We start from the raw sequence: 56,376 nt of genomic DNA on the forward strand, positions 1-56,376 counted from the left end.
CGCTGCTCGTGATGACCGCCGGCGACCCCGACGACGTCGCGAAGGTCAAGCCGATCTTCGAGCAGTACAGCAACCTCATCCCGTACCTGGGTCCGGTGGGGGCGGCGCAGAGCGCCAAGATCATCAACAACGTCCTGCTGACCGCGAACATGGGTGTCGCCGAGAGCGCCTTCGCGATCGCCAAGCAGGTCGGCGTCGACCCCGAGAGCCTGAAGCTGGTCCTCAGCAACGGCTCGGGTCGCAGCTTCGGCGTCACCATGGTCGGCGGTGACGACTGGGACCTGAAGCCGGCTGCCACCGTCGCGGGGCCGCTGCTGCAGAAGGACACCCGCCTCCTGGTCGCCCTCGCTGAAGCGGAGGGCATCGACACCGGCGCCGCCCTCAGCGCCGCGCAGTCCGCGCTGGCGCGCATGGGCCTCGACCTCTGAGCCTCCCGGCGACGTACGTCGCCCTCTCCCGCACCTCCACGAACACGCCATCCACCACACGACATCCGAAAGAATTGAGGAGCCATCATGGGCCTACCTGATGACGCACAGATCATCTCCGTCGATGACCACGTGATCGAGCACTCGCGTGTCTGGCTCGACCGCCTGCCGGCCAAGTACCAGGACGTCGCGCCGCGCATCGAGAAGCTTCCCGACGGCAACGACGCCTGGATCTTCGAGGGCGTGCCGCGCGGCAACTTCGCGCTGAACGCCGTCGCCGGCAAGCACCCGCGTGAGTTCGGAATGGACCCGCGCTCCTACGACGACATGCGCCAGGGCTGCCACGACATCAAGGACCGCCTCGCCGACATGGACATCGAGGGCATGCACGCCCAGATGTGCTTCCCGAACATGGGCGGGTTCGCCGGCTCCACGTTCTGGCAGTCGAAGGACAAGGAGCTGGCCGAGGAGTGCGTGAAGGCGTACAACGACTTCATCCTCGACGAGTGGTGTGCCTACGACCCCGGTCGCCAGATCCCGCTGGTGATGGTCCCCTTCTGGGACGTCGCCGCATCGGTGAAGGAGATCGAGCGCACCGCCGCGAAGGGCGCGAAGTCCGTGACCTTCCTCGAGGCCCCGCACAAGCTGGGGCTCCCGTCGTTCCACACCGACCACTGGGACCCGATCTTCAAGGCGGCCGAGGAGGCGCAGCTCCCGCTGGCGGCGCACTTCGGCTCGGGCGGCGTGCCGCTCGGCACCGCCCCCGACGGCGACATGTTCATCCAGATCGCCCTGTTCGGGATGAACTCGATCATGGCGACGGTCGACCTGCTGATGTCGCCGGTCTTCTACAAGTTCCCGAACCTGAAGTTCGTCATGGCCGAGGGCGGCACCGGCTGGATCCCGTACATCCTCGAGCGCACCGACTATTCGTGGGAGCGTCACCGCTACTGGTGCAACGTCAACGCCGAGCAGCGGCCCTCGGAGCTCTTCAAGGACCACATCTACGGGTGCTTCGTCTCCGACCAGGTCGGCATCGACCAGCGCCACAACATCGGCATCGAGCAGATCCTGTTCGAGAGCGACTACCCGCACTCCGACTGCAACTGGCCGCACACCCGCAAGATCCTGGCCGAGCAGCTGGTCGACGTGCCGGACGACGAGGCGCGGCTCATCGTCGAGGGCAACGCACGCAAGATCTTCAACTTCCCGCGCGTCTGAGCAACACCCGCAGAGGTCCCGCCCCGGCACCGCCCGGGGCGGGGCCTTTGTCGACCCGACCACGTCAAAGGAGACCCACGGATGGCACACATTGGCTTCCTCGGGGCCGGCCGCATGGGCCGCCCGATGATGCAACGACTGATCGCGGCCGGGCACACGGTGCGCGTGCACTACCGCTTCGACTGGGAGAAGGAGGACTTCACCGAGCAGGGCGCGGAGGTCACCACCGACATCGCTGACCTGCCCCGGGGGGCCGACGCCGTGGTGGTGAACCTGTTCAGCGACGACCAGGTGCGAGAGCTCGTGCTGGCGCCCGGCGGTCTGGTCGACTCCGTGGCTCCCGGCACGATCGTGATCCTGCACACCACGAGCAGCCCGCGGACCTCCGAGCTGATCGAAGCCAGGCTGGCGGAGGTCGGGGCCCTCTACGTCGACGCGGCGGTCAGTGGCGGCCCCCACGACATCGCGGCGGGTGAGATCACCCTGTTCGTCGGAGGTGGCGACGAGGCATGGGCGAAGGCCGAGCGCCTCCTCCAGGCCTACGGCAACCCGATCTTCCATCTCGGCCCGGTCGGCACCGGGATGAAGGTGAAGCTGCTCAACAACGCCGCCTTCGGCGCCCACGTCGGCGTCGTGTCGGTGCTCTCCGACCTCGCGCGGAAGCTCGACCTCGATGAGAAGACCCTCTACGAGGCGATGTCGCACGGCAGTGGCAACAGCGCGGTCATCGGCATGGTGAAGCGGGGCGGATCGGCCCAGGCGTTCTCGGAGTCCACGGCCGAGTTCGTCGACAAGGACGTGCACACGGCGCAGAGGCTGCTCGGTGACCTCGACGCCAGCCTAGAGCCGTTCGCCACCCTCTACCAGGCAGGGCGGGACATCCGCCGCCCCGACCCGGAAGCGACCACGGGTCAGCGCTGAGCAGCAGCCCCGGCCACGCGGGCCGCCGGCGAACACCCCATCAAAGGAGAGCAGCATGCGAGACGTCGTCGAGCGGCAGGCCGGCAAGGTCGCGTTCATCACCGGTGCTGCCCGCGGTATGGGTCGTGCCCACGCGGAACGGTTGGCCGCCGAGGGTGCCAACCTCATCCTCATCGACAGCTGCCAGTCCGCGCGGAGCACCGGCTACCCGGGAGGCACCGAGGAGGAGCTCGAGGAGACAGCGGAGCTGGCCCGCAAGTACGGCGCGGAGGTGCTCTCGCGGAAGGTCGACATCCGGGACTGGGACGGCATCGAGCAGGTCGTGGCGGATGGTGTCGCGGAGCTCGGCCGTCTCGACGTGGTCGTCGCCAACGCCGGCATCTGCTTCGGCGACTGGTCGTGGAAGATCGGCCGCGAGGACTGGCAGGAGATGATCGACACCAACCTCACCGGCACCTTCGCGACGGTGAAGCCGTGCGTGCCGATCATGATCGACCAGGGCACCGGCGGCTCGATCATCATCACCAGCTCGGTCGCCGGGCTTCGCGGCCAGCCGTTCCTCGGTGCCTACGTGGCGAGCAAGCACGGCGTCACCGGCCTGGCGAAGACGATGGCGGTCGAGCTCGCCCAGTACAACATCCGGGTCAACACCGTGCATCCTCACGGGGTGGAGACCGGCATGGCCCCGCCGGTCCTGCACGATCTCATCGTCGAGAACGCCGCCACCCTGGGGCCGATATTCATGGGCTCGCTGCCGGATCCGGTCAGCCAGCCGGAGGACATCGCCGGCGCGGTGGCCTTCCTCGCCTCGGACGAGGCGCGGCACATCACCGGCACCCAGCTCCAGGTCGACCTGGGCACGCTCATCCGGTGAGAATGACCGGGTGACATCGGTTCGCATCAACGACCTGAGCCGTCTCGCCACCGCGGCGGGGCGGCTCGGTCTCGTCGAGGAGTCCGGCGTCCTCGGCGGCCCGGGTCTGCTCGTCGTCGAGCCGCTGTCGTGGGACATCGACCTCGAGGCGGCGGCGGCGTACGTCCGCGACATCCCGGCGGTGACGCTGCTGGCTGCCGCGGCGTGGCCGGACAAGGCGCAGGCGCTGGTCGACGCCTTCGACCTCGTGACGCTCGACCGGGCCGAGATCGGCGCGGTCGAGCGCGCGGTCGGCCTGGCGCCGCTGGGTGCCTATGCCCTCGTGACGCTGACCCGCCGGTCAGCGGGGATGTCCGCGGCGGACGGCATCTGGGCGGAGTCGGCGGTGTTCTCCGCACTGATGGGCAGCCGGCGCTACCAGGAGTGGCTGGCGACGAAGCCCGCGTCCAAGGAGAGGACCGAGCCCGCGGAGGCGGTGCTGGTGGAGGAGGCCGAGGGCGTCCTGCGTCTGACGTTGAACCGCCCGGCGGCGCGCAACGCGGTGGACCTCCGGCTGCGCGACTGCCTGGTCGCGGCGCTCGAGACGGCGGAGCTGCGGCCCGAGGTGGGCATCGAGCTCAGGGGCGCCGGGGTGTGCTTCAGCGCAGGCGGTGACCTGACCGAGTTCGGGGACGCCGACGACCCGGCCACCGCGCACGCCGTACGCGGGACGCGCCATCCGGCGCTCGCCCTGGCCCGGGTCGCGGATCGTGTGACCGCCTATGCGCACGGACCGAGCGTGGGGGCCGGCGTCGAGCTGCTCGCGTTCGCCCGGCACGTCGTCGCGGCGCCCGGCGCGACCTTCCGTCTGCCCGAGGTCGCGATGGGGCTGGTGCCCGGGGCCGGCGGCACCTGGTCGGTCGTGCAGCGCATGGGCCGGCAGCGCGCGAACTGGTTCATGCTCACCGGCGCCACGATCGACGCCGACACCGCCCATGCCTGGGGCCTGGTGGACGCCCTGGCATGAGGCGGTCCGGCTAGTCGACCTGCATGCCGAGGAACTTGGTGAACTGCGCCGGGCCGTCGGGGAGCACGTCGACGTAGCCGCCTGCCCCGATGTCGTTCCAGCGTGCGCGGACGTCCTCCGGCTGCGCATCCACGCCGAGGAAGACGCCGCGGCTCTCCGGGATCTCGCTGACCGAGAAGCAGCCGCCGCCGGCGTTCAGGATGGTGCCGTTCGGCGCGTCCTCGCCGACGAGGAAGAGGACTCCGGAGGCGACTGCCTCGGGAGGGAGGCGGTCCGCGTCGGACTCCTCGCCGATGATCGTCCCGAGAGTCATCCGCGACCGTGCGACCGGGACGATGGTGTTCGTCCGGATGTTCTTCGACTCGCCCTCGATGGCGAGCACCTTCATCAGGCCGAGCACCCCGGCCTTCGCCGTGGCGTAGCCGGCCTGGCCGAAGTTGCCGTAGGTGCCGTTCTGCGAGGAGGTGAACAGGATCCGGCCGTACCCCTGCTCCCGCATGTGCGGCCAGACCGCGTGGGTGCACCGGATCGATCCGGTGAGGTGCACGTCGAGGACCGTCAGCAGGTCGTCCAGCGCCACCTTGTGGAAGGAGCGGTCCCGCAGGATCCCGGCGTTGTTGATGAGGATGTCGATGCGCCCGAAGTGCTCGATGGTCTCCTCGACCATCGCCTGCACGCCAACTGGATCGGTGACGCTGGCGTAGTTGGCGATCGCCTCCCCGCCCGCAGCAAGGATCTCCGCCACGACCTTGCCGGCGGCGTCCTCCTGGTCCTCCGTGCCGTCGACCGTCGACCCGAGGTCGTTGACGACGACGCGGACGCCGCGCTCGGCGAGGGCCAGTGCGTAGCTGCGCCCCAGTCCGCGGCCTGCGCCGGTGATGATCGCGACGCGCTCGGCGCCGGCGTTCTCGCCTGGCCTCATGGTGGTTCCTCTCCGCAAGCCCGCGTGGTCCGCGGTGGCTGTCTGATGGCGCCTGAGGCTGTCGGCCGACGCGCTCACATCGACGCCCCGTGCGGCGCGCGATGGCGCAAGAATAGTGTGATGAGTAAGACGATTGCAAACTTGTCATGCGCAAGGCGGGAGATCTCGGCGTCGCTTCCATGATCGTCGATCGATGCCGAGCGGAGAGTCGGTCGGCGACGTGCCCTCGCCGCGGTTCCGGCCCCGTGGTCCGTGTCAGGGGACGAGCAGCGTCGGTTGGCCGAGCCCGCCGAGGGCTGATCGGAAAGCGTGTCCGCGCTGCATGCCGGCGACGATCCGGTGCGCCGGCGAACCCATGAGGTGTCGGACCAGCTCGCGTCGCGATGTCACGACGAGCGTCGGGCCGAAGCCGTGGGCCCGCAGGGCGGCGTCGTACTCGTCGCGCAGGTCCCGCTTCGCCGCGGCCAGCCCGCCCGCTGTCTCCAGGTAGAAGGGGCAGATCGTGGCGAAGACGACCCAGGGGGGCAGGTCGAGCAGGATGGCCCGCAGGTCACGTCCCTCGCGCCCCGCCTCGGCCACCGCGCTCAGCAGCGCGCGCCAGCTCTCGGGCGCCTCGTCGAGGAGGACGGTGACGGTGCGACTCCCGAAGTCCTCGGGGGTGAGGCCGGACGTGGGGCTGGACATCGAACCTCGTCGTGTTCGCATCGGCTCGGGCTCCTCGCTCGATCGTCTGGCGTGATGCCGGTTACAGTAGCGCCGTTCCGGCGCGCTGCGAGGTGGGTCGGCACGTCCGTCGGGGACGGGTCTCAGCGGAGGATCTCGTCGGTGACCGCCTGCTCGAAGGCCGAGCGCAGGCGTGGCACGTTGCGCGTGAAGATCGCGGCCAGGTCCTCGTTCTCGTCGGAGTCCAGCCAGCGGTTGATCACCTCCTGGGAGATGGCGAGGAGGCCTGCGGCCACCACCTCCGGCAGAAGGTCGGACTCCGGGAGGTCGAGATGCCGGCGCAGGTGCTCGGCGATCGTCGCCTGCCAGCGTCGCTGGAACCGGAGCGCGCCGCCCATCAGCTCGGGGTTGCGATCGATGGTGGCCATGCGGGAGCGGGCCGATGCGCGATCGTTCGACGTCCAGGTCGGCCGGGAGGTCGCGACGTCGATGACCTCCTGCAGCGGGTCGCTCGTGCGCGGGTGCTCGGCCAGCTGCTGGGTGACCGCCCGCAGCTCGACGTCCTCGACGTACCAGAAGGCGTCGGCCTTGCTGGCGAAATAGGCGAAGAACGTCCGCCGCGCGATGCCCGCGCGGTCGGCGATGTCGCCCACCGCCGTGCGGGAGTAGCCACGCTCCTCGAAGAGCGCCTCGGCGTGGGCGGCGATCCGGGCGTGCGTCGTGGCCGACGGCCTACCTGCGCGGGCGGATGTCATGCGGCTGAGCGTCTCATGGAAGTAGGCGCCGGTGCCCGGTCAATGCGTCGACCGGAGCCGGGTGCCGGGGATCAGCAGCGCGAGCACGACGGCGAGCGCCGCGATCGGCGTCATGAAGAGGAAGAGATCGCCGATGGTGTCGCCGACGACCTGCTGGTAGGTCGCGCGCAGGGCGTCCGGGAGCGTCGCCGGGTCGGGGAGCGAGTGGCCGATCTCGGGTGTCTCGCTGGCGACCCGGCTGCCCAAGTAGGTGCCGAGGATCGCGATCGAGACGGTGCCGCCCAGCGATTGGGCGAAGGTCACCAGTGAGCTCGCGGAGCCCACCTCGTCGGGATCGACGATCGTCTGGACGGCCACCATGAGATTCGCCGTGCTCGCGCCGAGACCGATGCCGAGGACGGCGCTCGACAGCGCGACGAAGGGGACAGGAGTGGCGTGGTCGACCGAACCGATCATCGCCACCCCGAGCGCCACGACGGCGCAGCCGAAGAGGCACATCGGCTTCCACCGCGCGGTCGCGGAGACGATCCGACCGTTGATGACGCCGGTCGCCGCGAGGGCAGCGACCATCGGAGCGGTGAGCAGCCCGGCGTCCATCGGGTCGAGCCCGCGGCTGTACTGGTAGTACTCGCCGAGGTAGACGGTCGCGGCCAGCATGGCCATGCCCACCAGTGCGGCGGTCGCCGTCGCGAGGGCGACGGTGCGTCCCCGGAACAGCCCGAAACGGATGATCGGCTCGGTCGCGACCTTCAACTCGACGAACACCACGGCCGCGATCACGGCGGCGGCGGCCAGTGCCAGGGCCACGGTCGTCGATGATGCCCACGGGAAACGAGAACCACCCAGGGAGAGCAGGGCCAGCAGCAGGCTGATGCCCGCGACGACGAGCAGGCCACCGAGCAGGTCGACCTTGACCGGTCGGCTCTGGTGGGGGATCCGTAGGGTGCGCGACATCAGCGCCATCGAGGCGGCGGCGAAGGGCAGCCCGATGAGGAAACAACCGCGCCAGCCGAGCGGGGAGTCCGCGATGATGCCGCCGACGACGGGCCCCGCGATCGTGCCGGTCGCCCAGCACATGTTCTGGTAGCCGGTGAACCGGCCGCGCTCGCGCGGTGGGACGAGACGCGCGATCACGGCGGCTGACAGCGCCACCAGTCCGCCGATGCCGACGCCCTGGATGGCTCGGGCGGTGATCATCGTGGGGATGTCCTGGGCCAGCATGCCGATGAGGTTGCCGACGACGTAGACGAGCAGCGCCGCGCGGATGAGGTGTTCGATGTTGAGCTGGTCGGCGAGCTTGCCCCACAGCGGCGTCGTCGCGGTGATGGTCAGCATGTTGGCCACTACCACCCAGGTGTACGCCGTCTGGCTCCCGCCCAGGTCGGGGACGATGCGGGGCAGGGCATTGATGACCACGGTGCCCGAGATCAGGGCCACGAACATCGCGAGCATCACCCCGGAGACGGCGACGAGCAGCTCGCGGTGGGTGGGGGAGGGCGTCGGGGCCGTCTGCCCGCCCGGGTCGAGCCGCTCGTCGGGCGCCGTGACCGCCTCCGGGACCTGCTCGTGCTGCATGGGCTCACCTGCGGTGTCGGGTCCGCATCGTCAATCGCAGACTAATTATATGACTGATCCAGTTATATACCCTTGATGCCGGTACAGTCCTCGCTCATGACGTACGTGATCGCCCAACCTTGTGTCGACCTCCGCGACCGCGCATGCGTGGACGAGTGTCCGGTCGACTGCATCTACGAGGGGCCGCGGATGGCCTACATCCAGCCCGAGGAGTGCGTCGACTGCGGCGCCTGCGAGCCGGTTTGTCCGGTGGAGGCCATCTTCTTCCAGGACGACCTTCCGGAGAGGTGGGCCGACTACACCGCGATCAACGCCTCCTTCTTCGCCGAGCTCGGGGCGCCCGGTGGGGCGAGCTCCCTCGGTCCTCAGTCGCACGACGCCCCTGCCCTCGCAGACGTTCCGCTGTCGGTGCAGTAGCGCGCGGCCGGTCCGGGGCGGCGCCGCGAGGGGTCAGCGATTCCTGCACCGTGTGATGCATGCAAGAAGCTCGACGCGTTCCGGGCCGGAAGCGTTGACGGGTTGATGAATGAGTGACTAGCGTCACAGCGACCGCCGCTGCACCAGGGCCACGCGCCGTGCGCGGAACGCGCGCATCGAGCGGTCCGCTCCTGCCCGAGCAGGCCGTCGGCCTCTTCGACTGACATGGCGACGAACGAACGGAGCTAACAGATGGCGATCAACGAGACCGAGCCCAGTGCCTGTCCGGTGAGCGGGGCGGGTGGTGCGGAGGAGCAGAAGGAACGCCTCCGCATCACCATGAACCGGCACGCCTCGACGTACCGGACTGACTTCGAGAAGAACACCGACGAGCTGCACGCCAGGTGCCCGATCGCGTGGAACGACACCCACGACGGCTACTGGTACGTCAGTGGGAACCAGGAGCTGATGGACACGGCGCGTCGCGCCGACGTGCTGTCCAACGACGCCGACATCCATCAGCAGCGCCGGGGCTACAAGGGCATCAACATCCCGGGTCCGCCGCCGGAGGGGCGCACCACGATCGGCGGCTTCTTGGAGATGGATCCCCCGGAGCAGCGGCACTACCGCCAGGCGCTGAACCCGTACCTGTCTCCCGCAGCCGTCCAGCGCTGGCAGCCGGTCCTCGATGAGCTGACCCGTGCCTGCGTCGACGAGAAGATCGAGTCCGGGCAGATCGATTTCGTCGACGACCTGGCCAACATCGTGCCGGCCGTGTTCACGATGGCGATCCTGGGCTTCCCGCTCAAGGACTGGGTGGTCTACTGCGAGCCTGCCCATGCCAGCGTCTACACCTCGCCCGATGACCCGGACCACGCCCGCGTCATGGACATGGCGATGAAGATGGGGGTCCGTGCGTTCGAGAGCATCGCGGAGATCAAGCAGACCCGGAAGCCGGGGCTCGCCGACGCGCTCATCCGTGCCGACATCAACGGCCACCAGCCCGACGACATGGACCTCATCGGTGCGGTCATGCTGCTCATCGGTGGCGGCTTCGACACCACCACTGCCCTCACGGCCCACTCGCTGGAGTGGCTGTCGCAGCATCCCGAGGAGCGCGACCGCCTCAGTCGCGAGCGCGAGACCCTGCTCGACAGCGCCACCGAGGAGTTCCTGCGGTTCTACACGCCAGCGCAGGGCGACGGACGCACGATCTCCCAGGACGTCGAGATCCACGGCGTGCAGCTGCGCGAGGGTGAGCGGCTCTGGCTCTCCTGGGCGATGGCCAACCGCGACGAGAAGGTGTTCGACGAGCCGCACCGCGTCCGCCTGGACCGCTCGGGCAACCGCCACGCGAGCTTCGGCCTCGGCATCCACCGGTGCATCGGCTCCAACGTCGCGCGCGCGGCGTTCAAGACGATGGTGCGCCATGTGCTCGACCGGATGCCGGACTTCGTGTGCGACCCGGCTGGGGCTGTCCACTACGACACCACCGGCGTCATCAACGGCATGAAGCATCTGCCTGCGACCTTCACCCCGGGCAAGCGCCTCGGCCCCGGTCTCGAGGAGACCATCGCCGCGGTGCAGGTGGCCTGCGACGAGCAAGGGCTCGCGGAGCCAGTCACCCGGCGCAAGGATGGCGCAGAGCTCGACCTCTGACCGGGCCCGTCAACGTCCGTCCCCATCACCCCGTCACCCCGTCACCCCGTCACCCCGTCACCCCGTCACCCCCGTCACAAGGAGGCACGCCTCGTGGAGGCAGTCGATCTCACTCTGCTCGTCGTCCGGATCGCCCTCGGGGCGATCATGATCGCCCACGGCCTGAACCACTGGCTCGGCGGCGGCAAGATCGCCGGCACGGCGGGGTGGTTCGAGAGCCTCGGCCTGCGCCACGGCGTGCTCCAGGCCTGGGCGAGCGTCGTGACCGAGATAGGTGCCGGCGTGCTGCTGATCCTCGGCGCGCTCACCTCGCTGGCGGCGGCCGCGGTCGTCAGCGTGATGCTGGTCGCCGGCCTGCTCCACCACTGGCGCAACGGCTTCTTCATCTTCAAGGAGGGCTACGAGTACGTCCTGCTGGTCGGCGTGGTCGCCGTGCTGCTGGGCGCGGTCGGGCCGGGGGAGATCTCGGTCGACCATGCCGCCGGGATCGAGGTCGTCGAGTGGCAGGGGATCGCGGTCTCCCTCGGCGTCGGCGTGGTCGCGACCTTGCTGCTGCTGGCCGCGACCTGGCGCCCGGTGCGGGCCACCGAACCGGTCCCCGACAGCGTGGCCAGCTGACACGTCAGGCCGGCCGTCGTCTGGGCGACGGCCGGCCCTCGTGACGGTGTGCTCCAGGCTCAGTAGCCGTCGGTGGCTTCGACCATCGTCTTGCCGGCGTGGTGCTCGCCGACGGAGTCGACGACCTGGAGCATCTGCTTGGTCCAGAACTCCGAGGCCGCGGCGCCGTCGCCCTTCTCGGCCAGGGAGAGCGCCTTGCCGAGGACCTTGCGCGCGGTGGACGCGGCGCTGTCGGTGCTGTCAGTGATGGCGTCGGCGAGCTCACGGCCGACCACCTCGGTGAGGGCGCCGTACAGCAGCTCGAGCGGGCGGTTGCCGGCGCGGGCGAAGAGCGCGGTGAAGAAGCTGACGTAGGCCTCCGCCAGGTGCTCGGCATCGAAGCGCTCCTCGAGGATGGTGCGCAGCTCAGCAGCGGCCTCAGCGCGGTTCGGCGCCTGGGCGAGCAGGCGGAAGCCGAGCGGCTCGAAGTAGGCGCGGGCGACGAAGACCTCCTTCAGCTCGACCTGGTCGAACTGCATGATCACCCCGAGGTAGCGGGCGGCGACCCCGATGTCGGGCCGGATCGCCCGGGCGCCGCCGCGGGAGCCGCGGCGGACCTCGATCAGCCGCTCGGACTCGAGGATGCGGAAGGCCTCGCGCAGCGAGGGCCGCGAGATGCCGAAGCGCTCCATGAGGGCGCTCTCGCTGGGCAGGGGCTCGCCTTCGGCGATCTCGCCCCGGACGATCTGCGTGCGCAAGGTGTGGGCGACGACCTCTGCGGTCTTGGGTACTCGCACCCGGTCCGTGCTGACCGACACCATGGGCTTCCTCTCATTGAGCGACGCCTGGGCGCCCCCGCGTTCCATTGTTGCGAACAATCTATACTGATTGGCTGATTGTCCTCTATTTGCCCCAGACCTCCGCGCTGAATTCCTGCACTGGGTAATGAAAGGACACTACGTCCCGATCGCGGCGATCCGCCCCCCCGTCGCGACGAGTCGCACCAGGTCGGCAGCGGGTCGTTCGCTGGCGAATTGCAGCGGAATCCGGAGCAGGCAGACATCGCCCGCTACGCCGAGGCTCAGCCGGCGCGGCCTGTGCCCGGGGTCCGCAGGAGGGGAGAGGTACCCCGCGAGGGCGGTGAGTGTCGGCACGGCCTCCTCCGGTGAGACGGGCCTGCCTGTCGTGGTCCGGCGAGCGGCGGCGGCGCGGATCACCCGCCACGGGTCAGGGTCGCCGAAGGGCGCGTCGCTGGCCGGGCACACCGGGATCCCGGCCTCGAGCAGCGAGGCGTACGGGTAGAGGAACGGCTGCTCGCCGGGCTCGACATCGACGAGGTACTGGTCCCCGCGCGCTTCCACGAAGCCGGGGTTGGTCACCACCCGCAGGCCGAGGCGGGCGAGGTCGGGACGCAACCCGGGTACGACGACGCCGCCGTGCTCGAGGCGGTCGCCCGCCATGGTGCCGACCTGCTCGAGCGCCGCGAGGACCAGGGCGAGAGCATCCGTCGAGACCGAGTGCACGGCGACCGGACGCCGGTTGCGGTGGCGGGCCTCGATCCAGGCGGCGACCGTCTCCACGAGCGGCAGGTCGTGGTCGCGCAGCAGCAGCTTCGCCGGCCCGGACGCCACACCTGTGGTCCCGTCCGGCGCCGACCACCTGTCCGGTGCGCCGAGCAGGGTGAGGCGCTGCGGCAGCGCGCCGCTCCGCCGGGCGCCGGTCAGCAGTTCGAGCGCGGAGCGGTCGAGCTCGGGGGTCGCATCGGTGACGCCGGTGATGCCGAGCCGGAGCAGCCGGTCGCCGACCGCGGCGAGGTCGGGCTCGGTCGCGGGGAGCGCGGCGCGCAGGCGGACGTCGTAGCGCCAGAGACGACCCGTGGGCCGGCCGGCGTCGTCGCGCTCGACGTCGGCGGAGTCGTCGAGCGCCTCGGCGACCTGCGCGAGGGCTGCGGAGTTGAGGACCCAGAGCGCGCCGCTGCGGTGCTGGACACGGACCGGGCGGTCGGGGAGGAGGCGGTCGAGGACATCTCGGTCGAGGTGGCCGGCGATGGACTCGTGATAGCCGCGGGCCCGGACCCACCCATCCTCGGCGGTGCGCAGCAGGGCGCCGAGCTCCTCGGCGTCGGCGGCGACGCCGCAGTCGACCGACGGTGCCGCCATCGCCAGCAGGTGGAGGTGGTGGTCGTGCAGCCCGGGGAGCAGTGCGCCACCCGCGCCGTCGACCACCAGCTCGTCCGTCGTGGAGGACGACGCGACGTACTCGCCGTCGAGCAGCACGACCTCGGGATCCACGATCGCCACGTCGCAGCGCCGGCCACCGACCTCGACGTCGCGCAGGTGCAGCCTCAACGCCACCACCGTGGGTTGTCGGCCCCCGGTTGCGCGGCTGTGCCGGACGGGCGACGGGCCCGCGGCGGTTCGACCGGGTGCAGGCCGCTCGCCGTCTCGACCCACCACTCCCCGTCGCGCCGGATGACCGTCGCCTCGTGCGCGGGACGGGCGGCAGCCTCCTCGGCGACGTGCAGCATCGAGACGTCGACCAGTCGCGCCGTGCGTGGGAGCAGGGCCTCGGCGGCCGCGGCCGCGGCCGCGAGACCGGCGAGCGGATCGGCCAGCGCGTCTCCGACCGGCAGCAGCCCGGTCCCGTCCGGCACCGCGAGACCTGCCGCAAGCGCGACGTCGTCGCCGAAGCCGATCGTGTCCGAGGCGCGGCCGCGAGCGGTGATCGAGACCCAGGTGGTGCCGGCGGCGACGTGGTCCTCGGCGAGGATTCCGAGACTCTGCAGCGCGCGGGGCCGCGAGGCCTCGAGCACGAGGTCGGCCCGACCGATCAGCTCACGCAGGCGGTGTACGTCGCTGGGGTCGGCGAAGTCGAGGGTCACCGACTCGTGCGCGGCATGGAGGAGGTCGTAGAAGCCGGCCGGTCCGAAGCGCGCCCCGTCGAGGCGCCCGGTGCTCTCCACCTTGACCACACGACACCCGGCGAGCCCGAGCAGGTGTGCGCACAGCGGGCCGGCCCACAGCGAGGTGAGGTCGACGACGAGCGGACGCTCCCGGGGCTGCCGGGTGGCACCCTCGGTGAGCACCACGCCCGGGCGGCGGGAGGGTGCCGGCGGCCATGCCGCAGCGGCAAGCCCGAGCAGGTGGGCGCGGGCCACGGCGTCGCCGGTCGGGTGGTCCGCGGCCCAGTCCGCCACCGCCTGCCACGGGTCGGCGTCGACGACCGCCTCGATCAGGGCGGGGACCATCTCGATGTCGTCGGGGCGGGGGAGCGACAGCCCCAGCCAACCGTCGGTGGTCGGCATCGTGCGGAAGGCGCCCCCGCACGACCGCGGCCCCTGGCGGGTGAGTCCCGCGATCGCGGCACGCTCACCGAGGACGCCGGTGTCGAGACCGTGCGCCGCGAGGTCGAAGGCCCCGCGCCGTGCGGCTGCCGCGGCTGCGAAGGCGGCCAGCCGGCGCGCGGCGTAAGAGGCCGGAGCGCCGGGCGCCACCAGTGGTGGCCCGTCCGGCCGGCCGCTGAGGGCCATCGCTCCGGAGCGGGCCCAGCAAGCGACCGGGTCGTCGTACACGCGGGGGATCCTATGCTGCCGCGAGCGGGGGCCGCCGGCACTCGGTGGGCTCGGAACGACTCGAGTTCATCCGCTCGGGGGACCCGGGGGGGCGTCCCGCCAGGTCAGGAGAACAGGCCGCGCACGTCGTCGGCGTCGATGCCGAGGCCCTGGGCCCCTTCGCCGCTGAACACCGAGGCGAAGAGGTCGGCCTTGCGCTGCTTCAGCGCGACCACCTTCTCCTCGATCGTGCGCGCGGAGACCAGCCGGTAGACCATCACCGGCCGGTCCTGGCCGATCCGGTGCGCCCGGTCGACGGCCTGGTTCTCCGCCGCCGGGTTCCACCACGGATCGAGGACGAAGACGTAGTCGGCCTCGGTGAGGGTCAGGCCCACCCCGCCGGCCTTGAGGCTGATCAGGAACGCGTCCCCGTCACCGGACTTGAACGCCTCGATCTCGGCAGCGCGCTGGCGGGTGGCGCCGTCGAGGTAGCGCACGGTCAACCCCTCCGCCTCCAGCCGCGTGCGGGCCCGCTTGAGGAAGCTGGTGAACTGGCTGAAGACCAGGGCGCGGTGTCCCTCCGCAGCCAGCTCGACCAGGTGCTCGGCCAGGACGTCCAGCTTCGCCGAGCCCAACGTCTCGTGGGCCTCGTCCACGAGGGCAGGATCGAGGCTCAGCTGGCGCAGCCGGGTCAGGGCACTGAAGATCGCCACCCGGTTGGAGTCGAAGTCGTCGACCAGACCGAGGATCGACTGCCGCTCGCGCTGGAGCCAGGTGTCGTACAGCCGCTGGTGCGCCGCCCCCAGGCTCACCTCCACCACCTGCTCCTGCTTGGCCGGCAGGTCCGAGGCGACCAGGTCCTTGGTCCGGCGCAGGACGAAGGGCCGGATCCGCGCCCGGAACCGCGCCAGAGCCGCGGGGTCGCCGTGCTTCTCGACGGGCCTGGCGACCTGCTCGAGGAACTTCGTCGGCCAGGGGTAGAGGCCTGGCGCCGCCACCGACAGCAGCGACCACAGCTCCATCAGCCGGTTCTCGAACGGAGTACCGGTCACCACCAGCCGGAAGGGCGTCTCGAGGCGGCGGACCGCTTGGTAGGTCTTGCTCCGGTGGTTCTTGATCGCCTGGGCCTCGTCGAGCACCAGCCCGCCCCACTCCAGGGCGGAGTACGCGTCGGCCTCGAGGCGGAACAGCGTGTAGGAGGTGACGACCACGTCGGCGCCGGCCGCGACCTCCTCGAGGGACTCCGTACGCCGCGCGGCCGAGGCGTCCACGACCCGCACGGTCAGACCCGGGGTGTGCCGCGCCGCCTCCGAGGCCCACGCCGTCATCACGCTGGTCGGGGCGATGACCAGGAACGGCGCGGCGCCGTGGGCGCGGGCGTGGCTGATCATCGCCAAGGTCTGCAGGGTCTTGCCCAGCCCCATGTCGTCGGCGAGGATCCCGCCGAGCCCCAGCTGCCACAGCTGGACCAGCCAGCGGATCCCGTCGTGCTGGTAGGGCCGCGGCGTGCTCACCAGCCCCGCCACCTCGACCTCGGGCAGCGTCTCGTGGCCGATCAGCGCCTGCGCCGCCTCCACCCAGCGGGCCGCCTGGGCGTCCACGACGCCCAGCTCGGCCAGCTCGGCCCAGAAGCCCAGGTCGCCCTGGTCGACCCGCAACCGGTCCGGCCGCGCGGCGCGGATCTCGGCCGCTGCCGCGACCAGCTCGGCGAGGCGCCGGAACTCCGGGCGGTCGGTGGCCAGGTGGAGCCCACTCGGCAGCACCATCCGGGACTGCCCGGTGGTCAACGCACCCAACAGGTCGGTGAGTGGCACCTGTTCGCCCTCGACGTCGATCACCACCCGCAGGTCCAACCAGTCGGTGGGGCCGTCGGCGTCGTCCTCATCGGTGACGAACTCGATCGTCGGCGCGGCCACCGCGGCGCGGAAGTGGGGGCGCTGCCCGGTCTCCACCACCTCGATGCCGTCGTGGGCCAGGAGGCGCGGCAGGTCATCGGCGACGAAGTCGACCGCCGCCGGACCGGTCACCGTGACGCGCGGTTGCAGGTGGGGCCACTCGCCGGCCGCCTCGAGCAGGGCGCGCTCCGCGGCCGGACGTCGTACGGCGGGGTCCCGCTGCGTGCTGTCGAGCGGGAAGTGGGCGTCGGCGTAGCGCCAGCGCCACGACACCTGGGCGAGGAGTCCCTCCCACTCCACGACCACCTGGAGCCGGGGCGGCACCTCCTCGGCGAGCGGGATCGACCCGTCGGAGGAGACGACCGACAGGTGCTGGCGCAGGCGGGGCAGGTAGTCGCTCTCGAAGGCCGCGCGATCGGCGGCCGGCACCTCGAGGCTGCCGCCGCTGCGGTGCACCTGCAGCAACGCCTCGGGCAGCCGCTGCTGCAACGGGGCGAGGACGAGGTGCAGCCGCGGGTGGAGGGCGGTGGAGCCCTTCCGGGTGGGCGCGACCAGCGCGACCGAGTGCGGCTGCCTCCCCAGGAGCAGCAGGCCCTCGCCGGAGACGAACACCTCGCCGCGCCAGACCCCCAGCCGCAGGCGCGCCCCGTCCTGGTGCTCCACGACGTCGAGGACCGCATCGACCGGGTCGGCGACCTCGACGGTGGCGACCCGTTCGCCGCCGATCAGCGCGATCCCGGCCTCCTGCGCCTGCTGCAGCAGCGTCGGCAGCTGTGGGCCGATCTCGGTGAGGTCGAGGACATCGCGCGGCGCCGCTCCGGGGACCGCCTGGACGAACCGGCTCAGCACCGCGAGCTGGTCGAGGTCGTGGGCGTCGTCGTACTGAGGAGTCGCGGCGTGCGCCCAGGAGATCCCGGTCTTGATCCAGTTGTCCCGCGCCCCCTGGCGCATCGGCCGCAGCCACAGACGTTGAGCGGCCTCGGCGTGGCCGCGGTAGCGCCGCCGGGTCGGCACCGGGATCTCGAACTGCAGCGCCAGCTTCTTGCGCGCGGGCGGGGCCGCCGCGCCCTGCTCCAGCGGCTCGAGCACCTGGTCCAGGCTGCGCTGCCACGCCGGCGGCGCGGCCACCGGGCGCATCGACTCCGCGGCCCGGATCGCCAGCAGGACCGCGACGGCGTGCTTGCACTGGTGACCGACCGGGCACTCGCACCGGGCGTCGATGGCGCCCTCGTCGATCCGGATCCGGACCCGGTAGGGAGCGTTCCTGGTGCCGGCGACGGACCCGCGGATCTCCACCGCCTCGCGGCCGCTCGGGCCCGCCTCGGCGGAGAGCACTCGCCGCGTCGCGGCGTACTGACGACCGCGGGCGATGCTGCCGGGGTCGAAGGCGGCGAAGAGCGCCGTGTCGCTGATCGTCACCCGCCGCACGCTGACCAGGGTGCCACGCCGAGGCGGTGAGCGGGCGCGCGGGTTCGCGTCGGCACCGTGCCGCTGCGCGCCCCCTGGTACTACTGGGTCGACGCCACCACCGACACCACCTCGAGGAGCCCATGACCACCCGCTGGGAGCGCATCGCGCGCGCCAACAACGGCGAGGAGTACGCCGCGGCGTACGCCGAGCGGTTCCGCACTCTCGCGGCGCAGGGCGAGGACATCCACGGGGAGGCGGCGTTCGTGCAGCGGCTGCTCGACCCGCCGGCGCGGGTGCTGGACGCCGGCTGCGGGACCGGCCGGATCACCGAGCGGCTCGCCGAGCTGGATTATGCGGTGGTGGGCGCCGACGTCGACCCCGCGATGCTCGAGCAGGCCCGCGCGGCGGCGCCGACGCTGGACTGGCGCCAGGCCGACCTGGCCACGATGGACCTCGGGGAGCGCTTCGACCTGGTGCTGCTGGCCGGCAACATCATCCCGCTGCTCGAGCCGGGCACGCTGGGTGCGGTGGCGGAGCGGCTCGCTGCACACACGGTCCCCGGGGGTCTGGTCGTGTGCGGCTTCGGCCTCGATTCCGCCCACTTGCCGGCCGGGTGCGCGCCGACCCCGCTCGCCGACCACGACGCCGCGCTCGCGGCGGCCGGCCTGGAGCCGGTCGCGCGCTACGCGACGTGGGACGGTGAGGCCTACGACGACGGTGGGTACGTCATCACCGTGCATCGCAGGCCTGAGGAGGACGTGTCGTGAGGGTGGTCGTGCTGACCGGAGCCGGGATCTCCGCGGAGAGCGGGGTCCCGACGTTCCGCGACTCCGACGGGCTGTGGGAGGGCCACCGGGCCGAGGACGTCGCCACCCCGGAGGCCTTCGAGTACCAGCCCGCGGTGGTGCAGCGCTTCTACGACGCGCGCCGCGCGGCCCTCGCCGGCGTCGAGCCGAACCCCGCGCACCTCGCGCTGGTCCGCCTGGAGGAGGCGCTCGGGGACGACCTGCTGGTGGTCACCCAGAACGTCGACGACCTGCACGAGCGCGCCGGATCCCAGCGGGTCGTGCACATGCACGGCGAGCTGCTCTCCGCGCTGTGCGTCGGTTGCCGCGGCCGCTCGCGGTGGGACGGGGACCTCAGCGACCACCCGCCGTGCCCGCGCTGCGGGAGCGCCGAGCTGCGCCCCGACATCGTCTGGTTCGGTGAGATCCCCTATGCGATGGACAGCATCGTCGAGGCGCTCCAGCGCTGCGACCTGTTCGTCTCGATCGGCACCTCCGGCGCGGTCTACCCCGCGGCCGGTTTCGTGCAGAACGCAGCCACCTACGGCGCTCGCACCCTCGAGCTCAACCTGCTGCCCAGCGAGGGGAGCCACCTGTTCGACGAGTCCCGCCTCGGCCCCGCCGGCGTACTCGTCCCGGCCTGGGTCTCCGAGCTGCTCACCGACTCCTGGGCCTGAACCCCTCGCCGAGTCGGCGCCAATGGCGCGCCCAGTCGGCGCCAATGGCGGCGTACGTCTCGATTCAAGTGGTCGGAAGTCTCGACTCGACCGTCAAAAGTCTCGATTCAACCTCTCAGCCGAGGAGCGCCCCGGCGTGCGGCGGGAGGGTGAGGGTGTCGGCGTGGAGGGTGGCGCCGGCGGGGGTGCTGAAGAGGGCCGCGCGGTCGGGGCCGACGGGGAGGACCGCCTCGGCGTCGCCGAAGTTGACCGCGACCAGGAGCGAGCCGCGGCGCATCGTGAAGACCCGGGCCTCCTCGTTGACCGTGCAGGACACCGAGGTGAACGACGGGTCGGTGAGGTCGGGGAGCGTACGGCGCAGCCGGGCGAGCTCGCGGTAGACCTCCAGCAGCCGCGCGTGCCGCCCGCCCTCGAGCTCGGACCAGTCCAGCTTGGAGCGCTCGTACGTCGCGGGGTCCTGCGGGTCCGGCACCACCGCGGGGTCCCAGCCCATCCGCTCGAACTCCGCGATCCGCCCCTCCGCGGTGGCGGTGCCGAGCTCGGGCTCGGGGTGGCTGGTGAAGAACTGGAACGGTGTGGAGGCCGCCCACTCCTCGCCCTGGAACAGCATCGGGGTGAACGGGCCGGCCAGCGTCAGCAGCGCCGCGCAGGCGAGCTGGTCGTCGTCGAGCACCTCGGTGATCCGGTCGCCGACGGCGCGGTTGCCGATCTGGTCGTGGTTCTGGCTGCACACCACGAGGCGCCAGGTCGGCAGCGTCTCGGTGTCGATCGGCGCGCCGTGGTCGCGGCCGCGGAAGGAGGAGAAGGTGCCGTCGTGGAAGAACCCGCGCTCGCAGACCTTCGCCAGCGCCGCGAGCGGCTCGAAGTCGGCGTAGTAGCCCTCGGTCTCCCGGGTCAGCGCGACGTGCACGGCGTGGTGGAAGTCGTCGCTCCACTGGGCGTCGATGCCCAGTCCGCCGCCTTCGCGCGGGGTCACCATCCGCGCCTGGTTGAGGTCGGACTCCGCGATCAGCGTGAGCGGGCGGCGCTGGTGGGCCGACAGCGCGGCGACCTCGATCGCCATCTCCTCCAGCAGGTGCACCGGTGAGGAGTCGTCGAGCGCGTGCACGGCGTCGAGGCGCAGCCCGTCGACGTGGTAGTCCGACAGCCACATCCGCACGTTGTCGAGGATCAGCCGGCGCACCTCGGCGGAGCCCTCGGTGTCGAGGTTGATCAGGTCGCCCCAGGTGTTCGCGCCCGACTTGAGGTAGGGCCCGAACAGCGGCAGGTAGTTCCCCGAGGGCCCGAGGTGGTTGTAGACGACGTCCTGGATCACGCCCAGCCCGGCGGCGTGGCAGCCGTCGACGAAGCGCTGGTACGCCGCGGGGCCGCCGTACGCCTCGTGGACCGTCGACCACAGCACGCCGTCGTAGCCCCAGTTCCAGGTGCCGTTGAAGCCGTTGACCGGCATCAGCTCGACGAAGTCGACGCCGATCGAGCGCAGGTGGTCCAGGCGCTCGAGCGCGGCGTCCAGGGTGCCCTCGGGGGTGAAGGTGCCGACGTGCAGCTCATAGATCACCGACCCGGCCAGCTGGCGCCCGGTCCAGGCCTGGTCGGTCCAGGCGTACGCCGTGGGGTCGAAGGTGCGCGAGCGGCCGTGGACGCCGTCGGGCTGGCGCCGCGAGCGCGGGTCCGGCCGCGGGGTCTCGTCGTCGTCGAGCAGGTAGCCGTAGTCGATGCCGTCTGCGGGGCCATCGGTCAGGCCGGGGAGCTCGGGGAGCGCCGCGCCCGGCGTCCACCAGTCGTCGGCGCCGCGGACCATGTCCACGACCGCCTCGCCCACCGCCAGGCGCACCCGCGCCGGGCGCGGCGCCCAGACGTCGAAGGGACCCCTCATCACTTCTCCTCGTCAGTGGCCGGGACCAGCAGGGCCACCGGCAGTCGGTCCAGCAGGTCGCTCAGGCCGAGCCCGCCGGGCCCGGACTCGTGGATGGTCCCGGTGAGCGTGTCCACCCAGCGCCCCGGTGCCAGCGCGACGCTGGTGTCGCCCCAGCCGCCGCGGGCGGCGAGCCCGACCGGCAGCCGGGTCGCCACGGTGACAGCGCCGCCGCGGTCGAAGGCCAGCACGTGGTCGGCCGCCGGCCCGCTCGCGTCCACCGCGTCGTACGACGTGAACAGCTCGGGGCGGTCGCGGCGCAGGCGCAGGGCGGTCGCGGTGACGTGCAGCTTGGCGCTCCCGGGGTCATCGACCCGCGGGGTCGGCGCCTCCCAGGCGCCGGTGCGCAGCAGCTCGGCGCGGGTGTCGAAGTCGACCCACCGGCGGTTGTCCGGGTCGACCAGGCTCTGCTCCCACAGCTCGCTGCCCTGGTAGACGTCCGGCACGCCCGGGATCGTGAGCGCGACCAGCTTGGCGCCCAGCGCGTTGGACCAGCCCGGCACGGTGACCTGCGCGAGCAGGTCCTCCAGCACCGCGGTCACCTCGGGGTCGTCGAAGGCGCTGTCGACCGCCGCGTGCACGGCCGCCTCGTAGTCGGTGTCCGGGGCGGTCCAGGTGGTGCGGTCGCCGGCCTCGCGCATCGCCTTCTCGGCGTACCCGTGCAGCCGCTCGCGGTCTGCGGGCCAGGCCCCGAGCACGGCCTGCCACAGCAGCGACCCGAAGCCCGGGTCGGGCAGCGGCGCCAGCGCCAGCAACCGGTCGAGCGCGGCCGCCCAGACCTCGGGGATCTCGGCGAGCGCGGTGATGCGGGCGCGGACGTCCTCGCCGCGCTTGGTGTCGTGGGTCGAGAGCGTGGTCATGGCGTGCGGCCAGCGCTGCTGACGCTCGGCCATCGCCTCGTGGAAGCCCGCCACCGGCAGCGCGAAGACCGAGGGGTCCCCGCCCACCTCGTTGAGCGAGGTGAGCCGCGACCAGCGGTAGAACGCGCAGTCCTCCACGCCCTTGGCCATCACCATGCCGCTGGTCTGCTGGAAGCGCCGGGTCCCGTCGGCCTCGCCGTCGGTCAGCTTCGGCTCGAGCCTGTCGAAGGTGCCGGCGAGGTCGGGACGCCGGCGCCGCGCCTCGGCGAAGGCGTGCTCGAGGTGCTCGCGGCCCTCGGGCAGGTAGGAGCGGTAGACGCCGAAGCAGGCCATCAGCTCCCCGATCGCGTCCTCGGCGCGGAAGGCCGGCAGCGTCGGGTCCTCGCGGCGCAGGTCGCGCACGATGCGGCGCACCTCGGAGTGCAACAGGTTGTCCGCGACCTCGCGCTTGGTGCCGTGCACCATCTCGGCCCAGTCCACCGGCGCGCCGCGCAGCCGGGCCTCGAGCGCATCGAGGGGCCCCTGGCCGGCGGGGTCGGTGAGCACCCGGTCGATGTGGGCCAGCGCGTCGTAGCCGGTGGTGCCGGCGGTGGCCCAGGAGGACGGCAGCTGCTCGCCGGGCTCCAGGATCTTCTCGACCAGGACGTAGGCGCCGCCGGTGAGGGCGGCCAGGTCGTCGAGGTACGTGCCCGGGTCGCGCAGCCCGTCGGGGTGGTCGACGCGCAGCCCGTCGACCAGGCCCTCGTCGAACCAGCGCCGGATCTCCACGTGGGTGTCGTCGAAGACCTGTGGCTCCTCGACGCGTACGGCGGCCAGCGTGTTGACCGCGAAGAAGCGGCGGTAGTTGAGCCCGTCGTCGGCCACCCGCCAGTTGACCAGCTCGTAGTGCTGCCGGTCGTGCACGGTGTTCGCGTCCACCCCCGGCTTGCCCCAGTCGTCAGCGGTGCCGGGCGCGACCGGGAAGCGGTGGTCGTGGTAGCGCAGCTCGGGCTCGCCGTCGGGGCCGTCCACCACGTCGAGGTGGCCGACCGGGCCGCCGTCGAGGGTCTGGTCGTCGTCGCCGACGACCGGGATCCGCAGCCGCTGGCCGGTGGGGTTCCAGTCGATGTCGAAGGCGGCGGCGCGCTCGCCGTGGCGACCGTGCTTGAGCACGTCCCACCACCACGGGTTCGCCGCCGGCGTCGCGACGCCGACGTGGTTGGGCACGATGTCGACCAGGACGCCCATGCCGAGACGGCGCGCCTCCGCGCTCACGGCGGCCAGGCCCTCCGCGCCGCCGCGCGAGGCGTCGACGTGGTCGTGGGCGACCACGTCGTACCCGTGGGTGCTGCCGGGCTCCGCCGCCAGCAGCGGGGACAGGTAGACCCAGTCCGCCCCCAGCTCGTGGAGGTAGGGCAGCAGCCGGGCCGCGGCGAACAGGTCGAGGTCCTCGGTGATCTGCAGCCGGTAGGTGCTGGTGGGGACGCGCACGGCTCAGCCCCGCCCGTTGTGGGCCGACTGGGCCGCCACGGACGCCGCGACCGACAGGTCGGGCTCGGTCTCCGGCTCGCGGTGCTCGCGCAGCACGAGCACGCTGCAGGTGTCCAGCTCGTACGTCGCCCCGGCCGCCAGCGGCGGGCTCGCGTCGGCCTCGCCGCCGGTGTCGATCACGACGTCCCACGCCTCGGCGTACTCCTCGGGCGGGAGGGTGATCGTGGCCGGGCCGTCGGCGTTGAAGTAGAGCAGGAAGTGGTCATCGATGATCGGCTGGCCACGCTCGTCGCGCCCGGCGATGCCGTGGCCGTTGAGGTACATCCCCAGCGCCTTGGCGCCGTCGTCCCAGGCGTCGTCCTCGATCGGGCGCCCGTCCAGGTGCAGCCACACGATGTCGTTGAGACGGTCGCCGTCGCCACCGTCGGGGACCCGCACGGTGCCGCCGGTGAAGAACCGCTTGCGCCGGAACGTCGGGTGGTCGCGGCGCAGCCGGGCGACGGCGGCGGTGAACTCGACCAGCGGCAGGTCGGCGTCCTTCCAGTCCACCCAGCTCAGCTCGGAGTCCTGGGCGTAGGTGTTGTTGTTGCCCTGCTGGGTGCGGCCCAGCTCGTCGCCGTGCAGCAGCATCGGCACGCCCTGGCTCAGCAGCAGGGTGGCGATCAGGTTGCGCTGCGCGCGCGCCCGCGCGGCCAGGATCTCGGGGTCGTCGGTGGGACCCTCGACGCCGTGGTTGTTGGAGCGGTTGTGGCTCTCGCCGTCGTTGTTGTCCTCGCCGTTGGCGTCGTTGTGCTTCTCGTTGTACGACACCAGGTCGCGCAGCGTGAACCCGTCGTGGGCGGTGACGAAGTTGATGCTGGCGAACGGGCGCCGCCCCGAGTGCTCGTAGAGGTCCGAGGAGCCCGCGAGCCGGCTGGCGAACTCGCCCAGGGACGGCTCGCCGCGCCAGAAGTCGCGCACGGTGTCGCGGTAGGCGCCGTTCCACTCCGTCCACTGCGGCGGGAAGCCGCCGACCTGGTAGCCGCCCGGGCCGACGTCCCACGGCTCGGCGATCAGCTTGACCTGGCTGACCACCGGGTCCTGCTGCACGAGCTCGAAGAACGTCGCGAGCCGGTCGACCTCGTAGAACTCCCGGGCCAGGGTGGAGGCGAGGTCGAAACGGAACCCGTCGACGTGCATCTCGGTGACCCAGTAGCGCAGCGAGTCCATGATCAGCTGCAGGGAGTGCGGGTGGCGCACGTTGAGGCTGTTGCCGGTGCCCGTGTAGTCCATGTAGTAGCGCGGGTCGTCCTCGACGAGGCGGTAGTAGGCCTGGTTGTCGATGCCGCGGAAGCTCAGCGTCGGGCCGAGGTGGTTGCCCTCCGCGGTGTGGTTGTAGACCACGTCGAGGATCACCTCGATGCCGGCGGCGTGCAGGGCCTTGACCATCGACTTGAACTCGTGGACCTGCGCACCGAGGGTGGCGGGGTCGCGCCCGGTCGAGGCGTAGTCGGCGTGCGGGGCGAAGAACCCGAGGGTGTTGTAGCCCCAGTAGTTGCGCAGGCCCTTCTCCAGCAGCGTGCTGTCCTGCACGAACTGGTGCACCGGCATCAGCTCGATCGCGGTCACCCCGAGCTTCTGCAGGTGCGCGACCACGGCCGGGTGCGCGACGCCGGCGTAGGTGCCGCGCTGCTCCTCCGGCACGTCCGGGTGCAGCTGGGTGAGGCCCTTGACGTGGGCCTCGTAGATCAGCGTGTCGTTGTAGCCGTAGCCGGGGCGCCGGTCGCCCTCCCAGTCGAAGTAGGGGTTGATGACGACGCCGTGGGTCATGTGCGGCGCGGAGTCCTCGTCGTTGCGCGAGCCCTCGTCGCCGAAGTTGTAGGCGAACAGCGCCTGGTCCCAGTCGATATCGCCGGTGGTCGCCTTGGCGTAGGGGTCGAGCAGCAGCTTGTTGGGGTTGCAGCGCAGCCCCTGCTCGGGGTCCCAGGGACCGTGCACGCGGTAGCCGTAGCGCTGCCCGGGCTGGATGCGCGGCAGGTAGCAGTGCCAGACGTAGGCGTCGACCTCGGTCAGCTCCAGCCGGGTCTCGGACAGGGTGCCGTCGGCGGTCTCGTCGAACAGGCAGAGCTCGACGCGCTCGGCGACCTCGCTGAACAGCGCGAAGTTGGTCCCGCTGCCGTCGAAGGTGGCACCGAGGGGGTAGGGCTGGCCCGGCCAGACCTCGGGGGCTGCGTCGGCGGGATCGATCACGGGGGCACCTCTCGCGGGGCTGCGTGGAGCGGGACGGGTCGCGGCGCCCGGGAGGGGGCGCGCGCGGGCCCTGGGCGGCGGAGCCCGACTTGTACCCGTTGGTCGCCGGGAGGAATCTTCCAGGCCTCCCGCCGTCTGTTACCGATGAGTATCGTGACGACATGTTGCGAGCGATCTATGACGAGGACCACGAGGCATTCCGCGGCTCGGTACGCGAGTTCCTGGAGCGCTCGGTGCTCCCGGACGTCGAGCGGTACGCCGAGGCGAAGGCCATCCCGCGCGAGTTCTGGCTCGAGGCCGGGCGCCAGGGCCTGCTCGGCCTGGCGATCCCGGAGGAGTACGGCGGGGCCGGGGCCGACGACTACCGGTTCAACGCGGTGCTGCTCGAGGAGCTGAACAAGGTCAACGCCGCGCTCGGCTCGTGCGTGGGCATCCACGCCGACATCACCGCGCCGTACCTCGTCGAGCTCGGCACCGAGGAGCAGAAGAAGCGCTGGCTGCCCGGCGTCGCCGCCGGCGAGATCCTGCTCGCGATCGGCATGACCGAGCCCTCCGGCGGCTCCGACCTCGCTGCGCTGAAGACCACCGCGGTGCGAGACGGGGACTCCTGGGTGATCAACGGCTCGAAGACGTTCATCACCAACGGCTACTCCGCCGACCTGGTGCTGGTCGCGGCCCGCACCTCCCCGGAGAAGAAGGCGCGCGGCATCACCCTGTTCGCCGTCGAGGCGAGCGCGCCCGGCTTCAGCCGCGGACGCAAGCTCGACAAGGTCGGCCAGGACGAGTCCGACACCGCCGAGCTGTTCTTCGAGGACGTCCGGCTCACCGACGCCGAGATCGTCGGCGAGCTCGACGGCGGCTTCATCCACATGATGCAGAAGCTGCCCCAGGAGCGGCTGGGCTGCGCGATCTCCAACGTCGCGCACGCCGCGCAGATCCTCGAGGAGACCATCGCCTACGCCCAGGAGCGCAAGGCGTTCGGCCAGTCGATCGGGCAGTTCCAGCACAACAAGTTCCTGCTCGCCGAGCAGGTCACCAAGATCGAGGTCACCCAGGCCTACATCGACCAGTGCGTGGTTTCCCACGACGCAGGCGAGCTCAGCCCGGTCGACGCCGCGAAGGCGAAGTGGTGGTCCTCGCAGGTGCAGAACGAGGTGCTCGACCACTGCGTGCAGCTGCACGGCGGCTACGGCTTCATGAACGAGTACCGCGTCGCCCGCGCGTGGCGCGACGCCCGGGTCTCGAAGATCTGGGCCGGCTCCAACGAGATCATGAAGGAGCTCATCGGGCGCGACATTGGTCTGTGAGGGGCTGTGAGGGCTTGTGAGTGGCGGCGAGGGGCAGGCAAGCCTTGCTTGCCGCCCCTCGCCGCGCGGGCGACGCTGGGACGATGAGCCCCAAGGCGCGCCACCCCGCATCGACCACCCATCCCGGGGAGCCGGGAGGGCCCGGTGAGCCGGGCAGCGGCGGCGTTCGGGGGAGGCTGAACTGGCTGCGGGCCGGCGTGATGGGCGCCAACGACGGTGTGGTGTCCACCGCCGGGCTGGTCGTGGGTGTCGCGGGCGCGACGACCGACCAGGGCGCGATCGCGGTCGCCGGCGTCTCCGGGCTGGTCTCGGGCGCGATCAGCATGGCCGCCGGCGAGTACCTCTCGACGAGCACCCAGCGCGACTCCGAGCTCGCGATGCTGGACACCGAGCGCCGCGAGCTGGCCGAGCAGCCCGAGGCCGAGCGCGAGGAGCTCGCCGGCCTGCTCGTCGAGCGCGGGCTGAGCGAGGACGTCGCCCGCGAGGCGGCGGAGCAGATGATGGCCCGCGACCCGCTGGCCGCGCACGCCCGCGTCGAGCTCGGCATCGACCCGGACGACATCACCAACCCGTGGGCGGCGGCGTTCGCCTCCGCGGTGTCGTTCGTGGCCGGGGCACTGCTGCCGCTGCTGGTGATCCTGCTGGCGCCCGACGACATCCGGGTCGTGGTCACGGTGCTGAGCGTGCTGGTCGCGCTGGCGATCACCGGCGTCACCAGCGCGACGCTGGGCTACGCTCCGCGCACCCGGGCGGTGGTGCGCAACGTGGCCGGGGGCGCGCTGGCGATGGGGGTCACCTATGCGATCGGGTCGTTGCTGGGGACGCAGGTCTGAGGGCTCCCGGGGCAGCCACAGCCACAGCTACGGCCGCAGCCACGGCCCTTCGCCGACCTCGCTGCCCTCGACCTGGTAGCCGGCGGCGTACAGCGCCCGCATCGCCGCGTCGACCGCGCGGAGGGTGTGGGGCACGCCGTACCGTTCGTCCCCCCACACCCGGTGGATCCGCACCCGCACCTGGGTCTGCGGCGCGGTGTCGAGCGTCTCCAGGTCGACGGTCGCCATGAAGGACCAAGTGACCAGGCGCCGCGGCAGCAGGTCGAGGCGCTGCAGGAATCCGATGTCGTCGGGGACGAGCAGCGTGCGTGGCCAGGACCCGACCCGCAGCCGGGCACGAGTGGGCTCGCGCTCCTGGAGTCGGTACCGGGCGGCGATGAGCGCGTCGACGAGCGCCGCCACGGCCACCTCGGGCGGCGCGGACGTCGTGAGCGTGAGCGTCGGCTCGTAGAAGCGGTCCGGCCGGTTCCGCCGCCGTTGCCTGTCGCGCACGTCCTCGCCGCCTCCTTGATCGCCGGCCGCCCCTCGCCCGGGACCCGCACCCTGCCCCGGGTCGCGCCGGGGCAATCGTGTGTCGGGAGACGTCTAGCATCTGGTGATGCGGATGTTCGCGGCTGTGGTGCCACCCGAGGAGGTCGTCGCGGATCTCGACGCCTTCCTCGACGTACGCCGCGCGGCCGGGCCGTTCCGCTGGGCGCCGGCCGAGCAGCTGCACGTGACGGTGGCGTTCTATGCCGACGTGCCGGAGCGGGCGCTCGACGACCTGGTCGAGCGGCTGGGCCGGGCCGCCGCGAAGCGCACGCCGTTCACCACCGCGATCACCGGCGGCGGCGCGTTCCCGCACGTCGCCGGGGCCCGGGTGATCTGGGCCGGCCTCGACCTCGACGAGGAGGGGCGGACCGAGCTCGACCGGCTCGCCACCGGGGCGCGGGCGGCCGCCAACCGCGCCGGCGTCGCCGTCGACGGCCAGCGCTTCCGCCCGCACGTGACGCTGGCCCGGCTGCGCCACCCCGACGACGTGAGCGACTGGGTGCGGCTGCTGGACACCTACGGGGGCCCGGCCTGGACCGTCGACCGGCTCCGCCTGATCGCCTCCCACCTCGGCGAGGGTCCCCGCGGCCGCCCCCGCTACGAGCTCATCGACGAGCTCCCCCTCACCCGCTGACCCCCACCGCCGAGTCGGCTCGTGTGGTTGCGCGAGTCGGCGCCAATGGCGCGCCGAGTCGGCGCCAATGGCGGGCCCCGGGCACCGATACGGTCGGGGGATGTCCCTCACCCTCGACGAGGCCCGTGCCCGGGCCGCCCAGCTGAGCGACGTCGCCTACGACATCGAGCTCGACCTCACCGACGCGTCTGCGGACACCTTCGGCTGCCGCACGCGGGTCACGTTCACGACCTCCGGGCCCGACACCTTCCTCGAGCTGAGCGGTGCGCGCGACCTCGAGGTGCTCCTCGACGGCGCCCCCGTCCCCACGTCGTACGACGGGCGAAGGATCGCGCTCACCGGCCTGCCCACCGGCGACCCGGCGACCGTCGAGGTGACCGCTCGGGTCCCGTACGTCACCGACGGCGACGGGATGCACCGCTTCACCGACCCCGCGGACGGCGAGACCTACCTGTCGGCCTACCTCGGCATGGACGTCTCGCAGCGGGTGTTCGCCTGCTTCGACCAGGTCGACCTCAAGGCGCCGGTGACCATGACCGTGCACGCCGACCCCGCCTGGACCGTGCTGGCCAACGGCCGGGCGCGCGAGCACGGCGACGGCACCTGGCGCTTCGCGACGACCCCGCCGATCCCCACCGACATGGTGGTCGTCTGCGCCGGCCCGTGGCACTCGGTGACCTGGGAGCACCGCGGACTGCCGTTCGGCTGGCACGCGCGCCGCTCGCTGGCCGCCGAGCTCGACCGCGACGCCGCGGAGCTGCGCGCGCTCACCGAGGGCTGCTTCGACCACTACGCCGAGCTGCTCGCCGAGCCGTTCGTCTTCGACTCCTACGACCAGGCGTTCGTGCCGGGCCAGAACTGGGGCGCGCTGGAGACCCCGGGCTGCGTGACCTACCGCGACGAGCTGCTGCCCCGCGGCCGGGTCAGCGAGCCGATGCGGGTGCGCCGCGCGACGATCGTGGCCCACGAGATGGCGCACATGTGGTTCGGCAACCTGGTGACGATGCGCTGGTGGGAGGACACCTGGCTCAACGAGTCCTTCGCCGACTACATGGGCTACCGCGTCGCGCGCGACGGCGCCGGGTACGCCGACACGCTGGTCGCCCACGAGGCGCGCCGCAAGCCGCGGGCCTACGACGCCGACCTGCGCCGCTCCACCCACCCGGTCGCGCCGCGCGCCGAGGACGTGCCCGACGTGGACGCCGCTTTCAACAACTTCGACCAGATCTCCTACGCCAAGGGCAACTCGGTGCTGCGCCAGCTGGTCACCTGGCTCGGCGACGAGGCGTTCCTCGTCGGTGTGAACGCCCACCTCGCCGCCCACCGCTTCGGCAACGCCACGCTCGCCGACTTCGTCGACGCCCTCGACGCCGCCTCCGAGCGCGACGTGCGCGGCTGGGTCGAGTCGTGGCTGCGCCGCTCGGGCCACGACACGATCCGCGTCGATCGCGACGGCGGCGTACCGGTGCTGACCCGCGAGGGCGAGCGGCCGCACCGCCTCCGCGTCACGGCGTACGACGTGGCGCCGGGCGGCACCTGGACCGAGGTCGGCGCCCGCCTCGTCGACGTCGCCGACGAGCCGGTGCGCCTCGAGGACTGGGCCGGTCGGGTCGTGGTGCCGAACAGCCACGGCGAGACCTTCGCGCGGCTGCGTCTGGACCCGCTCTCCTGGGACGCAGCACGCGCCGGGCTGTCCGGCCTGGACGACGTGGCTGTCCGCACGGTGCTGTGGCAGCACGCCTTCGAGCTGGTGCAGTCGCGGCGGCTCCCGGTCGAGGAGTACGCCGACCTGGTGGCCACCCACCTGCCCGCGGAGTCGCATCCCGAGCTGCTCGAGGCGGTGCTGGAGCGCACCCTCGACGAGGTGCTGCTGCGCCGGACCGCGCCGGGCGACGCCGAGTGGCTCCTCGCGGTGGTCGCCGCGGCCTGCGCGCGCGGGCTGGCGGACGGCGCCGGGGACCCCGAGCGTGCCCTGGCCTGCACCCGCGGCCTGATCACCACCTCCACCGACGTCGACCTGCTGGGCGGCTGGCTGGCCGCGGCCCGCGCCGGTGGGGGCACCGCCGAGGGCGTCGAGCTGACGCCGGGACTGCTCTGGGGGATCGTGCACCGCCTCGCCGAGCTCGGGGCGCTGGACGCCTCCGCGATCGAGGAGGAGCGACGCCGCGACGGCACCGTCGACGGCGAGCTCGGCGCCGCGCGGGCGCTGGCGGCCCGCCCCACCGAGGAGGCCAAGGCGGAGGCGTGGGCGCGGATGGCCGACGACCCCGAGGTCTCCAACCGGCTCTACGCCGCGCTCGCCGCGGGGCTGTGGTCGCCGGGGCAGACCGACCTGCTCGCGCCGTACGTCGCCCGCTACTTCGCCGAGTCGCCCGGCATCGCCGAGCGCCGCGGCCAGGCCTTCTCCCAGGTCGTGGGGCGCGCCTTCCCCGCGCTCGCCCTCGACCCCACGCAGGTGCAGCTGCTGCGCGACGCCCTCGACGGCGAGGTGCCCCCGGTGCTGCGCCGGCACTGGCAGGACCGCCTCGACGACCTCTGACCCCTCGCCGAGTCGGCGCCACTGGTTGCGCGAGTCGGCGCCAATGGTGCGGCGAGTCGGCGCAAATGGCGCGCCCTGTCGGCGGATGTGACTAGGTTCACCCTGTGAGGGTCGCTGTGGTCCGGGAGACCCGCGAGCACGAGACGCGGGTGGCGCTGACACCTGAGCTGGTCACCAAGCTGACCGGCCTCGGGTGGGAGGTCGCGGTCGAGCCCGGCGCCGGCGAGCGGGCGATGCACCTCGATGACGACTACGTCGCGGCCGGCGCGGTCCTCGACCCCGACCTGGTCGACGACCTCGCCGGTGCCGACCTGGTGCTCTCGGTGCAGCCGCTCTCGCCCGCACGCGTACGCCGCCTGCGCCGCGGCGCCACCACGGTCTCGTTCCTGCCCGCGACCCTGGAGCCGGCCCTGGTCGCGGACCTGCGCGACGTCGGGGCGACGTCGTTCGCGATGGAGCTGGTCCCGCGGATATCGCGCGCGCAGTCGATGGACGCGCTCTCCTCGCAGTCGCTGGTGGCGGGCTACCGCTGCGCGGTCGTCTGCGCGGGGCTGCTGCGCCGCTTCCTGCCGCTCAACATGACCGCCGCCGGCACGGTCCCGCCAGCCGAGGTCGTGGTCCTGGGCGCGGGGGTCGCCGGGTTGCAGGCGATCGCGACCACGCGTCGCCTCGGCGCGGTCGTGCGCGCCTACGACGTGCGCGCCGCGGCCGCGGAGGAGATCCGCTCGGTGGGCGCCCACGCGATCGAGCTCGACCTGCCCACCCTCGAGGGCGCCGGCGGCTATGCCCGGGAGATGTCGCAGGAGCGCGCCGAGCTCCAGCGCGAGCTGCTGGCGCCGTACGTCGCGGCCGCGGACGCGCTCATCACCACCGCCGCCGTACCCGGCCGGGCGGCACCGCTGCTGGTCACCGCCGCGATGGTCGAGCAGATGCGCGCCGGGTCGGTCGTCGTCGACCTCGCCGCCGACGCCCCGACCGGCGGCAACGTCGAGGGCTCGGTGCCCGGGGAGGTGGTGCGGGTCGGGCGGGCCCAGGTGTGGGGCGGTCGCAACGTGCCCGCCCAGATGCCGGAGCCGGCCTCGCGCCTCTACGCCGCCAACGTCGCCCACCTGGTCGCCCTGCTGACCCGCGAGGGCGCCCTGGCCCCCGACTGGGAGGACGAGATCGTGGCCACCAGCTGCGTCACCCACGACGGCGAGGTGCGCCACGAGCCGGCGCGGCTGCTGCTCGAGGACGCCGGAGGGGAGTCGGCATGAGCGACCCCGTCGCCTGGCTCACGATCTTCGTGCTCAGCGTGGCCGTCGGCATCGAGGTGATCGCCAAGGTCTCCTCCACCCTGCACACCCCGCTCATGTCGGGTGCCAACGCCATCCACGGCGTGATCCTGCTCGGCGCCGTCATCGTCACCGGCACCACCGAGTCCACGCTCGCGCTGGTGGTCGGGCTGGTCGCGATCGTGCTGGCCGCGATCAACATGGCCGGCGGCTTCGTGGTGACCGACCGGATGCTGCGGATGTTCGGCCGGCGCCGCCCCGCCAAGGACGCCGCCCCGCAGCGGGGGAGCGCCCGATGACCCCCACCTGGGCCCAGCTGGTCTACCTCGCCTGCGCGGTCGGCTTCATCCTCGCGCTCAAGGGCCTGTCCGGTCCGCGTACCGCACGCGCCGGCAACCTCGTCGGCGCGGGGGCCGCGGTGGTCGCGGTCGCCGTCCCGTTCTTCTACCTCGACCTCGACCACGTCGCGCTGATCCTGGGCGCGATCGCGCTCGGCACCCTGGTCGGGGTGCTCGGCGCCCAGCGGGTGCAGATGACCCAGATGCCGCAGATGGTGGCGCTCTTCAACGGTGTCGGCGGCGGCGCGGCCGCGCTCGTGGCGCTGCTCGAGCTGACCCACATGGGGGCGGCGACCCCCGACTTCGACCTCGCCGCGACCGGGTTCACGCTCGCCGTCGGCGCGGTCTCCTTCGCCGGCTCCGCGATCACCTTCGCCAAGCTCCAGGAGCTGATGACCTCGCGGCCGGTGGTCTTCCCCGGCCTGCCCGTGGCCTTCGGGCTCGCGGCCGTCGCCGCGGTCGTGCTCGCGGTGCTCGTGGTCCGCGACCCCTCGGTCCCGCTCGGCGTCGCGCTGGCCGCGGTCGGCCTGCTCCTCGGCGTACTCCTGGTGCTGCCGGTCGGCGGCGCCGACGTGCCGATCGTGATCAGCCTGCTCAACGCCTTCACCGGGCTGACCGTGGCCGCCGGCGGCTACGTCCTGGGCAACGTCGTGCTGCTGGTGGCCGGCACCCTCGTCGGTGCCTCCGGCACCTTCCTCACCCTGCTGATGGCGCGGGCGATGGGCCGCTCGGTGGCCAGCATCCTCTTCGGCGCGCTGCGCGGCGGCTCCACGCTCGGCGCCGGCGTCGCCTCCGACCGCCCGGTGCGCTCCGCCGGGCCGGAGGACGTCGCGATCGCGCTGGGGTACGCCGAGCGGGTGATCGTGGTGCCCGGCTACGGCCTGGCCGTCGCACAGGCGCAGCACACGCTCCGCGAGATCGTCGACCTGCTCACCGAGCGCGGCGTCCGCGTGGACTACGCGATCCACCCGGTGGCCGGCCGGATGCCCGGGCACATGAACGTGCTGCTCGCCGAGGCGCAGGTGCCCTACGAGCAGCTCGTCGAGATGGACGACATCAACAACGAGTTCCGCCACACCGACGTGGTGCTCGTGGTCGGCGCCAACGACGTCGTCAACCCCGCGGCCCGCACCACCCCCAGCGCGCCGATCTACGGCATGCCGATCCTCGACGTCGACCAGGCCCGCCAGGTGGTGTTCCTCAAGCGCTCGATGCGCCCCGGCTTCGCCGGCATCGACAACGAGCTGCTCTTCGACCCGCGCACGACGCTGCTGTTCGGTGATGCCAAGGAGTCACTCGCCAAGCTGCTCGCCGCCCTCAAGGGGCTCTGAGCAGGCTCAGACCAGGGCGGGACCTCGCGGCCGCCCGCTCGTTGAGCACGGCATGGACGAGGACGAGGAGCGCCTGGGCCGCCCCGACGGGCACCGCTACGCCGCACCGGAGCCGGAGAGCGAGCGCGAGAGCCGGGAGTGGGTCTACGTCCTGCTCGCGCTGGTCGTGGTGGGCCTGATGGTGCTGATCGTCACCGGCGTGGTCCCGGTCCACCCCGGCGGGTAGAGCCGGGCGGCTGGGCGGCCGGCGAGGCTCAGGCGCCGCCGGCGATGCCGTAGAGCCGGTCGCCCGCGTCACCGAGGCCGGGCACGATGTAGCCCTTCTCGTTGAGGCGCTCGTCCATCGCGGCGGTCACGACGGTGACCGGCACGTCGAGGTCGGCCAGGTCCTTCTCGAGGCGCACGCAGCCCTCGGGAGCGGCGAGCAGGCAGATCGCGGTGACGTGGTCGGCCCCGCGGTCCGTGAGGAACCGGATCGCCGCGGCGAGGGTGCCGCCGGTGGCCAGCATCGGGTCGAGCACGTAGCACTGGCGACCGGACAGGTCCTCGGGCAGCCGCTCGGCGTACGTCGCGGCCTCGAGGGTCTCCTCGTTGCGGACCATGCCGAGGAAGCCGACCTCGGCGGTCGGCAGCAGCCGCATCATGCCGTCGAGCATGCCGAGCCCGGCGCGCAGGATCGGCACCACGAGCGGCTTCGGGGTCGCGAGGCGTACGCCGGTGGTGGGCGAGACCGGGGTGGTGATGTCGACCTGCTCGACGCGGACGTCGCGGGTGGCCTCGTAGGCCAGCAGGGTCACCAGCTCGTCGGTCAGGTGGCGGAACGTCGGGGAGTCCGTGCGCTCGTCTCGCAGGGTGGTGAGCTTGTGGGCGACGAGCGGGTGGTCCACGACATGAGTACGCATGTGTGAAGGCTAGTCCAGGTTCCCGGTCCGAGACTTGGCCGGGCGGCGGGGCTCTGCCACCCTAGGGAGACAGGCGGCGACCAGCACCGGTGTGGAGGAGCGTCATGGTCCAGATCGACGAGGTCGACTTCGCCCTTGCCGCGTTCCGACAGGACGGTGCATGGACGGTCGGGGAGCTCACCCGCGAGCACCTCGCGGACCTCGAGACCCTCGCTGACGCGCTGCGCCGGCTGCCCGGGGACAGCGGCGCCATCGCGCTGATCGGCATCGACGACGACTACTTCCTGCTCGTGCGCGTCACCGGCTCCGTGGTGCGGGTGCTGGTCTCCGACGTCGCCGCGGCCGACGAGTCCGACCTGGCCGCCTCCGCCCTGGAGGTGCTCGGCATCACGGCGCCGCTCGACGACGACGAGGACGCCGAGGCCGTCCCGGCCGGCGACCTCGACCTGCTCGGCGACCTCGGCATGCACGCGATGGACATGGCCGTGCTGCTCGACGACTTCGACCTCTACCCCGACGAGGTGCTCTCCGACGTGGCCCGCAAGGTGGGCTTCGGCGAGGCCTTCGACGACGCCGTCGGGCTGACGTCGGCCTGAGCCGGCGCACCACCGCCACCGTGCTGCACGACCGCTGGCGCGAGCCGATGCGCGCCGCCCTCGCCGAGGCGCAGGCTGCCGACGCGACGCACGACGTACCGATCGGGGCGGTGGTGCTCGGCCCGGACGGCCACGTCCTGGGCGCCGGGCGCAACATCCGGGAGGCCGAGGGGGACCCGACCGGGCACGCGGAGGTGGTCGCGCTGCGCGCCGCGGCGCGGGCGCTGGGGGAGTGGCGGCTCAGCGGCTGCACGCTCGTCGTCACGCTCGAGCCGTGCACGATGTGCGCGGGGGCCGCGGTGCTGGCGAGGGTCGAGCGGATCGTCTTCGGAGCCTTCGACGACAAGGCCGGCGCGGTCGGCAGCCTGTGGGACGTGGTGCGCGATCGCCGGCTCAACCACCGCCCGGAGGTCGTCGCCGGGGTGCTGGCCGCCGAGTCGACGGCGCTGCTCGAGGACTTCTTCGCCCGGCACCGCCCCCGCGACTGACCCCCGCGGGGGATCCCCAGATTTCACCTTCCGGATGTCTGGACCGGGGTCATACTGGCCAGGTGGCGGCTCCGTTCACCGGCAAATCCTCGACACGCTCCCAGGGCAGGTTCACCTCCTGGCGGCGTTCTCGACGCGGGTCCGTGAGCGCCGGGGCATCGCTCGCCGCGCTGACGCTGGCGTGCACCGCGTGGGTCGCGCCGCCGGCGAGCGCTGACGGCGCGGTCACGGTGCGGGGCGCCGCCTTCCCGGACCCGATGGCCACCCGGCTGTCCTACGTGGGCTGCGAGTCGATCGGTGCGCTGCGCGCCGAGACGCCCCAGGCGTACGTCGGCCTCGGCCCGGGCCAGCCGCCGGCCGGCCGGCGCAGCCTGGGCTACGACCTCGCCGGCGGCAACGCGGTCGGTGCCATGCACGTCGTCGCCTCTGTGCGGGCGACCAGCGTGGCGTCGGTCTCCGTCCACGCCCCGGCGGGCGCCCGCGGGGTCGCCTACGCCGGATACCAGACCCGCGCCGACCGCGGCACCGACGTCATGTGGCTGGGGCGCGCCGACCTGCGAGCGGCGGGCGGCTGGCAGGAGATCGACGCGATGCGCACCTCCTACACCTGGTCCCGCGTCGACCTTTCGAGCGGCGCGGTCCTCGAGCGTGGCCCGGCCTCCGCGACGGGCGTGCGCGCCTTCGCGGCGCGTGGCGGCGGCGACGGCGGGGCCTTCTTCACCATCGGCTTCGGCTGCGACGGGCAGCCGTTCTCCCTCGACGCGCTGCGGTCCGGCCCGGCGGGCGCCGTCACGACGTACGACCTCGAGGGGCTGGCGACCACCACCACGATCTCCGGCCCGACCCGGGCGCGACCGGGCAAGGCGGTGCGGCTCACCGGCACGCTGCGCGACCAGGACGGCGCGCCGCTGCCGTGGGGCTCGGTCATCCTGGAGCGCCAGCTCGCCGGCGGCGGCTGGGAGAAGGTCGAGGTGGTCGAGGTCGGCCCCGGGCTGGACCCGGCCGCGACGGTGCGCCCCAAGCAGACCACGACGTACCGCTGGCGCTTCGTGGACCGACCGCTCGCCGAGGCCAGCACCTCCGCCTCGCACACCGTGAGGGTCGCGAAGGCCGGTACGCCGTCGGACAAGCCGACGCCGAGCGACAAGCCGACGCCGAGCGACAAGCCCACGCCGAGCGAGCAGCCGACGCCGGGCGACAAGCCGGCACCGAGCGCTCCCTCGAGCACCCCGCCCACCGCGACGCCCACCCAGGAGCCGAGCCAGCAGGCGTCCCCGCCGGCCAGCCAGTCGCCCATCGAACAACCGAGCACGCTGCCCACGAAGGAGCCGACGCAGGAGCCGAGCGCGACGTCTACGAAGCCGGCCGCTCCGGCCTCACCGCCCAGCTCGTCACCGGCTCGGTCGCCGCAGGGGTCCGCCTCCGGCACGCCGAGCGGCACGGCCTCCCCCCGCACCGCCACCCCGACCCCCTGACCCGTCTCGGACCGGGCACCGGATTTCGTCCGCTCCGCCACCCTCCGGTACATTCCTCCGCGGTGGCGTGTCCGAGCGGCCGAAGGTGCATCACTCGAAATGATGTGTGGGGTTAAACCCACCGTGGGTTCAAATCCCACCGCCACCGCCAGACGACGTAGGTCGTGAGAGAGCCGCCCCAGGCCCGAGAGATCGGGAACCGGGGCGGCTTTCGGCATTTCGGGTGGTCCTGCCGGGTCCGTTGCCAGGGGGTGCGGGCCTGTGGTGCCCTGAGAGCTCCGCTGCCGACACCGGTGTGCGGGCTGTTGAGGGGAGTGCGGTCATGATCCTGCGCCGTTGGCGAGGGGCCGTGAGGCCCGAGGACGCCGAGGCCTACCTCGCGCACCAGAGCGACACGGGCATCCGTGGCTACCGCTCCACGCCCGGCAACCTGGGTGCGCTGGTGCTGCGCCGCCCGGTGGGCAACCTCGTCGAGGTGGTCACGCTGTCGCTGTGGGAGTCGATGGACGACGTCCGTCGGTTCGCCGGCGAGCGCCCCGAGGTCGCGGTCTTCTACCCGGGCGACGACGACCTGCTCGCCGAGAAGGACGGGCACGTCGATCACTACGAGGTGAGCGAGGCCGACCTCGACTCGGGGTTCCTCGCGCGCTTCTCGAGCTGACCGCGGCGGGGTGCACGTAACCGCGCAATTGCTGGGAAAAGCACCTCGTGCGGGCGGCGAGAGGTGTTTTCCCCAGCAATTGCGCCGAAAGACACCGCCCCCGACCGACCCGCTAGAAGGCGGAGCAAGTCAGCCGCGCGCCGAGCGGTCCTGGCCTGCCCACCACTCCTCGAGCACGCGCCGGGTCTCGTGGGTGAGGTCCGACCGGTCGAGCTCGCCGCGGCCGAGCCACCGCCAGCTGCTGTGCTCGGGCGAGAGCTGGATGATCTGCTCGCCGAGCGGTACGGCGAAGGTGTACTGCCGCGCGCGAGCCCCGCTGCCGCTGACGTAGTCGAACTCCGCCACGAAAGCCGGGTCGACGCGGACCGGCCCGGACCAGCCGATCTCCTCGGCCAGCTCGCGGTCCAGCGCCTGGCCGAGCGTCTCGCCCGCCTCGCACCCGCCGGAGGGCAGCTCCTCGATGCCGGGAAGGAAGTCGTCGCCGGCCGAGCGGCGTACGACGAGCACGCGGTCCTCCACGTGCACCACCGCGCCGGCGACCAGCCGGTCGACGCCCGGGGCGTGCGTGCGGAGCAGCAGGTCGTCCACCCGGGGAGGCTAGTGCGCGCCGGGAACGATCCCCGGGGGTGGGCAGCCTGGTACTGCCCCACCTGGCTGCGCCGGATCCTTCCGTCGATCACCTTCGCCCACGACTGAGTCGCCCGACGACCTGAGGCGACACAATGCGCGCATGGACATCGCGCGCTCGCTGCCGCTCTTCGTGCTCGCTGCCGTGGCCGAGATCGGCGGCGCCTGGCTGGTCTGGCAGGGCGTGCGCGAGCAGCGCGGCCTGCTGTGGGTCGGCGCCGGCTTCGTCGCGCTCGGGCTCTACGGACTGGTCGCCACCCTGCAGCCGGACGCCGACTTCGGCCGCGTGCTCGCGGCGTACGGCGGGGTCTTCGTCGCCGGGTCCCTGGCCTGGGGGATGCTCGTCGACGGCTTCCGCCCCGACCGGTACGACGTGGCCGGGGCGCTGGTCTGCCTGGTCGGCGTCGCGGTGATCATGTACGCCCCGCGCGGCGCCTGAGCTCCCCGGCCGCGGCGCGTCCGGGGTTGACCGTCGCGCGGGGCGGGCACAGTGACGCCCGTGAACCTGATCGAGTTCGAGGGCAAGCGCCCCTCCGTGCACCCCGACGCCTGGATCGCCCCGACCGCCACGCTGATCGGCGACGTGACGGTGGAGGCGGGCGCGAGCGTCTGGTACGGCGCGGTGCTGCGCGGTGACGTCGCGGCGATCGTCATCGGTGCCGGGGCCAACGTGCAGGACAACTCCGTGCTGCACGCCGGGCCGGGGGAGTCGCTGGTGATCGGCGCGCACAGCACCATCGGGCACTCCTGCATGGTCCACTGCGCCGAGGTCGGGGAGGGTTCGCTGGTCGGCAACGGCGCGATCGTGCTGGACGGCGCCCGGGTCGGCGCGGGCACCCTGGTCGCGGCGGGCGCGGTCGTCACCCCGGGGACCACCGTCGGCGACGGGGTCGTGGTCGGTGGCACCCCGGCCCGGGTGCTGCGCTCGATCGAGGGCACCCCGGCGGCCAGGATGGTCGCCGGCAACGCGCCGTACTACGTCGAGCTGGCGGCCCGGCACCGTGAGGGCGCGCGGCCGGTGACCTGATCCCGGCCACCGCTCGCTCGATCCAGTCGGGCGAGTGGTCCCGGTCACAGGGATCGGTGGGCCCGCGGCGACGAGGCGGTTCCTACCGTGGCGCGGTGCGCACCCAGACCGAGTTCCCCCGTCTCCTCGCCCCCGGCCGGATCGGCCCGATCACGCTGCCCAACCGGGTGCTGCTGCCCGCGATGGACATGAACCTGTGCGAGGACGGGGTGATCCACGAGGGCGACATCGTCCACTACGCGCGGCGCGCGAAGGGCGGCGTCGGGATGGTCATCACCGGTGCCAGCGCGGTGGCGTACCCGGTCGGCGCGACCAGCCGCAAGGAGCCCGGGCTCTCCGACGACCGGTTCCTGCCCGGGCTCACCGCGCTCGCCGACGCGGTGCACGCCGCCGGGTCGCTGCTCTGCGTGCAGGCCACCCACCACAGCAAGGTCGCGCGCATCGACACCGCCGACGGGCGCCCGATGCTGGTGCCCTCGGAGCCGCGCGTGGAGCGCGACATGAGCGCGCTGGCCGACAACACCCGCGACGAGCTGGTCGCGATGGCGGCGATCAACGAGGGCAACCAGCCGAGCTACCACGAGGCGACCGAGGACGACCTGGCCTGGGCCGTCGAGCAGTTCGCCGGCGCCGCGCGCCGGGTGCTCGCCTCGGGCGCCGACGCTATCGAGATCCACGCCGCGCACGGCTACCTGCTCGGCAGCTTCCTCGCCAGCGCCGACAACCGGCGTACCGACCGCTACGGCGGCGCGCTGGAGAACCGCGCCCGGCTGGCCTGCGAGGTGATCGCCGCCGTGCGCGCCGAGGTCGGCGACGGCCTGGCGATCCTGGTCCGCGTGGCGGGCAAGGAGTACGGCGAGGAGGGCGCGCTCAGCACCGAGGAGGCGGTGGCCGCGTCGTTGCTCTTCGAGGCCGCCGGCGCCGACGCCATCCACGTGACCGGCTGGGCGCGCAACCCGTTCCGCAACTTCACCGACGGCCCGCTGCCGGCCGAGGTGGCGGCGTACCGCTCCTTCGCGCGCGCGGTCAAGGACGCCGTGAGCATCCCGGTGATCACCGTCGGGCGGGTGCTGCCCGAGGTGGGCGAGGAGATCCTGGCCGCCGGCGACGCCGACTTCGTGGCGATGGGGCGCCAGCTGCTGGCCGACCCCGACCTGGTGAACAAACTGCGCGCCGGCGACCGGGCGCGGGTGCGCCCGTGCATCAACTGCTACGTCTGCGTGGAGCAGAACTTCTGGGACGGTACGCCGATCTGCGCGGTCAACCCGGCGCTCGGCGACGAGGCGGCCGGCGAACTGGTGCCTGCGACCACGCCGCGTCACGTGGTGGTCGTCGGCGGCGGGCCCGGCGGGATGGAGTCGGCCCGGGTGGCGCGCGAGCGCGGGCACCGGGTGACGCTGCTGGAGGCCGGCGACCGGCTGGGTGGCTCGGCGTGGTTCTCCCAGCTGACCACCCCCGCCAACGGGCCGCTGCTGGACTGGCAGGGCCATGAGCTGCGCCGCCTCGGCGTCGACGTGCGGCTCAAGCACCGCGCGAGCGCCGAGACGATCGCGGCGCTGGCGCCGGATGCGGTGGTGCTGGCCACCGGCGCGCACCGCGGGCGCCCCGGCGTACCGGGTGCGGACCTGCCGCACGTGCACACCGGCGACAGCCTGCGGGCGCTGCTCACCGGCAGCGGCGACGCCGGCGACGCCGGCGGCACCAAGCCCCTGCTCCGCCTCGCCGGCGCGGCCGGCCGGCTGACGCGCGTCACCCGCAGCCCGGAGCTGATCCGCGAGGCGACGCGCCGCTTCCTCCCGGTCGGCTCCGACGTCGTGGTGATGGGCGGCTCGCTGGTCGGTCTCGAGCTCGCGGAGTTCCTCGCCGAGCGCGGCAAGCGGGTCACGATCCTCGAGGAGGGCGCCCAGCTCGGCCTGCCGATGGCGATGCCGCGCCGCTGGACCGCCGTACGACGGGCCGGTGAGCACGGTGTCACGTCCGTGCGCGGGGCTCGGGTCGTGGAGATCACCGGCTCCGAGGTGCGCTACCGGGTCGGCGAGGACGGCGAGATCCTCGGCGCTCCGGCCGACCTGGTCGTCGTCGCCTCCGAGGTGGCCTCCGGCGCCCCGCTCGCCGACGAGCTCACCCGCCGCGGGATCAAGGTCGAGGTGGTCGGCGACGCCGGCGAGGTCGGCTACATCCAGGGCGCGATCCACTCCGCCTGGCGGGTGGCCAGCACGCTCTGAGGAGGCGGTGCCCGGCTGCCGGCTGCCCGAGGGCGGTGTTTTTCCGCGCAATTGCTGGGAAAAGCACCGGTCCCGGGCGGCGGAGTCCATCGGTCGAAGCAACGCCGAGTGATGGTGGTGTTGCGATGGGCAGGCGGTACGTGCCGTACGAGGTTCGTGAGGAGTTCTTCGCGTTGGTCTGTGGTGGGTTCGCGCTGCAGGCTGCCGCGGATCGGGTCGGTGTGTCGCATCGAACCGCGACGTACTGGTGGCGATCCTCGGGGCTTGTGAGCCCAGTCATCCAATTCGGTGCGATCGGTGGCCTGCCCGGAAGCGCTCCCGTAGGAGTGCCAGGGATACGCAATCCCGAAGAAGGCCCACGCCGACGGCGGGCGTTGAGCAGCGAGGACCGTGCGGTGATCGCGGCAGGGTTGCGTGCAGGGTGGGCGTTGACCCGGATCGCGACACTGATCGGGCGCGACAAGTCGGTGGTCTCTCGCGAGGTCGCGCGCAACCGCGGCCCCGACGGCTCCTACTGGGCCCCGATCGCGCATCGTGTCGCGCACGAACGGCGACGCCGACCCAAGGCGTTCAAGCTGATCGAGAACCCCGGGCTGTGTCGTCGGATCGAGACCTGGATGGACGACGGGTGGTCGCCAGGACTGATCGCGTCGATGCTGCGCCACGCCCACCCCGGTCACGATCCAGCAGCGAGGATGGCCCGTGTGTCGCACGAGACGATCTACCGGGCGTTGTATGTCCAGACCCGCGGGAGCCTGCGCAAGGACCTGGCCGCGCAGCTGCTGACCAAACGCCGCGCACGCAAGCCGCACGCCGACCCCGACGGGCGCAGGAAAGGGCTGTACCGCGAGGCCTTCACCATCAGCCAACGCCCCGCCGAGGTCGCTGACCGGGCCGTGCCCGGGCACTGGGAGGGTGACCTGATCCTCGGTGCCGGCAACCGCTCCGCGGTCGGGACCCTGGTCGAACGCTCGACGCGGTTCGTGCTCTTGCTGCACCTGCCCGGTCGCCACGACGCAGAGTCAGTGGCCCAGGCGATGATCCGCGAGATGGGTCAGCTGCCGGTGCATCTGCGTCGTTCGCTGACCTGGGACCGCGGCAGCGAGCTGGCTAACTACCGCGATGTCGAGGCCGCCTTGGAGATGCCGGTCTTCTTCTGTGACCCCCACTCGCCCTGGCAGCGCGGGTCGAACGAGAACACCAACCGACTCCTCCGGTTCTGGCTAGAGAAGGGCAGCGACCTCTCAACCCACAGTGCCGACGACCTCGCCCGCATCGCCGCGACCCTGAACAAGCGACCCCGCCCTACCCTGGACCTACGGACCCCAGCCCAAGCGCTGGCCGAGCTGCTCGCCAACCCGGCAGCAGCATGACCGTTGCTTCCACCGATTGACCTCGCCGGCTTCCGCAGGTGTTTTTCCCAGCAATTGCGCAGTTACGGACGACCCGCGCCATCGGCCCACCACCCCGCCTGCCCTGCGGCAGGATGGGCCGCATGGCTTCCGCACCCTGGTTCACCTCGCCCGCCGACGCGATCGAGCGCCTGGGGGAGGCGGGCTACCTCGCCGACGCCGCCACCGGTACGACGACGTACCTCGCCGGGGCGCTGGAGAAGCCGCTGCTGATCGAGGGGCCGGCGGGTGTCGGCAAGACCGAGCTGGCGAAGGCGGTCGCCCGGGCGGCGGGCGCGGAGCTGGTGCGGCTGCAGTGCTACGAGGGGCTCGACGAGGCCCGGGCGCTGTATGAGTGGAACTACAAGAAGCAGCTGCTGGCGATCCAGGCCAGCAGCGGTGAGCAGTCCTGGGACCGCACCCACGACGAGATCTTCACCGAGGAGTTCCTGCTCACCCGGCCGCTGCTGAGCGCGATCCGGCGCGCGGAGCCGACGGTGCTGCTCATCGACGAGGTCGACAAGACCGACGTCGAGGTGGAGGGGCTGCTGCTCGAGGTGCTCTCGGACTTCCAGGTGACGATCCCCGAGCTGGGCACGATCAGCGCCGTACGCCGCCCGTTCGTGGTGCTGACCTCCAACGCGACGCGCGAGCTGTCCGAGGCGGTCAAGCGCCGCTGCCTGTTCCTGCACCTGGACTATCCCGACGCCGCCCGCGAGCGCGAGATCATCACCGCCGCGGTGCCCGGCCTCGACGACGCCGTCGCCACCCAGCTGGTCGAGGTGGTGGCCCGGCTGCGCGACCTCGAGCTGCGCAAGGCGCCCTCGATCGCGGAGTCGATCGACTGGGCGCGCACCCTGCTCGCGCTGGAGATCGACGACCTCGACGACGCGGCGGTCGACGCCACGCTCGGCGTGGTGCTCAAGCACGTGTCCGACACCGAGCGGGCCGTGCGGGAGCTGAAGCTCCGGCGATGAGCCTCCTGGACCGCCACCTCTCCTTCCTCGAGGCGCTGCGCGGGGCGGGCCTGCCGGTCTCCCTCGCCGAGGACCTCGACGCGGTCGCCGCGCTGACCGCGGTGACCTGGGAGGACCGCGCGCTGGTGCGCGAGGCGTACGCCGCGACGCTGGTCAAGCGGCGCGCGCAGCGGCCGACCTTCGACACCGTCTTCGACCTGTGGTTCCCGCGGCTGGTCGGGGAGGGGTACGCCGGCGACGCGGGCGCCGACGCCGACGGGCCGCACGCCGACGAGGCCTCGACCGGGCAGGTCCGCGACGGCGCGGCGGCACTGGAGTCGCTGCGCGAGCGGCTGGTCGACGCGCTGGCCGGCGCCGAGGACGCGACGGCGGCCGAGGCCGCCGCCGAGCTCGCCGTCGAGGCGATCGGCACCTTCGGCCGGCTGCCCGGGGCCGGGCGCGGGGCTCCCGGCTGGTCGGCGTACGCCGCCCTCCAGCGGGTCGCCCCTGAGCGGCTGGTCGAGCGCCTGGTCCGCGCGCTGCTGGCCGGGGGAGCGACGAGGAGCGCGCGCAGCGCACGGCCGCCCGCCGCATCGGCACCTTCACCGCGGCCGCGGAGGCCGAGGCGCGGCGGCGTACCGCCGAGGAGAAGGGGGCCGCCCACGTCGCGCGCACCGCTGTGCGGCCCACCATCGACCAGCTCGACTTCCTCTCCGCCCGGCGCTCCGACCTCGACGAGCTGCGCCGCCAGGTGCACCCGCTGGCGCGCAGGCTCGCCACCCGGCTGACCCAGGAGCACCACGCGCACCGCCGCGGTCCGCTGGACTTCCGGCGCACCGTGCGCGCCTCGCTCTCCACCGGCGGCGTACCCCTGGAGACCCGGCACAAGCCCAAGCGGCCGCACCGCACCGACCTGGTGGTCCTGTGCGACGTGAGCGGGTCGGTCGCCAACTTCGCGCAGTTCACGCTGCTGCTGGTGCTCGCGCTGCGCGATCAGTTCCAGAACCTGCGCGCGTTCACCTTCGTCGACCAGGTCCACGAGGTGACCCACCACCTGCGCCCGCAGGCCGATCCGGCCGAGGTGATGGCCGATCTGGCCGCCAGCGCGTCGTACGCCGCGCTGTGGGGGCGCACCAGCTATGGCCGCGCGTTCACCCGGTTCGCCGAGGACCACGCCGACGCGCTCGGTCCGCGCTCGTCGCTGCTGATCCTCGGCGACGCCCGCTCCAACCACGGCGAGCTCGCCCTGGGCGCGCTGCGCGAGATGGCCGGCTCGGCGCGGCACGCCTGGTGGCTCAACCCCGAGCACCGCCGGCAGTGGGACACCGGCGACTCGGCCGCCAGCGCGTACGGCGAGGTCGTGGACATGGTGGAGTGCCGCAACCTCACCCAGCTCTCCGAGTTCGTCCACGACCTGCTCTGAGCCGCGCCCGCCGCCATTGGCGCCGACTCGCGCAACCACACGCGCCGACTCGCGCAACCACACGCGCCGACTCGCGCAACCACACGCGCCGACTCGTGGAAGGATCAGGTGAAGACGGGGCGCAGGCGGGCGAGCGCCTCCTCGATCTCGTGACCGGGGCCGGCGAAGCTGAAGCGCACCGAGCGGTGCCCGTCGACGGTGTCGAAGTCGATGCCGGGGGCCATGGCGACGCCGACCCGCTGCAGCACGTCGTGGGTGAAGGCCATCGAGTCGTCGGTGAGGTGGCTGATGTCGGCGTAGGCGTAGAACGCGCCGTCGGCCGGGGCGAGCCGGGTGACGCCGAGGTCGGCGAGCCCGTCGAGCAGCAGCCGGCGGTTGTCGGCGTAGCGGCGCACGTGACCGTCCAGCTCGGCGTAGGACTCCTCCTCGAAGGCGGCCAGGCAGGCGCGCTGGGCGATCACCGGCGGGCAGATCGTGAAGTTGCCGGTGAGCACGTCGACCGCGCGGCGCAGCCGGTCCGGCACCAGCATCCAGCCGATGCGCCAGCCGGTCATCGAGAAGTACTTGCTGAAGCTGGAGAACACGACCGCCTCGCGGCTGGTCTCCCATGCCGAGCGGGCCAGGTGCGCGCCGGGCTCGGCGTACTCGATGCCGTGGTAGATCTCATCGGAGATGAGCTGGATGCCGTGCTCCTCGCAGTACGCCGCCAGCGCGGCGAGCTCGGCGGGCAGCAGCATCGTGCCGGTGGGATTGGCGGGGCTCGCCACCACCAGGCCCTTGATGTCCGGGCCGAGCGCGGCGACCTGCTCGACGGTGGGCTGGAACCGGGTCTCCGGGCCGGTGGCGATCTCGACGACCTCGCAGCCCAGGGCGCTGAGCACGTTGCGGTAGCAGGGGTAGCCCGGCCGGGCCATCGCCACCTTGTCGCCGACCTCGAACGCCGCGAGGAACGCCAGCAGGAAGCCGCCGCTGGAGCCGGTCGTGACCACGACCTCGTCGGGGGAGACCTCGATGCCGTGGGTGCGCCCGTGGTGCGCGGCGATCCGCTCGCGCAGCTCGAGCAGGCCGGCGGCCGGGGTGTAGCCCAGCGGGTCCCCGGACTGCAGCAGCCGGATCGCCTCGGCGTTGACCGGGGCGGGCGCGCCGGTGCTGGGCTGCCCGGCGAGCAGGTTGAGCATGTCGCCGTGGGTGCGCTGGCGCGCGGCCGACGCGGCGAGCAGGTCCATGACGTGGAACGGCGGGACGTTGGCGCGGCTGGCCACGGCGAAGCGGTCGCTCAGGGAGGTCACGCCCCGACTGTAGGCACCCCGGTGCGCGTCGCGGCGTGCCGGCCTGCCCGCCGTCCGAAGAACGAGCCCTCGCCGAGCTGGGTGCCCGAGGCGTAGCCCTTGCCGTCCTGGGCGATGTTGGAGGCGCAGGCACCGGCGGCGTACAGCCCGGGGACGACGGCGCCGTCCGCGCGCTGCACCTGTCCGTCGACGGTGGTGCGCAGGCCGCCGAGGGTGAACCCGGCGTACATCGCGTGTCCCAGGCGCAGGTCGAAGACCGCCCACGGCCCCACCGACTGCGGGGCCAGCCACTCGGGGGCCTTGTGGAAGTCGGGGTCCTCGCCGCGCGCGGCGTGCTCGTCGTAGCGCGCCAGGGCCGCGGCGACCGACCCAGACGGCAGGTCCAGCGCGGTCTCGAGCTCGGCGAGCGTCTCGTAGCCGTCGATGAGCGGGACCAGGGCGTACTTGGCGTACTCCACGTGCTCGCTGTCGACGATGAGGTACGCCGCGGAGCCGGGCTGCTCCATCACGAACTGCGAGGTGCGGGAGTGGTAGGAGTCCTCGGCGACGAAGCGCTCGCCGCGCTGGTTGAGGATCACCCCGGTCAGCAGCCGCGACGGCGGGTAGCACGGCGCGGTGATGAACGGCTCGCTCATGTGCTTGAGCTCGGCGCCGGCGGACTCGCCGAGGCGGATGCCGAGGCCGTCGTCGTAGGTCGAGCCGAGGGTGAACAGCTTCTCGCCGAGCTGCGGGGTCCAGCGCGCGACCATCGCGGGGTTCATCACGAAGCCGCCGGCGGCGATCACCACGGCGCCGGCGCGCACGACCCCGGTGTCCTCGAACCGGCGCCAGGCCAGGCCCACGACGGCGCCCGTGGCGTCGAGCACCAGGTTGGTCGCGCCTGTCTCGTAGCGGACCTCGACGCCCGCCTCCTCGAGGCGGTCGCGCAGCAGGTCCATCACCATCTTGGTGCCCTCGGTGTCGCCGGGCACCGGCACCTTGTGCCCGCGCGGGGCGGGCGGCACCTGCTCGCGGAACGGCCAGACCTTCTCGTTGCCGGTGAACATCAGGCCCTGGGTGCCGGGCTGGATCACCGCCTTCTCGGGATAGAAGGAGCGCTCGAACTCGAAGCCGAGCGCCTCCAGCCAGTCGCAGTGCTCGACCGAGCCGTCGCAGTAGGCGCGGATCTTGTCGTGCTCGGGCTCCTTGGAGACCGCGACCAGGTAGTCGTACATCGCGTCGGGGGAGTCCTCGTGGCCGGTCGCGCGCTGCACGACGGTGCCGCCGCCGAGGTAGAAGTGCCCCCCGGACATGCTCGAGGTGCCGCCGTGCACCGCCGCTCGCTCCAGCACCAGCACGCGTGCGCCGGCGCGCGCGGCCTCGAGGGCTGCGCAGCCGCCGGCGATGCCGAAGCCGACCACCACCACGTCGTACGACGCGGCGCCGTCGAGGACGTCGGGGGACAGTACGTCGGGGACCCGGGTGCCCGCAGGCTCGCTCGTCATGCGAGGAATCTAGAACAAGTTTCACTTTCGCGCGACGGGGCCGGCCGCGTCGGCGGCTAGCATCGGCCGCACTCCCGCCGAGTCCCCGAGGTGCCATGTTCGACGCCCGCGAGCTGGACCTGTTCTTGCTGATCGGCTCGTCGGTGACCCTGCTGGCGGTCCTGGCCGTGCGCGTCTCGCACCGGGCCGGGCTGCCCAGCCTGCTGGTGTACCTGCTGCTCGGGGTGCTGCTCGGCGCCTCCGGCCTGGGGATCGACCTGGCCGACGCCGAGCTCGCCCACGCGCTCGGCTTCGGGGCGCTGGTCCTGATCCTGGCCGAGGGCGGGCTGACCACGAGCTGGCGCGCGATCCGTCCCTCGATGGGGCTGGGGGTCGCGCTGGCGACCGTGGGCGTGGCGGTCTCGGTGAGCATCGTCGCGCTCGCCGGGCACTACCTGCTCGGGCTGCCCTGGCAGGTGGCGGTGCTGCTCGGCGCTGCGACCTCGGCCACCGACGCGGCGGCGGTCTTCTCGGTGCTGCGCGCGCTCCCGCTCCCGGCGCGCCTGACCGGCGCGCTCGAGGCGGAGTCGGGCCTCAACGACGCGCCGGTCGTCGTGCTGATCGTGCTCGTCTCCTCGGGCGCGGCCGAGGAGCACGGGGTGCTGGCGATGCTCGCCCTGATCGCCTTCGAGCTCGTCGTCGGCGTCCTGTTCGGACTCGGCGTCGGCGTCGGTGGCGCCTGGCTGATGCGCCGCGCGGCATTGCCCGCCTCGGGCCTCTACCCGATCGCGGTGCTGTGCCTGGCCGTGCTGGCCTACGGCGTCGCGGTCACCGTCCACGCCTCCGGGTTCGCCGCGGTGTACGTCGCGGCGCTGGTGCTCGGCAACGCCGAGCTGCCGCACCGTCAGGCGACCCGGTCCTTCTCCGAGGGAGTTGCCTGGATCGCCCAGATCGGGTTGTTCGTGATGCTCGGGCTGCTGCTCGAGCCGGACCGGCTGACCGGGGAGACCGTCTGGCTGGCGGTGGTCGCCGGGATGGTGCTGACGTTCGTGGCGCGCCCGGTCTCGGTCTTCGTGTGCGGTCTGGTGCGCCGGATGCCGTGGCGGGAGGGGGTGTTCTTGTCCTGGGCCGGCCTGCGCGGCGCGGTGCCGATCGTGTTCACCACGATCCCGCTCGCCGACGGCGTCGGCGGTGCCGAGCAGCTCTTCGACATCGTCTTCGTGCTCGTGGTGGTCTACACGCTGGTGACCGGCCCGACGCTGCCGTTCGTCGCCCGGCGACTCGGGGTGGCGCGGCCAGCCGAGGCGCGCGAGCTGGAGCTCGAGGCCGCGCCCCTGGAGCGCATCGCCGCGGACCTGCTGCAGGTCACCATCGGCCCGGCCTCGATGATGCACGGCGTCGAGATCGGTGAGCTGCGCCTCCCCCGCGGTGCGGTGGTGACCATCGTGATCCGCGACGGCGAGACGCTGGTCCCGGACCGGCGCACGGTGCTGCGCCACGGCGACGACCTGCTGGTGGTCACTCCGCGCCGGCAGCGCGAGGCCACGGAGTCCCGGCTGCGCCAGGTGAGCCGCTATGGCCGATTGGCGCAGTGGTTCCAGGCCACCCGCGAGCGGCCCGCGCGCTAGAGGACCGGCGGGCTGCAGACCGTGACGTCGCCGACGGCGACGGTGGTCTTGCGCCCGGGGACGAGGTTGTCGAACTTGTCCCCGACCACCACCACCACGCCCGGCTCGGTGGTGCGGCGCTTGACGACCTTGGCCTCGCCGAGCCGCGAACGGACCAGGCGCACGGCGGGGTGCTGGGGCGTGGTGGTCCAGATCTGCGCGCGGATGACGTCGGTGCCCCGGGGCGCGTTGTCCCGGGTGCCCTCGCCGAAGCCGGCGTCGATGAACTCCTGCATCGTGCGACCGGCCAGGCCGTTGCGGGTGCCGGCGTTCAGCACGCTGACCAGGACCTGGTCGGGGTAGATCTTGGTGCCGGCCGCGATCTCGGTGTCGACGCAGACCTCCTCGGAGATCTGGGGCAGCGGCGAGGTCAGTGCGGTCCAGCCCCACGCCGCCCCGCCGAGCAGGAGCAGGATCAGCGCGCCGAGGGTCAGCGCGCTGCGACCGCGCGGGGAGAGGCCGCTCTCGGCGCTCACTCGGGCACCACGTGGACCCGGGCGTGCAGGACGCTGCGCTGGCGCAGTGCCGCGCGCAGCGCGCGATGCAGGCCGTCCTCGAGGTAGAGCTCGCCGCGCCACTCCACGACGTGGGCGAACAGGTCGCCGTAGAACGTGGAGTCCTCATCGAGCAGCGCGGCCAGCTGCAAGGTGTCCTTGGTGGTGACCAGCGCGTCCAGGCGGACCGGGCGCGGGGCGATCGCCGCCCAGTCACGAGGACTCAGCCCGGGGTCGGGGTACGGGCGACCGTCGCCGACACGCTTGAAGATCACGCGGCGACTATAACGAGCATCACGTTTCTCCGGAGGCCGTCGCTGGACCGCTCACGGCGGCCCCGTCCGGGGCCGCGCCGGGCTCAGGCGGACCAGAGCAGCGAGTCGGCGACGAGGTCGGCCAGCGCATTGACGCCGCGGAGGTCCTGGCGCTCCTCCATCAGCCGCGCGAGGGCCTGGGAGTGGCGCAGCTCGAGCTTGGTGCGCTGCACGGCGATGCGGTCCAGCGTCGGGTCGGTCTCGTAGGACATCGGTGCCTCCTGGCGGGGTCGGGGAGCGGGGGAGTCGAGACTCAGCGTGCGCCCCCAAGATCGCCACGATGTTGTGTCCCGGTTACGGGAACGTTGTGGCTCAACCGGTCGCCATGTGATCTAGGTTGCACCCGTGAGCGACGTCGATGAGATCTGCCGGTTGAAGTACCGCTACCTGCGCACCCTCGATTCCAAGCAGTGGGAGGACTTCGAGGCGTGCTTCGTCCCCGAGGCGACCGGGGACTACGACGGACTGGTCTTCGCTGACCGGACCGGGCTGGTGGACTACATGCGCACCCACATGGTCGAGGGCATGTACACCCTGCACCAGGCGCACCATCCCGAGATCGAGGTCGACGGGGACACCGCGACCGGGCGCTGGTACCTCCAGGACCGGGTGATCGTGCCGGCCTACGACTTCATGCTCGAGGGGGCCGCGTTCTACGCCGACCGCTACGTCCGCACCACCGAGGGCTGGCGGGTCGCGCACACCGGCTACCGGCGCACCTTCGAGATGAAGTACGACCTCAAGCAGCTCCCGGGCCTGAAGATCAGCGGTCCCGGGGTCGCCACGCACTGACCCTGACGGGCCGGGGGCGGGGCCGGCGCTCACGGAGCCGGCTCCTGCCAGGCCACCTGCACGACCTCGACCCCGCGCCCGCGGGTCACCAGGCGTCCGCGCCCCGGCGGCGCGGACGCCGGGCGCAGTCCCGCGAGCAGCGGGCCCTCCTCCGGGCGACCGGACAGCAGCAGCCCCGGCGCGCCCAGGTCGCGCACCGTCTGGAGCACGGGCTCGTGCCAGGCGCGGGCGGCCCCGCCGACCCGGCGGGCGAGGGCGAGATGCAGCCCGACGTCGCGCGCCTGGGCGAGCAGTGGCTGCAGGCGCTGCAGCGGTGAGCCCTGGGAGGTGGTGAGCAGGTCGTGGTCGTCGGCGACCACGAAGACCTCGGCGCCGGACCACCAGGACCGGCTGCGCAGCTGCTCGGTGCTCACCCCCGGACCCGGCAACCGGGTCTGCAGATGGGCCGCGAGGTCGGCGATGGCCGCGTCGACCTGGGCCGCCGACGACAGGTGGTTGAGCAGGTAGGCGTCCGGGACCTCGCCGAGCAGCGAGCGGCGCGGGTCGACCAGCACGACCTGGGCCTGCCGGGGGCTGCGGGTGCGCATCACCTCCTGCACGTAGGCGCGCAGCAGCGAGGTCTTGCCGGACCCGCTGTCACCGAGGGCCAGCAGGTGCGGCTCGGCGTCCACGTCGAGCTCCACCGCGGCGAGGTCGGACTCGCGCAGCCCGAGCAGCAGCGGGCCGCCCGCGCCGGTGGTCTCCCCGCCGGTCTCGCCACCGGTCTCGCCGGCACGACGTACGTCGGCGAGCGGGACGTGCCCGGGCAGCAGCCGGAGCCTCGGGCCGGTCGGCCCGCGCCAGGCAGCGGCGACCCGGTCGACGAGGTCGGCCACCCCATCGGCGAGGTCGTCGGCGTCACGGCGACCGTCGATGCGCGGGACCGCGGCCAGCACATGCAGCGGACCCGCGACCAGCCCCCGCCCCGGGCGCGAGCGCGGCACCAGGGCCTGGGCCCGTCGGTCCACCTCGGACTCGATCGGGTCGCCGATCCGCAGCTCGATGCGGGTGCCGAGCACGTCGCGCACCGAGGTGCGGTAGTCCGCCCACCGCGCGGCGCTGGTGAGCAGGTGCACCCCGAAGGCCAGCCCGCGCGCGGCCAGCTGCTGGAGCGCCACCTCCAGGTCGTCGAGCTCGGCGCGCAGGCTGCTCCACCCGTCGACGACCACGAAGACGTCGCCGTACCCGTCGTCGGCGCGGCCGGCGGCGCGCCGGGCCCGATAGGTCTCGGCGGAGTCGATGCCCTGCTCGCGGAAGTAGGCCTCGCGCCGGTCGAGCAGGCCGTGCACCTGCGCCAACGCCCGGCGTACGACGTCGGGCTCGGCGCGCGAGGCGACGCCCGCGACGTGCGGCAGGCGGGCGAACGGGGCGAAGGTGCCGCCGCCGAAGTCGAGCACGAAGAACTGCGCCTCCTGCGGGGTGGTGCGCAGCGCCAGGGCGGCGACGAGGGTGCGCAGCAGGGTGCTCTTGCCGCTGCGCGGGGCGCCCACCACGGCGACGTGCCCGGCGGCGCCGGCCAGGTCGATCGTGAGCGGCTCGGCGCGCTGCTCACGGGGCCGGTCGACCACCCCGACCGGGATCCTCAGTCCCGGCAGCTCGCGCCAGCGCGGCGCGACCAGCCCGAGCGAGGGGTCCTCGACGAGCGGCCCGAGCAGACGGTCCAGGGTCTCCGGGGCGTCGAGCGGCGGCAGCCAGACCCGGTGGGCGTCGGGTCCGTGACCGGCCATCCGGGCCAGCGCCACCTCGATCAGGGGGCGCGGGTCGAGGAGCGCCGGCAGGCGGGAAGGCGACGGGACCACCGACCGGGCGGCCACGCGGGTGACCGGGAACGGCCAGATCCCCGTCGGTGCCGGCGCGGCGCTGTGCCGGCCTCGCGGCTCGGGCACCGGCCCGACCGGCTCGACCGGCTCGACCGGCGCCGAGACGTACGCCGCGCGGAAGCGCACGAGCCTCGCCGGGTCCGGTCGCAGGTAGCCCAGGCCGGGGACGGGCGGCAGCTCGTGGGCGTCGGGGACGCCGAGCACGGCCCGCGACTCCTGGGCGCTGAACGTGCGCAGCCCGACGCGGTAGGAGAGGTGGGACTCCAGGCCGCGCAGCCGGCCCTCCTCCAGGCGCTGGGAGGCCAGCAGCAGGTGCACGCCGAGGGAGCGGCCCAGACGGCCGATCGCCACGAACAGGTCGAGCAGCTCGGGCCGGGCGGCGAGCAGCTCGGAGAACTCATCCACCACGACGAGCAGCGAAGGCAGCGGTGCGAGATCCCGCCCGGCGGCGCGTGCCTGCTCGTAGTCGTGTTGCGAGGCCAGGTTGCCCGCCCGGCGCAGCACCTGCTGGCGGCGCAGCAGCTCACCGGCCAGCGCGTCCTGCATCCGGTCGACCAGGGCCAGCTCCTCGGCGAGGTTGGTGATCACGGCCGAGACGTGCGGCATCGAGGCGAGCCCGGCGAAGGTCGCTCCGCCCTTGAAGTCGACCAGCACCAGGTTGAGCTCGGCGGGGGAGTGGGTCGTCCCCAGACCCAGGACGAGGGTCCGCAGCAGCTCGGACTTGCCCGAGCCGGTGGCGCCGATGACCAGGCCGTGCGGACCCATGCCGCGACGGGCCGACTCCTTGAGGTCGAGGTGGACGACGTGGCCGTCCTCCCCGGTGCCGATCGGCACCCGCAGCCGGTCGCGCTCGGGGCGCGGTCGCCAGCTGATCGCCGGGTCGAGGACGCGGAGGTCCCCGGCGCCGAGCAGGGTCGCGAAGTCGACCGGCCCGCCCCGGCCGCGGCCCCCGGAGTGCTCGTCGCCGGCCGTGCCGAGCGGGAGCAGCCGACGGGCGAGCGCTTCGGCGCTGGCCAGGTCGCACCGGTCGGGCTCGCAGCCGACCGGGTCCGCGCCGAGGACCAGCCGCACCCGGTCCGCCCGGTGGGCCGGGGCGCGCACTCGCAGGATCGTGGCGCCGGTCCCCGGCAGCTCCAGGGCGGCGGGGTCGTGTCGCCCGTCGTCGTCGAGGACCAGCAGCAGGTGCGGGTGTGCGGGCAGCAGGGCCCGCAGCTCCTCGGCGGAGGTGCCCACCAGTCGCCGCGGACCGATCGCGTCGCGTGCGCGGGGGCTGTGGGCGTGCGGCAGCCACTTCACCCAGTCCCAGTGGGCGAGGGCTGCGTCGTCGGTCAGGACGGCGACGACCAGCGCGTCGGGCGGGTGGAACACGGCCGCGGAGCACATCAGGGCGCGCACCACGGCCCGGGCCTGCTCCGCCGGGCCGACCGCGTCCACGCGGTCCTGCGCGGTGAGGTCGACGGTGAGCGGCAGGTCGGGTTGGGTGCGGTGGAGCGCGAGCAGCCGTCGTGCCGCGGCGACGGCCACCGGGTCCGCCCGGGCGGCGTCGGCGTCGTCATGGGCGAGCAGCTCGAGGGCCGACGGCTGGTCGGCCACGCCGCAGCGCACCTGGAGGAACTCCGGGTCGCCCGCGGTGCGTTCCCAGACCCGGGACCGCTGCGCGGCGAGCGACGGCAGTGCCGCCGGCGAGGGGTGGTGCCAGAGGAGTGCGGCGCGCTGGCGGTCCCCGGCCTCGCGGGCCCGAGCCCGCACCGAGGCCAGGTGGTGCAGGTAGTCCGCCCGGGCGCCGCCGACCTGCTCGGCGCGCTGGGTGCGCTGACGGTCGACCTGCACGACGACGAACCCCACGGTCGCGACCAGGAACATGCCCGCCGCCAGCAGGCGCAGGCCGTCGGCGCCCCCGCCCATCGTGGCGACCAGCACGACCGAGCCGAGACCGCCGAGCATCGGCACGGCGTTCATCAGCACGCCGCTCGCACCCTCGGCGGGCCGCAGCTCGGGCGGAGGCTTGAGCACGATCCGTCCGCTCGGCAGCGGAAGGGGTCCGGCCTCGCGCACCGTCGTCACGGGCTCCTCCTCTTGTCCGGGACCGTTGCGAGCCGCCGGCGCGGCCC

The 56,376-nt window shown here is 72.9% G+C and carries 51 protein-coding genes and 1 tRNA gene (1 of these 52 running past the window's edge); 32 read left to right on the forward strand and 20 right to left on the reverse strand.

Translation table 11 applies throughout. The features are described from left to right. From GFH29_RS01100 to GFH29_RS01120, 5 genes are all read left to right on the forward strand, one after another. A protein-coding gene (locus GFH29_RS01100; protein WP_194289077.1) for an NAD(P)-dependent oxidoreductase crosses the window boundary here: on the forward strand, window positions 1-428 show its 3' end. 451 nt of this gene lie to the left of the window's left edge; the window shows 428 of its 879 coding nt (coding positions 452-879); its start codon lies beyond the left edge, outside the window; the stop codon is at window positions 426-428. An 87-nt stretch (window positions 429-515) separates the two neighbouring features. Then, complete coding sequence (locus GFH29_RS01105) at window positions 516-1,649, forward strand: amidohydrolase family protein (protein ID WP_153321658.1); 1,134 nt, start codon at window positions 516-518, stop codon at window positions 1,647-1,649. A gap of 81 nt (window positions 1,650-1,730) precedes the next feature. Beyond that, entirely contained in the window at window positions 1,731-2,570 is an 840-nt protein-coding gene (locus tag GFH29_RS01110; RefSeq protein WP_153321659.1) for an NAD(P)-dependent oxidoreductase, read from the forward strand. A gap of 55 nt (window positions 2,571-2,625) precedes the next feature. Continuing rightward, window positions 2,626-3,444, forward strand: coding sequence for a mycofactocin-coupled SDR family oxidoreductase (locus GFH29_RS01115; RefSeq protein WP_153321660.1), 819 nt, complete (start codon window positions 2,626-2,628; stop codon window positions 3,442-3,444). A gap of 10 nt (window positions 3,445-3,454) precedes the next feature. Next, window positions 3,455-4,450 carry an enoyl-CoA hydratase/isomerase family protein gene (locus tag GFH29_RS01120; protein WP_153321661.1) on the forward strand — a complete coding sequence of 332 codons (996 nt, stop codon included), beginning with the start codon at window positions 3,455-3,457 and terminating at the stop codon, window positions 4,448-4,450. A 10-nt stretch (window positions 4,451-4,460) separates the two neighbouring features. Here the strand turns inward: GFH29_RS01120 and GFH29_RS01125 are convergent, their stop codons facing one another. The 4 genes from GFH29_RS01125 to GFH29_RS01140 all read right to left on the reverse strand — a co-directional run bounded on the left by GFH29_RS01125 (window position 4,461) and on the right by GFH29_RS01140 (window position 8,365). Further along, on the reverse strand, window positions 4,461-5,372 hold the full coding sequence (locus GFH29_RS01125) for an SDR family NAD(P)-dependent oxidoreductase (RefSeq protein WP_153321662.1): 912 nt from the start codon (window positions 5,370-5,372) through the stop codon (window positions 4,461-4,463). Window positions 5,373-5,627: 255 nt separating this feature from the next. Continuing rightward, on the reverse strand, window positions 5,628-6,056 hold the full coding sequence (locus GFH29_RS01130) for a hypothetical protein (RefSeq protein ID WP_153321663.1): 429 nt from the start codon (window positions 6,054-6,056) through the stop codon (window positions 5,628-5,630). Between the two features lie 122 nt (window positions 6,057-6,178). Next, entirely contained in the window at window positions 6,179-6,790 is a 612-nt protein-coding gene (locus GFH29_RS01135; protein ID WP_153321664.1) for a TetR/AcrR family transcriptional regulator, read from the reverse strand. Between the two features lie 39 nt (window positions 6,791-6,829). Further along, the gene (locus tag GFH29_RS01140) at window positions 6,830-8,365 is read right to left on the reverse strand and encodes an MFS transporter (protein ID WP_153321665.1); all 1,536 of its coding nucleotides are present in this window, start codon (window positions 8,363-8,365) and stop codon (window positions 6,830-6,832) included. 96 nt (window positions 8,366-8,461) lie between these two features. On the opposite strand from GFH29_RS01140, the gene fdxA reads away from it, so the two are divergent. The 3 genes from fdxA to GFH29_RS01155 all read left to right on the forward strand — a co-directional run bounded on the left by fdxA (window position 8,462) and on the right by GFH29_RS01155 (window position 11,059). Further along, window positions 8,462-8,782 carry a ferredoxin gene (gene fdxA / locus GFH29_RS01145; RefSeq protein WP_153321666.1) on the forward strand — a complete coding sequence of 107 codons (321 nt, stop codon included), beginning with the start codon at window positions 8,462-8,464 and terminating at the stop codon, window positions 8,780-8,782. A 252-nt stretch (window positions 8,783-9,034) separates the two neighbouring features. Then, window positions 9,035-10,441 (forward strand): cytochrome P450, encoded by a 1,407-nt coding sequence (locus GFH29_RS01150; protein WP_153321667.1) that lies wholly within the window; start codon window positions 9,035-9,037, stop codon window positions 10,439-10,441. 93 nt (window positions 10,442-10,534) lie between these two features. Then, window positions 10,535-11,059 carry a DoxX family protein gene (locus GFH29_RS01155; RefSeq protein ID WP_153321668.1) on the forward strand — a complete coding sequence of 175 codons (525 nt, stop codon included), beginning with the start codon at window positions 10,535-10,537 and terminating at the stop codon, window positions 11,057-11,059. A gap of 59 nt (window positions 11,060-11,118) precedes the next feature. Here the strand turns inward: GFH29_RS01155 and GFH29_RS01160 are convergent, their stop codons facing one another. The 4 genes from GFH29_RS01160 to GFH29_RS01175 form a co-directional block, all read right to left on the reverse strand. Next, window positions 11,119-11,856, reverse strand: coding sequence for a FadR/GntR family transcriptional regulator (locus GFH29_RS01160; RefSeq protein ID WP_194289078.1), 738 nt, complete (start codon window positions 11,854-11,856; stop codon window positions 11,119-11,121). A gap of 138 nt (window positions 11,857-11,994) precedes the next feature. Beyond that, entirely contained in the window at window positions 11,995-13,386 is a 1,392-nt protein-coding gene (locus GFH29_RS01165; RefSeq protein ID WP_153321670.1) for an amidohydrolase family protein, read from the reverse strand. Then, a complete protein-coding gene (locus tag GFH29_RS01170; RefSeq protein ID WP_228387684.1) occupies window positions 13,383-14,609 on the reverse strand; it encodes a CoA transferase in 1,227 nt (408 codons plus the stop codon). The genes GFH29_RS01165 and GFH29_RS01170 overlap by 4 nt, the downstream gene beginning before the upstream one ends. Before the next feature lie 104 nt (window positions 14,610-14,713). After that, window positions 14,714-17,902, reverse strand: coding sequence for a DEAD/DEAH box helicase (locus GFH29_RS01175; RefSeq protein ID WP_153321671.1), 3,189 nt, complete (start codon window positions 17,900-17,902; stop codon window positions 14,714-14,716). A 131-nt stretch (window positions 17,903-18,033) separates the two neighbouring features. On the opposite strand from GFH29_RS01175, the gene GFH29_RS01180 reads away from it, so the two are divergent. After that, window positions 18,034-18,660, forward strand: coding sequence for a class I SAM-dependent methyltransferase (locus GFH29_RS01180; protein ID WP_153321672.1), 627 nt, complete (start codon window positions 18,034-18,036; stop codon window positions 18,658-18,660). Further along, window positions 18,657-19,355 carry an NAD-dependent deacylase gene (locus GFH29_RS01185; protein ID WP_153321673.1) on the forward strand — a complete coding sequence of 233 codons (699 nt, stop codon included), beginning with the start codon at window positions 18,657-18,659 and terminating at the stop codon, window positions 19,353-19,355. Before GFH29_RS01180 ends, GFH29_RS01185 begins: the two co-directional genes overlap by 4 nt. 115 nt (window positions 19,356-19,470) lie before the next feature. Here the strand turns inward: GFH29_RS01185 and treZ are convergent, their stop codons facing one another. From treZ to glgX, 3 genes are read right to left on the reverse strand one after another with little or no spacing between them, the layout of a single operon-like run. Beyond that, window positions 19,471-21,231 (reverse strand): malto-oligosyltrehalose trehalohydrolase, encoded by a 1,761-nt coding sequence (gene treZ, locus GFH29_RS01190; protein WP_153321674.1) that lies wholly within the window; start codon window positions 21,229-21,231, stop codon window positions 19,471-19,473. After that, window positions 21,231-23,600, reverse strand: a complete 2,370-nt coding sequence (gene treY, locus GFH29_RS01195) for a malto-oligosyltrehalose synthase (protein ID WP_153321675.1) — start codon at window positions 23,598-23,600, stop codon at window positions 21,231-21,233. Before treY ends, treZ begins: the two co-directional genes overlap by 1 nt. Window positions 23,601-23,603: 3 nt before the next feature. Further along, window positions 23,604-25,829, reverse strand: a complete 2,226-nt coding sequence (glgX, locus tag GFH29_RS01200; RefSeq protein ID WP_153321676.1) for a glycogen debranching protein GlgX — start codon at window positions 25,827-25,829, stop codon at window positions 23,604-23,606. A gap of 161 nt (window positions 25,830-25,990) precedes the next feature. Here glgX and GFH29_RS01205 point away from each other — a divergent pair, with 161 nt between their 5' ends. Continuing rightward, a complete protein-coding gene (locus GFH29_RS01205) occupies window positions 25,991-27,136 on the forward strand; it encodes an acyl-CoA dehydrogenase family protein (RefSeq protein WP_153321677.1) in 1,146 nt (381 codons plus the stop codon). 83 nt (window positions 27,137-27,219) lie between these two features. After that, window positions 27,220-27,969, forward strand: a complete 750-nt coding sequence (locus GFH29_RS01210; RefSeq protein ID WP_153321678.1) for a VIT1/CCC1 transporter family protein — start codon at window positions 27,220-27,222, stop codon at window positions 27,967-27,969. 27 nt (window positions 27,970-27,996) lie between these two features. On the opposite strand, the gene GFH29_RS01215 is transcribed toward GFH29_RS01210, so the two are convergent. Beyond that, window positions 27,997-28,461 carry a hypothetical protein gene (locus GFH29_RS01215; RefSeq protein ID WP_153321679.1) on the reverse strand — a complete coding sequence of 155 codons (465 nt, stop codon included), beginning with the start codon at window positions 28,459-28,461 and terminating at the stop codon, window positions 27,997-27,999. A 106-nt stretch (window positions 28,462-28,567) separates the two neighbouring features. Here GFH29_RS01215 and thpR point away from each other — a divergent pair, with 106 nt between their 5' ends. The 6 genes from thpR (at window position 28,568) to GFH29_RS01245 (ending at window position 34,842) form a co-directional block, all read left to right on the forward strand. Then, complete coding sequence (gene thpR, locus GFH29_RS01220) at window positions 28,568-29,134, forward strand: RNA 2',3'-cyclic phosphodiesterase (protein ID WP_153321680.1); 567 nt, start codon at window positions 28,568-28,570, stop codon at window positions 29,132-29,134. A 100-nt stretch (window positions 29,135-29,234) separates the two neighbouring features. Further along, window positions 29,235-31,673, forward strand: a complete 2,439-nt coding sequence (gene pepN / locus GFH29_RS01225; RefSeq protein WP_153321681.1) for an aminopeptidase N — start codon at window positions 29,235-29,237, stop codon at window positions 31,671-31,673. Between the two features lie 104 nt (window positions 31,674-31,777). After that, window positions 31,778-32,929: an NAD(P) transhydrogenase subunit alpha gene (locus GFH29_RS01230; RefSeq protein ID WP_153321682.1), complete on the forward strand. Its 1,152-nt coding sequence runs from the start codon at window positions 31,778-31,780 to the stop codon at window positions 32,927-32,929. Continuing rightward, window positions 32,926-33,246: an NAD(P) transhydrogenase subunit alpha gene (locus GFH29_RS01235; protein ID WP_153321683.1), complete on the forward strand. Its 321-nt coding sequence runs from the start codon at window positions 32,926-32,928 to the stop codon at window positions 33,244-33,246. The genes GFH29_RS01230 and GFH29_RS01235 overlap by 4 nt, the downstream gene beginning before the upstream one ends. After that, entirely contained in the window at window positions 33,243-34,616 is a 1,374-nt protein-coding gene (locus GFH29_RS01240; protein WP_153321684.1) for an NAD(P)(+) transhydrogenase (Re/Si-specific) subunit beta, read from the forward strand. Before GFH29_RS01235 ends, GFH29_RS01240 begins: the two co-directional genes overlap by 4 nt. Window positions 34,617-34,668: 52 nt before the next feature. After that, window positions 34,669-34,842 (forward strand): hypothetical protein, encoded by a 174-nt coding sequence (locus GFH29_RS01245; protein WP_153321685.1) that lies wholly within the window; start codon window positions 34,669-34,671, stop codon window positions 34,840-34,842. A 28-nt stretch (window positions 34,843-34,870) separates the two neighbouring features. Here GFH29_RS01245 and upp read toward each other — a convergent pair whose 3' ends face one another. Continuing rightward, window positions 34,871-35,518 (reverse strand): uracil phosphoribosyltransferase, encoded by a 648-nt coding sequence (gene upp, locus GFH29_RS01250; RefSeq protein WP_153321686.1) that lies wholly within the window; start codon window positions 35,516-35,518, stop codon window positions 34,871-34,873. Window positions 35,519-35,622: 104 nt separating this feature from the next. Between upp and GFH29_RS01255 the strand changes: the two genes are divergently transcribed. The 5 genes from GFH29_RS01255 (at window position 35,623) to GFH29_RS01275 (ending at window position 38,738) form a co-directional block, all read left to right on the forward strand. Next, window positions 35,623-36,114 (forward strand): tRNA adenosine deaminase-associated protein, encoded by a 492-nt coding sequence (locus tag GFH29_RS01255; protein ID WP_153321687.1) that lies wholly within the window; start codon window positions 35,623-35,625, stop codon window positions 36,112-36,114. A gap of 47 nt (window positions 36,115-36,161) precedes the next feature. Then, the gene (locus tag GFH29_RS01260) at window positions 36,162-36,602 is read left to right on the forward strand and encodes a nucleoside deaminase (RefSeq protein ID WP_153325563.1); all 441 of its coding nucleotides are present in this window, start codon (window positions 36,162-36,164) and stop codon (window positions 36,600-36,602) included. Window positions 36,603-36,745: 143 nt separating this feature from the next. Then, on the forward strand, window positions 36,746-38,077 hold the full coding sequence (locus GFH29_RS01265) for a hypothetical protein (protein WP_153321688.1): 1,332 nt from the start codon (window positions 36,746-36,748) through the stop codon (window positions 38,075-38,077). A gap of 61 nt (window positions 38,078-38,138) precedes the next feature. After that, window positions 38,139-38,228: transfer RNA gene (locus GFH29_RS01270), tRNA-Ser, on the forward strand. A 198-nt stretch (window positions 38,229-38,426) separates the two neighbouring features. Continuing rightward, entirely contained in the window at window positions 38,427-38,738 is a 312-nt protein-coding gene (locus GFH29_RS01275; RefSeq protein ID WP_153321689.1) for a hypothetical protein, read from the forward strand. A 129-nt stretch (window positions 38,739-38,867) separates the two neighbouring features. Here the strand turns inward: GFH29_RS01275 and GFH29_RS01280 are convergent, their stop codons facing one another. Further along, window positions 38,868-39,326, reverse strand: a complete 459-nt coding sequence (locus tag GFH29_RS01280) for an NUDIX hydrolase (RefSeq protein WP_153321690.1) — start codon at window positions 39,324-39,326, stop codon at window positions 38,868-38,870. 142 nt (window positions 39,327-39,468) lie between these two features. On the opposite strand from GFH29_RS01280, the gene GFH29_RS01285 reads away from it, so the two are divergent. The 7 genes from GFH29_RS01285 (at window position 39,469) to GFH29_RS20580 (ending at window position 46,387) form a co-directional block, all read left to right on the forward strand. Then, window positions 39,469-39,804: a YnfA family protein gene (locus tag GFH29_RS01285; RefSeq protein WP_153321691.1), complete on the forward strand. Its 336-nt coding sequence runs from the start codon at window positions 39,469-39,471 to the stop codon at window positions 39,802-39,804. Between the two features lie 60 nt (window positions 39,805-39,864). Then, entirely contained in the window at window positions 39,865-40,392 is a 528-nt protein-coding gene (locus tag GFH29_RS01290; RefSeq protein ID WP_153321692.1) for a gamma carbonic anhydrase family protein, read from the forward strand. A 95-nt stretch (window positions 40,393-40,487) separates the two neighbouring features. After that, window positions 40,488-42,617 carry an FAD-dependent oxidoreductase gene (locus tag GFH29_RS01295; RefSeq protein WP_228387685.1) on the forward strand — a complete coding sequence of 710 codons (2,130 nt, stop codon included), beginning with the start codon at window positions 40,488-40,490 and terminating at the stop codon, window positions 42,615-42,617. 374 nt (window positions 42,618-42,991) lie between these two features. Next, window positions 42,992-43,990 carry an IS30 family transposase gene (locus GFH29_RS01300; protein WP_267128520.1) on the forward strand — a complete coding sequence of 333 codons (999 nt, stop codon included), beginning with the start codon at window positions 42,992-42,994 and terminating at the stop codon, window positions 43,988-43,990. Window positions 43,991-44,112: 122 nt separating this feature from the next. Next, window positions 44,113-44,985: an AAA family ATPase gene (locus tag GFH29_RS01305; protein ID WP_153321693.1), complete on the forward strand. Its 873-nt coding sequence runs from the start codon at window positions 44,113-44,115 to the stop codon at window positions 44,983-44,985. After that, on the forward strand, window positions 44,982-45,752 hold the full coding sequence (locus GFH29_RS20575) for a hypothetical protein (RefSeq protein ID WP_228387686.1): 771 nt from the start codon (window positions 44,982-44,984) through the stop codon (window positions 45,750-45,752). Before GFH29_RS01305 ends, GFH29_RS20575 begins: the two co-directional genes overlap by 4 nt. Further along, window positions 45,644-46,387, forward strand: a complete 744-nt coding sequence (locus GFH29_RS20580; RefSeq protein ID WP_228387687.1) for a VWA domain-containing protein — start codon at window positions 45,644-45,646, stop codon at window positions 46,385-46,387. Before GFH29_RS20575 ends, GFH29_RS20580 begins: the two co-directional genes overlap by 109 nt. A gap of 104 nt (window positions 46,388-46,491) precedes the next feature. On the opposite strand, the gene GFH29_RS01315 is transcribed toward GFH29_RS20580, so the two are convergent. Then, on the reverse strand, window positions 46,492-47,676 hold the full coding sequence (locus GFH29_RS01315; RefSeq protein ID WP_228387688.1) for an aminotransferase class I/II-fold pyridoxal phosphate-dependent enzyme: 1,185 nt from the start codon (window positions 47,674-47,676) through the stop codon (window positions 46,492-46,494). Beyond that, window positions 47,673-49,160 (reverse strand): FAD-binding protein, encoded by a 1,488-nt coding sequence (locus GFH29_RS01320; RefSeq protein WP_153321694.1) that lies wholly within the window; start codon window positions 49,158-49,160, stop codon window positions 47,673-47,675. The genes GFH29_RS01315 and GFH29_RS01320 overlap by 4 nt, the downstream gene beginning before the upstream one ends. A gap of 95 nt (window positions 49,161-49,255) precedes the next feature. On the opposite strand from GFH29_RS01320, the gene GFH29_RS01325 reads away from it, so the two are divergent. After that, window positions 49,256-50,767: a potassium/proton antiporter gene (locus GFH29_RS01325; protein ID WP_153321695.1), complete on the forward strand. Its 1,512-nt coding sequence runs from the start codon at window positions 49,256-49,258 to the stop codon at window positions 50,765-50,767. Here GFH29_RS01325 and GFH29_RS01330 read toward each other — a convergent pair. The 3 genes from GFH29_RS01330 to GFH29_RS20385 form a co-directional block, all read right to left on the reverse strand. Next, window positions 50,764-51,282 carry a LytR C-terminal domain-containing protein gene (locus GFH29_RS01330; protein ID WP_153337838.1) on the reverse strand — a complete coding sequence of 173 codons (519 nt, stop codon included), beginning with the start codon at window positions 51,280-51,282 and terminating at the stop codon, window positions 50,764-50,766. The genes GFH29_RS01325 and GFH29_RS01330 overlap by 4 nt on opposite strands. Further along, window positions 51,279-51,575, reverse strand: a complete 297-nt coding sequence (locus GFH29_RS01335) for a type II toxin-antitoxin system VapB family antitoxin (protein ID WP_153321697.1) — start codon at window positions 51,573-51,575, stop codon at window positions 51,279-51,281. Before GFH29_RS01335 ends, GFH29_RS01330 begins: the two co-directional genes overlap by 4 nt. 83 nt (window positions 51,576-51,658) lie before the next feature. Beyond that, window positions 51,659-51,826: a hypothetical protein gene (locus GFH29_RS20385; RefSeq protein ID WP_194289111.1), complete on the reverse strand. Its 168-nt coding sequence runs from the start codon at window positions 51,824-51,826 to the stop codon at window positions 51,659-51,661. Window positions 51,827-51,959: 133 nt separating this feature from the next. Between GFH29_RS20385 and GFH29_RS01340 the strand changes: the two genes are divergently transcribed. Continuing rightward, a complete protein-coding gene (locus GFH29_RS01340) occupies window positions 51,960-52,406 on the forward strand; it encodes a nuclear transport factor 2 family protein (protein ID WP_153321698.1) in 447 nt (148 codons plus the stop codon). 29 nt (window positions 52,407-52,435) lie between these two features. Here the strand turns inward: GFH29_RS01340 and eccCa are convergent, their stop codons facing one another. Then, a complete protein-coding gene (gene eccCa, locus GFH29_RS01345; RefSeq protein ID WP_153321699.1) occupies window positions 52,436-56,329 on the reverse strand; it encodes a type VII secretion protein EccCa in 3,894 nt (1,297 codons plus the stop codon). Window positions 56,330-56,376: the final 47 nt, after the last annotated feature.

The organism is Nocardioides sp. dk884 (assembly GCF_009557055.1).
Lineage (GTDB): Bacteria > Actinomycetota > Actinomycetes > Propionibacteriales > Nocardioidaceae > Nocardioides.

What these genes read in the sequence shown, in the direction of transcription:
- GFH29_RS01105 (WP_153321658.1), top strand. Translation starts at nt 516, where the DNA reads ATGGGCCTACCTGATGACGCACAGATCATCTCCGTCGATGACCACGTG.
- GFH29_RS01110 (WP_153321659.1), top strand. Translation starts at nt 1,731, where the DNA reads ATGGCACACATTGGCTTCCTCGGGGCCGGCCGCATGGGCCGCCCGATG.
- GFH29_RS01115 (WP_153321660.1), top strand. Translation starts at nt 2,626, where the DNA reads ATGCGAGACGTCGTCGAGCGGCAGGCCGGCAAGGTCGCGTTCATCACC.
- GFH29_RS01125 (WP_153321662.1), bottom strand. Translation starts at nt 5,372, where the DNA reads ATGAGGCCAGGCGAGAACGCCGGCGCCGAGCGCGTCGCGATCATCACC.
- GFH29_RS01130 (WP_153321663.1), bottom strand. Translation starts at nt 6,056, where the DNA reads ATGTCCAGCCCCACGTCCGGCCTCACCCCCGAGGACTTCGGGAGTCGC.
- GFH29_RS01135 (WP_153321664.1), bottom strand. Translation starts at nt 6,790, where the DNA reads ATGACATCCGCCCGCGCAGGTAGGCCGTCGGCCACGACGCACGCCCGG.
- GFH29_RS01140 (WP_153321665.1), bottom strand. Translation starts at nt 8,365, where the DNA reads ATGCAGCACGAGCAGGTCCCGGAGGCGGTCACGGCGCCCGACGAGCGG.
- fdxA (WP_153321666.1), top strand. Translation starts at nt 8,462, where the DNA reads ATGACGTACGTGATCGCCCAACCTTGTGTCGACCTCCGCGACCGCGCA.
- GFH29_RS01150 (WP_153321667.1), top strand. Translation starts at nt 9,035, where the DNA reads ATGGCGATCAACGAGACCGAGCCCAGTGCCTGTCCGGTGAGCGGGGCG.
- GFH29_RS01180 (WP_153321672.1), top strand. Translation starts at nt 18,034, where the DNA reads ATGACCACCCGCTGGGAGCGCATCGCGCGCGCCAACAACGGCGAGGAG.
- treZ (WP_153321674.1), bottom strand. Translation starts at nt 21,231, where the DNA reads ATGAGGGGTCCCTTCGACGTCTGGGCGCCGCGCCCGGCGCGGGTGCGC.
- GFH29_RS01205 (WP_153321677.1), top strand. Translation starts at nt 25,991, where the DNA reads ATGTTGCGAGCGATCTATGACGAGGACCACGAGGCATTCCGCGGCTCG.
- GFH29_RS01210 (WP_153321678.1), top strand. Translation starts at nt 27,220, where the DNA reads ATGAGCCCCAAGGCGCGCCACCCCGCATCGACCACCCATCCCGGGGAG.
- thpR (WP_153321680.1), top strand. Translation starts at nt 28,568, where the DNA reads ATGCGGATGTTCGCGGCTGTGGTGCCACCCGAGGAGGTCGTCGCGGAT.
- pepN (WP_153321681.1), top strand. Translation starts at nt 29,235, where the DNA reads ATGTCCCTCACCCTCGACGAGGCCCGTGCCCGGGCCGCCCAGCTGAGC.
- GFH29_RS01235 (WP_153321683.1), top strand. Translation starts at nt 32,926, where the DNA reads ATGAGCGACCCCGTCGCCTGGCTCACGATCTTCGTGCTCAGCGTGGCC.
- GFH29_RS01240 (WP_153321684.1), top strand. Translation starts at nt 33,243, where the DNA reads ATGACCCCCACCTGGGCCCAGCTGGTCTACCTCGCCTGCGCGGTCGGC.
- GFH29_RS01245 (WP_153321685.1), top strand. Translation starts at nt 34,669, where the DNA reads ATGGACGAGGACGAGGAGCGCCTGGGCCGCCCCGACGGGCACCGCTAC.
- upp (WP_153321686.1), bottom strand. Translation starts at nt 35,518, where the DNA reads ATGCGTACTCATGTCGTGGACCACCCGCTCGTCGCCCACAAGCTCACC.
- GFH29_RS01255 (WP_153321687.1), top strand. Translation starts at nt 35,623, where the DNA reads ATGGTCCAGATCGACGAGGTCGACTTCGCCCTTGCCGCGTTCCGACAG.
- GFH29_RS01260 (WP_153325563.1), top strand. Translation starts at nt 36,162, where the DNA reads ATGCGCGCCGCCCTCGCCGAGGCGCAGGCTGCCGACGCGACGCACGAC.
- GFH29_RS01285 (WP_153321691.1), top strand. Translation starts at nt 39,469, where the DNA reads ATGGACATCGCGCGCTCGCTGCCGCTCTTCGTGCTCGCTGCCGTGGCC.
- GFH29_RS01305 (WP_153321693.1), top strand. Translation starts at nt 44,113, where the DNA reads ATGGCTTCCGCACCCTGGTTCACCTCGCCCGCCGACGCGATCGAGCGC.
- GFH29_RS20575 (WP_228387686.1), top strand. Translation starts at nt 44,982, where the DNA reads ATGAGCCTCCTGGACCGCCACCTCTCCTTCCTCGAGGCGCTGCGCGGG.
- GFH29_RS01320 (WP_153321694.1), bottom strand. Translation starts at nt 49,160, where the DNA reads ATGACGAGCGAGCCTGCGGGCACCCGGGTCCCCGACGTACTGTCCCCC.
- GFH29_RS01325 (WP_153321695.1), top strand. Translation starts at nt 49,256, where the DNA reads ATGTTCGACGCCCGCGAGCTGGACCTGTTCTTGCTGATCGGCTCGTCG.
- GFH29_RS20385 (WP_194289111.1), bottom strand. Translation starts at nt 51,826, where the DNA reads ATGTCCTACGAGACCGACCCGACGCTGGACCGCATCGCCGTGCAGCGC.